The organism is Rhodococcus sp. BP-316, from assembly GCF_019836105.1.
In the GTDB taxonomy this organism is placed as follows: Bacteria; Actinomycetota; Actinomycetes; order Mycobacteriales; family Mycobacteriaceae; genus Rhodococcoides.
Window position 1 is genome coordinate 56,033 of record NZ_JABUEE010000003.1, and the last position, 57,533, is coordinate 113,565.

At 69.2% G+C, this 57,533-nt stretch carries 55 protein-coding genes (2 of these 55 running past the window's edge); 27 read left to right on the forward strand and 28 right to left on the reverse strand.

From position 1 onward, the window contains the following. The 4 genes in view from HQ312_RS06475 to HQ312_RS06490 are tightly spaced (at most 36 nt apart) and all read left to right on the forward strand, a layout consistent with a single transcriptional unit that may run on beyond the window. A protein-coding gene (locus tag HQ312_RS06475) for a hypothetical protein (protein ID WP_222638145.1) crosses the window boundary here: on the forward strand, positions 1-711 show its 3' portion. The gene continues 69 nt to the left of window position 1, outside the view; the window shows 711 of its 780 coding nt (coding positions 70-780); its start codon lies beyond the left edge, outside the window; it ends in the stop codon at positions 709-711. Further along, complete coding sequence (locus HQ312_RS06480) at positions 708-4,568, forward strand: ABC transporter ATP-binding protein (protein WP_308123823.1); 3,861 nt, start codon at positions 708-710, stop codon at positions 4,566-4,568. Before HQ312_RS06475 ends, HQ312_RS06480 begins: the two co-directional genes overlap by 4 nt. A 36-nt stretch (positions 4,569-4,604) precedes the next feature. Continuing rightward, a complete protein-coding gene (locus tag HQ312_RS06485; protein WP_222627365.1) occupies positions 4,605-8,399 on the forward strand; it encodes a multifunctional oxoglutarate decarboxylase/oxoglutarate dehydrogenase thiamine pyrophosphate-binding subunit/dihydrolipoyllysine-residue succinyltransferase subunit in 3,795 nt (1,264 codons plus the stop codon). Positions 8,400-8,409: 10 nt separating this feature from the next. After that, positions 8,410-9,120 (forward strand): AAA family ATPase, encoded by a 711-nt coding sequence (locus tag HQ312_RS06490; RefSeq protein ID WP_308123824.1) that lies wholly within the window; start codon positions 8,410-8,412, stop codon positions 9,118-9,120. A 5-nt stretch (positions 9,121-9,125) separates the two neighbouring features. On the opposite strand, the gene HQ312_RS06495 is transcribed toward HQ312_RS06490, so the two are convergent. Both HQ312_RS06495 and HQ312_RS06500 read right to left on the reverse strand, forming a co-directional pair. Next, positions 9,126-10,157, reverse strand: a complete 1,032-nt coding sequence (locus HQ312_RS06495) for a beta-ketoacyl-ACP synthase III (RefSeq protein ID WP_222638147.1) — start codon at positions 10,155-10,157, stop codon at positions 9,126-9,128. A 103-nt stretch (positions 10,158-10,260) separates the two neighbouring features. After that, positions 10,261-10,887 (reverse strand): TetR/AcrR family transcriptional regulator, encoded by a 627-nt coding sequence (locus HQ312_RS06500; RefSeq protein ID WP_222638148.1) that lies wholly within the window; start codon positions 10,885-10,887, stop codon positions 10,261-10,263. Between the two features lie 69 nt (positions 10,888-10,956). On the opposite strand from HQ312_RS06500, the gene HQ312_RS06505 reads away from it, so the two are divergent. From HQ312_RS06505 to HQ312_RS06515, 3 genes are read left to right on the forward strand one after another with little or no spacing between them, the layout of a single operon-like run. Further along, the gene (locus tag HQ312_RS06505; RefSeq protein ID WP_222638149.1) at positions 10,957-12,540 is read left to right on the forward strand and encodes an NAD(P)/FAD-dependent oxidoreductase; all 1,584 of its coding nucleotides are present in this window, start codon (positions 10,957-10,959) and stop codon (positions 12,538-12,540) included. After that, complete coding sequence (locus tag HQ312_RS06510) at positions 12,537-13,376, forward strand: SDR family oxidoreductase (protein ID WP_222638150.1); 840 nt, start codon at positions 12,537-12,539, stop codon at positions 13,374-13,376. The genes HQ312_RS06505 and HQ312_RS06510 overlap by 4 nt, the downstream gene beginning before the upstream one ends. 21 nt (positions 13,377-13,397) lie before the next feature. Beyond that, positions 13,398-14,309, forward strand: coding sequence for an alpha/beta hydrolase (locus HQ312_RS06515; RefSeq protein WP_222638151.1), 912 nt, complete (start codon positions 13,398-13,400; stop codon positions 14,307-14,309). On the opposite strand, the gene HQ312_RS06520 is transcribed toward HQ312_RS06515, so the two are convergent. After that, on the reverse strand, positions 14,289-15,128 hold the full coding sequence (locus tag HQ312_RS06520) for a glycine betaine ABC transporter substrate-binding protein (protein WP_027503837.1): 840 nt from the start codon (positions 15,126-15,128) through the stop codon (positions 14,289-14,291). The two genes, HQ312_RS06515 and HQ312_RS06520, sit on opposite strands and share 21 nt — an antisense overlap. Before the next feature lie 80 nt (positions 15,129-15,208). On the opposite strand from HQ312_RS06520, the gene HQ312_RS06525 reads away from it, so the two are divergent. Genes HQ312_RS06525 through HQ312_RS06540 form a run of 4 tightly spaced genes read left to right on the forward strand, consistent with a single transcriptional unit; the run spans position 15,209 to position 18,667 of the window. Beyond that, a complete protein-coding gene (locus HQ312_RS06525; protein WP_027503838.1) occupies positions 15,209-16,180 on the forward strand; it encodes an ABC transporter substrate-binding protein in 972 nt (323 codons plus the stop codon). Next, positions 16,177-17,313 (forward strand): ABC transporter ATP-binding protein, encoded by a 1,137-nt coding sequence (locus HQ312_RS06530; protein ID WP_027503839.1) that lies wholly within the window; start codon positions 16,177-16,179, stop codon positions 17,311-17,313. Before HQ312_RS06525 ends, HQ312_RS06530 begins: the two co-directional genes overlap by 4 nt. Next, positions 17,313-17,990, forward strand: a complete 678-nt coding sequence (locus HQ312_RS06535) for an ABC transporter permease (protein ID WP_222638152.1) — start codon at positions 17,313-17,315, stop codon at positions 17,988-17,990. Before HQ312_RS06530 ends, HQ312_RS06535 begins: the two co-directional genes overlap by 1 nt. Continuing rightward, positions 17,987-18,667 (forward strand): ABC transporter permease, encoded by a 681-nt coding sequence (locus HQ312_RS06540; RefSeq protein WP_027503841.1) that lies wholly within the window; start codon positions 17,987-17,989, stop codon positions 18,665-18,667. The genes HQ312_RS06535 and HQ312_RS06540 overlap by 4 nt, the downstream gene beginning before the upstream one ends. Before the next feature lie 6 nt (positions 18,668-18,673). On the opposite strand, the gene HQ312_RS06545 is transcribed toward HQ312_RS06540, so the two are convergent. From HQ312_RS06545 to HQ312_RS06560, 4 genes are all read right to left on the reverse strand, one after another. After that, positions 18,674-19,906, reverse strand: a complete 1,233-nt coding sequence (locus tag HQ312_RS06545) for an NADP-dependent malic enzyme (protein WP_081821089.1) — start codon at positions 19,904-19,906, stop codon at positions 18,674-18,676. A gap of 263 nt (positions 19,907-20,169) precedes the next feature. Continuing rightward, positions 20,170-20,427, reverse strand: coding sequence for a hypothetical protein (locus HQ312_RS06550; protein ID WP_027503843.1), 258 nt, complete (start codon positions 20,425-20,427; stop codon positions 20,170-20,172). Then, positions 20,424-21,302, reverse strand: a complete 879-nt coding sequence (locus tag HQ312_RS06555; protein ID WP_222638153.1) for a PHP domain-containing protein — start codon at positions 21,300-21,302, stop codon at positions 20,424-20,426. Before HQ312_RS06555 ends, HQ312_RS06550 begins: the two co-directional genes overlap by 4 nt. 28 nt (positions 21,303-21,330) lie before the next feature. After that, positions 21,331-21,945: a suppressor of fused domain protein gene (locus HQ312_RS06560; RefSeq protein ID WP_222627377.1), complete on the reverse strand. Its 615-nt coding sequence runs from the start codon at positions 21,943-21,945 to the stop codon at positions 21,331-21,333. A gap of 60 nt (positions 21,946-22,005) precedes the next feature. On the opposite strand from HQ312_RS06560, the gene HQ312_RS06565 reads away from it, so the two are divergent. Next, positions 22,006-22,716 carry a metallophosphoesterase gene (locus HQ312_RS06565; RefSeq protein WP_222638154.1) on the forward strand — a complete coding sequence of 237 codons (711 nt, stop codon included), beginning with the start codon at positions 22,006-22,008 and terminating at the stop codon, positions 22,714-22,716. Beyond that, positions 22,706-23,554, forward strand: a complete 849-nt coding sequence (locus tag HQ312_RS06570; RefSeq protein ID WP_027503847.1) for a hypothetical protein — start codon at positions 22,706-22,708, stop codon at positions 23,552-23,554. The genes HQ312_RS06565 and HQ312_RS06570 overlap by 11 nt, the downstream gene beginning before the upstream one ends. A gap of 67 nt (positions 23,555-23,621) precedes the next feature. Here HQ312_RS06570 and HQ312_RS06575 read toward each other — a convergent pair whose 3' ends face one another. The 6 genes from HQ312_RS06575 to HQ312_RS06600 form a co-directional block, all read right to left on the reverse strand. Next, positions 23,622-24,782: an ABC transporter ATP-binding protein gene (locus HQ312_RS06575; RefSeq protein ID WP_056442586.1), complete on the reverse strand. Its 1,161-nt coding sequence runs from the start codon at positions 24,780-24,782 to the stop codon at positions 23,622-23,624. Positions 24,783-24,786: 4 nt separating this feature from the next. Further along, a complete protein-coding gene (locus HQ312_RS06580; RefSeq protein ID WP_027503849.1) occupies positions 24,787-25,617 on the reverse strand; it encodes a carbohydrate ABC transporter permease in 831 nt (276 codons plus the stop codon). 3 nt (positions 25,618-25,620) lie between these two features. After that, positions 25,621-26,559, reverse strand: coding sequence for a carbohydrate ABC transporter permease (locus tag HQ312_RS06585; RefSeq protein ID WP_027503850.1), 939 nt, complete (start codon positions 26,557-26,559; stop codon positions 25,621-25,623). Beyond that, on the reverse strand, positions 26,556-27,929 hold the full coding sequence (locus HQ312_RS06590; RefSeq protein WP_231476097.1) for an extracellular solute-binding protein: 1,374 nt from the start codon (positions 27,927-27,929) through the stop codon (positions 26,556-26,558). The genes HQ312_RS06585 and HQ312_RS06590 overlap by 4 nt, the downstream gene beginning before the upstream one ends. A 172-nt stretch (positions 27,930-28,101) precedes the next feature. Beyond that, complete coding sequence (locus HQ312_RS06595) at positions 28,102-28,593, reverse strand: general stress protein (RefSeq protein ID WP_027503852.1); 492 nt, start codon at positions 28,591-28,593, stop codon at positions 28,102-28,104. After that, positions 28,590-29,591, reverse strand: coding sequence for a CoA ester lyase (locus HQ312_RS06600; RefSeq protein ID WP_307109044.1), 1,002 nt, complete (start codon positions 29,589-29,591; stop codon positions 28,590-28,592). The genes HQ312_RS06595 and HQ312_RS06600 overlap by 4 nt, the downstream gene beginning before the upstream one ends. A gap of 55 nt (positions 29,592-29,646) precedes the next feature. On the opposite strand from HQ312_RS06600, the gene HQ312_RS06605 reads away from it, so the two are divergent. The 5 genes from HQ312_RS06605 (at position 29,647) to HQ312_RS06625 (ending at position 34,881) form a co-directional block, all read left to right on the forward strand. Continuing rightward, positions 29,647-30,924, forward strand: a complete 1,278-nt coding sequence (locus tag HQ312_RS06605; RefSeq protein WP_027503853.1) for a magnesium transporter MgtE N-terminal domain-containing protein — start codon at positions 29,647-29,649, stop codon at positions 30,922-30,924. Then, positions 30,917-31,534, forward strand: coding sequence for a DUF1003 domain-containing protein (locus tag HQ312_RS06610; protein WP_081821023.1), 618 nt, complete (start codon positions 30,917-30,919; stop codon positions 31,532-31,534). The genes HQ312_RS06605 and HQ312_RS06610 overlap by 8 nt, the downstream gene beginning before the upstream one ends. A gap of 65 nt (positions 31,535-31,599) precedes the next feature. Beyond that, entirely contained in the window at positions 31,600-32,721 is a 1,122-nt protein-coding gene (locus HQ312_RS06615; RefSeq protein WP_222638155.1) for a lytic transglycosylase domain-containing protein, read from the forward strand. Positions 32,722-32,871: 150 nt separating this feature from the next. Continuing rightward, positions 32,872-33,720: a lytic murein transglycosylase gene (locus HQ312_RS06620; RefSeq protein ID WP_222638156.1), complete on the forward strand. Its 849-nt coding sequence runs from the start codon at positions 32,872-32,874 to the stop codon at positions 33,718-33,720. Positions 33,721-33,744: 24 nt separating this feature from the next. Further along, positions 33,745-34,881 carry an Mrp/NBP35 family ATP-binding protein gene (locus tag HQ312_RS06625; RefSeq protein WP_027503855.1) on the forward strand — a complete coding sequence of 379 codons (1,137 nt, stop codon included), beginning with the start codon at positions 33,745-33,747 and terminating at the stop codon, positions 34,879-34,881. A gap of 13 nt (positions 34,882-34,894) precedes the next feature. Here the strand turns inward: HQ312_RS06625 and tatB are convergent, their stop codons facing one another. From tatB to sigE, 4 genes are all read right to left on the reverse strand, one after another. Continuing rightward, positions 34,895-35,314 carry a Sec-independent protein translocase protein TatB gene (tatB, locus tag HQ312_RS06630; RefSeq protein ID WP_027503856.1) on the reverse strand — a complete coding sequence of 140 codons (420 nt, stop codon included), beginning with the start codon at positions 35,312-35,314 and terminating at the stop codon, positions 34,895-34,897. 9 nt (positions 35,315-35,323) lie between these two features. Next, the gene (locus HQ312_RS06635) at positions 35,324-36,820 is read right to left on the reverse strand and encodes a trypsin-like peptidase domain-containing protein (protein WP_222638157.1); all 1,497 of its coding nucleotides are present in this window, start codon (positions 36,818-36,820) and stop codon (positions 35,324-35,326) included. Positions 36,821-36,829: 9 nt separating this feature from the next. Next, entirely contained in the window at positions 36,830-37,174 is a 345-nt protein-coding gene (locus tag HQ312_RS06640; protein ID WP_056442598.1) for a hypothetical protein, read from the reverse strand. A gap of 117 nt (positions 37,175-37,291) precedes the next feature. Continuing rightward, complete coding sequence (gene sigE / locus HQ312_RS06645; RefSeq protein ID WP_027503858.1) at positions 37,292-37,954, reverse strand: RNA polymerase sigma factor SigE; 663 nt, start codon at positions 37,952-37,954, stop codon at positions 37,292-37,294. A gap of 241 nt (positions 37,955-38,195) precedes the next feature. Here sigE and HQ312_RS06650 point away from each other — a divergent pair, with 241 nt between their 5' ends. Beyond that, positions 38,196-38,813, forward strand: a complete 618-nt coding sequence (locus tag HQ312_RS06650; RefSeq protein WP_027503859.1) for an O-methyltransferase — start codon at positions 38,196-38,198, stop codon at positions 38,811-38,813. Position 38,814: 1 nt separating this feature from the next. Here HQ312_RS06650 and glgC read toward each other — a convergent pair whose 3' ends face one another. After that, positions 38,815-40,029: a glucose-1-phosphate adenylyltransferase gene (gene glgC / locus HQ312_RS06655; protein ID WP_027503860.1), complete on the reverse strand. Its 1,215-nt coding sequence runs from the start codon at positions 40,027-40,029 to the stop codon at positions 38,815-38,817. 77 nt (positions 40,030-40,106) lie between these two features. Here glgC and glgA point away from each other — a divergent pair, with 77 nt between their 5' ends. Continuing rightward, a complete protein-coding gene (gene glgA, locus HQ312_RS06660; protein ID WP_222638158.1) occupies positions 40,107-41,273 on the forward strand; it encodes a glycogen synthase in 1,167 nt (388 codons plus the stop codon). Here the strand turns inward: glgA and HQ312_RS06665 are convergent. From HQ312_RS06665 to dapE, 10 genes are all read right to left on the reverse strand, one after another. Continuing rightward, positions 41,252-42,100 carry a methyltransferase domain-containing protein gene (locus tag HQ312_RS06665; protein ID WP_222638159.1) on the reverse strand — a complete coding sequence of 283 codons (849 nt, stop codon included), beginning with the start codon at positions 42,098-42,100 and terminating at the stop codon, positions 41,252-41,254. The two genes, glgA and HQ312_RS06665, sit on opposite strands and share 22 nt — an antisense overlap. 108 nt (positions 42,101-42,208) lie before the next feature. Continuing rightward, positions 42,209-42,376 (reverse strand): DUF3117 domain-containing protein, encoded by a 168-nt coding sequence (locus tag HQ312_RS06670; RefSeq protein WP_003406247.1) that lies wholly within the window; start codon positions 42,374-42,376, stop codon positions 42,209-42,211. A 157-nt stretch (positions 42,377-42,533) separates the two neighbouring features. After that, positions 42,534-43,097: a DNA-3-methyladenine glycosylase I gene (locus HQ312_RS06675; RefSeq protein ID WP_027503863.1), complete on the reverse strand. Its 564-nt coding sequence runs from the start codon at positions 43,095-43,097 to the stop codon at positions 42,534-42,536. Between the two features lie 13 nt (positions 43,098-43,110). Beyond that, entirely contained in the window at positions 43,111-43,434 is a 324-nt protein-coding gene (locus HQ312_RS06680; RefSeq protein ID WP_222638160.1) for a DivIVA domain-containing protein, read from the reverse strand. An 85-nt stretch (positions 43,435-43,519) separates the two neighbouring features. After that, positions 43,520-44,467 (reverse strand): glucosyl-3-phosphoglycerate synthase, encoded by a 948-nt coding sequence (locus HQ312_RS06685; RefSeq protein ID WP_222638328.1) that lies wholly within the window; start codon positions 44,465-44,467, stop codon positions 43,520-43,522. An 11-nt stretch (positions 44,468-44,478) separates the two neighbouring features. After that, positions 44,479-45,291, reverse strand: coding sequence for a dihydropteroate synthase (folP, locus tag HQ312_RS06690; RefSeq protein WP_222638329.1), 813 nt, complete (start codon positions 45,289-45,291; stop codon positions 44,479-44,481). A 106-nt stretch (positions 45,292-45,397) separates the two neighbouring features. Then, on the reverse strand, positions 45,398-47,170 hold the full coding sequence (locus tag HQ312_RS06695) for a long-chain-acyl-CoA synthetase (RefSeq protein WP_027503865.1): 1,773 nt from the start codon (positions 47,168-47,170) through the stop codon (positions 45,398-45,400). 57 nt (positions 47,171-47,227) lie between these two features. Further along, positions 47,228-47,806, reverse strand: a complete 579-nt coding sequence (locus HQ312_RS06700; RefSeq protein WP_056447448.1) for a TIGR00730 family Rossman fold protein — start codon at positions 47,804-47,806, stop codon at positions 47,228-47,230. After that, positions 47,803-48,600, reverse strand: coding sequence for a TIGR00730 family Rossman fold protein (locus tag HQ312_RS06705; protein WP_027503866.1), 798 nt, complete (start codon positions 48,598-48,600; stop codon positions 47,803-47,805). Before HQ312_RS06705 ends, HQ312_RS06700 begins: the two co-directional genes overlap by 4 nt. Before the next feature lie 10 nt (positions 48,601-48,610). Next, complete coding sequence (gene dapE, locus HQ312_RS06710) at positions 48,611-49,723, reverse strand: succinyl-diaminopimelate desuccinylase (protein ID WP_222638161.1); 1,113 nt, start codon at positions 49,721-49,723, stop codon at positions 48,611-48,613. 54 nt (positions 49,724-49,777) lie between these two features. Here dapE and dapD point away from each other — a divergent pair, with 54 nt between their 5' ends. From dapD to HQ312_RS06745, 7 genes are all read left to right on the forward strand, one after another. Further along, complete coding sequence (gene dapD / locus HQ312_RS06715; RefSeq protein ID WP_222638162.1) at positions 49,778-50,728, forward strand: 2,3,4,5-tetrahydropyridine-2,6-dicarboxylate N-succinyltransferase; 951 nt, start codon at positions 49,778-49,780, stop codon at positions 50,726-50,728. A gap of 33 nt (positions 50,729-50,761) precedes the next feature. Then, positions 50,762-51,319: a GNAT family N-acetyltransferase gene (locus tag HQ312_RS06720; protein ID WP_051612925.1), complete on the forward strand. Its 558-nt coding sequence runs from the start codon at positions 50,762-50,764 to the stop codon at positions 51,317-51,319. A gap of 73 nt (positions 51,320-51,392) precedes the next feature. Then, positions 51,393-52,016 carry a TetR/AcrR family transcriptional regulator gene (locus HQ312_RS06725; RefSeq protein ID WP_222638163.1) on the forward strand — a complete coding sequence of 208 codons (624 nt, stop codon included), beginning with the start codon at positions 51,393-51,395 and terminating at the stop codon, positions 52,014-52,016. Then, complete coding sequence (locus HQ312_RS06730) at positions 52,013-53,650, forward strand: acyl-CoA dehydrogenase family protein (RefSeq protein ID WP_222638164.1); 1,638 nt, start codon at positions 52,013-52,015, stop codon at positions 53,648-53,650. The genes HQ312_RS06725 and HQ312_RS06730 overlap by 4 nt, the downstream gene beginning before the upstream one ends. Continuing rightward, entirely contained in the window at positions 53,647-54,633 is a 987-nt protein-coding gene (locus tag HQ312_RS06735) for a crotonase/enoyl-CoA hydratase family protein (RefSeq protein ID WP_308115386.1), read from the forward strand. The genes HQ312_RS06730 and HQ312_RS06735 overlap by 4 nt, the downstream gene beginning before the upstream one ends. Before the next feature lie 93 nt (positions 54,634-54,726). Further along, positions 54,727-56,532 (forward strand): ABC transporter ATP-binding protein, encoded by a 1,806-nt coding sequence (locus HQ312_RS06740; RefSeq protein ID WP_222638165.1) that lies wholly within the window; start codon positions 54,727-54,729, stop codon positions 56,530-56,532. After that, positions 56,525-57,533, forward strand: partial view of an ABC transporter ATP-binding protein gene (locus HQ312_RS06745; RefSeq protein WP_222638166.1) — the 5' portion only. The gene runs 803 nt beyond the window's last position; only the first 1,009 of its 1,812 coding nucleotides appear in the window; the start codon lies at positions 56,525-56,527; its stop codon lies beyond the right edge, outside the window. The genes HQ312_RS06740 and HQ312_RS06745 overlap by 8 nt, the downstream gene beginning before the upstream one ends.

Consider the following 57,533-nt stretch of genomic DNA (forward strand, 5'->3'; position numbering starts at 1 on the left):
GCACTGGGTCTACCGCCCGTGCTGATCGGCGGATTCGCCAGCGCCGTGTACGCCGCCATCGCGTCGTCGGACGCGCTCACCGGCGTCGACGACGCGAACCGCGTCGCCGCTCTCATCGGGCTGTACGTCACCGTGGGCGTGTCGGTGCTGTTCGCCGCCGTGTTCGGCGCGGTGCACGCCGCGACCGACCTGCGCCACGGCGCCGCGTCCACGACCTTCCTCGCCGCGCCGCGTCGCGGTCAGGTGGTGGCCGCCAGGATTCTCGTCTCGGCCGCCGTCGGTGCCGCGTACGCCGTGGTGTCCGTCCTCGTCAGCGTGGCGTCGCTCGCACTGTTCGGGGGCAACATAGTGGTGGACGACGGACTGGTGATCGCGGTCTGTCTTCTCGGTATCGTCGTCTCCGCGCTGTGGTGTGTCCTCGGCTGCGGGCTCGGGCTGCTCACCGGCTCCCCTGCCATCGCGGCGATCGTCGTGGTCGCGTGGCTACCGATCGGAGAGCTCGTCGTGATCGCGGTGCTCAGCGGCATCGGCGCGGACGCGGTCGCCGCCCTGCTCCCCGGAGCCACCACCGTCGCGATCATGGCAGCGGACAAGGGGACGGACGGCGACATGCTGCTTCCGTTCTCCGCTGCCGTCATCGGACTGCTGCTGTGGACCATCGGCATCGCCGGAGCCGGGTGGCTGCGCACCACTCGCCGAGACGTGACGTGAGCACTCCCGATTCGCGAGGGTGGATCCGCAGGCTGGCGTCGGACTGCTTCGCTCATCGCCGCGTCGCGGTGGGCGCACTCGCGGTGACCTTCGTGGCCGCTGCCATCGACATCATGTTCCCCCTCCTCACCCGCGCCGCCGTCGACGGCGCGTCGGCCAGCCGCACCGACCACATCGCCACCATCGCCGCGGCCATCGCCGGACTGGCCGTCGTCCGCTTCGCGTGCCAGTTCGGGCGGCGCCTCCTCGCCGGCGCCCTGTCCATCGACGTGCAACACGGACTGCGCCAACGCCTGCTCGCGTCGCTGCACCGCCTCGACGGCGAGCGGCAGGACGAGGTGCAGGTCGGTCAGGTGGTGTCGCGCTCGATCACCGACCTGCAGCTGGTGCAGGGTCTGCTCGCGATGGTCCCGTTGTCGGCGGGCGCCCTGCTGCAGTTCGTGCTGGCTCTCGGCGTGATGGCCTATCTGTCGCCGCTGCTCACCCTGGTGGCGCTCGCCGTCGTACCGGCCATCAGCGTGCTGGTGGTCCGCATGCGCCCCACGCTGTACGCGGCCACCTGGTCGGCCCAGCAGCAGGCCGCGGAACTCGCCGGGCACGTGGAGGAGACGGTCACCGGCGTGCGCGTTGTCAAGGGCTTCGGCCAGGAATCGCGTGCCGTGGACACGCTGGAGCGCATCGGCCGGCGGCTGTACGCCGAGCGCCTGCGCGCCGCCGTCGTGAACTCCCGATTCGCCCCCGGCATGGCGGCGCTGCCGCAGCTCGGTCTGGTGGGTGTGGTGGCCCTGGGCGGATGGTTGGCTCTGTCCGGTTCCATCACCGTCGGCACGTTCCTGGCCTTCGCGAGCTACGTCGCCACGATGGCCGCCGTGACCCGGACACTCACGTCCGTCGTGGTCATGGCCCAGCTGTCCCGTGCCGCGGTCGAACGGGTGTACGGCGTCATCGACACCCGGCCGGCGCACGAGGAACCCGAGAATCCGGTACCGATCCCGGACGGACCACTGGGGCTGCGTCTGCGCGACGTCCGATTCGGTTTCGACCCCGACGCCCCCGTGCTCGACGGGCTGGACCTCACGGTCGCGCCGGGCGAGACGGTGGCGGTGGTGGGCCCCTCCGGCAGCGGCAAGTCGACCCTGTCCATGCTGCTGCCGCGGTTCTACCGACCCTCGTCGGGCAGCATCGTGCTCACGTCCGAGAACGGCGACGTCGACATCGCCGACCTGTCCGCCGACGACCTCCGCGCGGCGGTGTCGGTCGCGTTCGACGATCCGTTCCTGTTCTCCTCCAGCGTCGCGCGCAACATCGCCCTCGGTGCCCCCGACGCGTCGGAGGCGAGTGTCCGCGACGCGGCCACGCGCGCCATGGCCGACGACTTCGTCCGCGACCTGTCCGACGGTTACGACACCACGGTGGGTGAGCGCGGGCTCTCGCTGTCCGGTGGCCAACGCCAACGCATCGCGCTCGCGCGGGTCCTGCTGTCCTCCCCGCGCGTCCTGGTCCTCGACGACGCCACCTCGGCCGTCGATGCCCGCACGGAGGCAGCGATCTTCGACCGGCTGCGTTCCGGTCCACGCCGGACGACGGTGCTGCTCGCGCACCGTAGGTCGACGCTCGCGCTGGCCGATCGCGTCGCCGTCCTGGACCGGGGGCGCATCGTCGACATCGGCACCGAGGCCGAACTCGACGAGCGTTGCCCCCTGTTCCGCGCGCTGATGTCCGGCGCAGGCGAGAAGTCCCAGCCGGCGCAGGACGACGTGCCCGCCGACTCGCTGTGGCCGGACGACGGCGACTCCACCGAGTTCGCGTCCTCACCCGCCTCCCGCGCGAGCGCGGACGGCGCGGCTGCCGGCGGCCCTCCCGGCCCGGGCGGTCACATGGCGTCGTTACTCGGCGGCGCCGTGCCCACCGAGGCCATGACCGAGATCCTGACCCGACTCGCCCCGGCCGACGAGGACCCACGCGTCGACACCGCGACGGCTCGGCGGGACGAGTCGACGTTCACCCTGCGGCGCACCCTCGCCCCCGTCGCCGGACTGCTCGCGGTGGTCATGGTCTGCCTGGCGTTCGACTCGGCCGTCACCATCGCCTTCCCGTCGATCGTGCGGTTCGCCGTCGACCACGGTGTCGCCGAGAGGTCCACCGGAATCCTCGCGGCGGTGTCGGGCATCGCGCTGGCGCTGGTGATCGTCGACTGGCTCGTGGTCCGCACCATGACGGTGGTGACCGCGCGGGCCGGTGAGCGCGTGCTCTTCGGGCTCCGCGTCCGCAGCTACGCACACCTGCAGCGTCTCGGCCTCGACTACTACGAGCGAGAACTGTCCGGCCGGATCATGACCCGCATGACGACCGACGTGGACGCGTTGTCGACGTTCATGCAGACGGGTCTGTCGACGGCCGTCGTCAGCCTCCTGACGATCGTCGGCGTGTCGGCCGCATTGATCCTCACCGACGGGGTCCTCGCCGCGGTGGCCCTGTCGGTCGTCCCGATCCTGGTGGTGGCGACGCTGGTGTTCCGTCGCATCTCCGCTCGCGCGTACTCGACGTCACGCGAGCGCATCTCGGCCGTCAACGCGGAGTTCCAGGAGAACGTCACCGGACTACGGGTCACGCAGGCGTACCGGCATCAGACGGCTGCGGCACGCTCGTTCCTCGCCCGCTCCGAGTCGTACCGCCGCAGCCGGATGCGGTCGCAACGGGCCATCTCGGTGTTCTTCCCGTTCATCGCGTTCCTGTCGGACCTCGCCCTCGCCGCCGTGGTCCTCGTCGGTGCGTACCGCGTGGCCGACGGGCGCACCTCGGCCGGCGCCCTCGTCGCCTTCGTGCTGTACCTGGGTCTGCTCTTCGGCCCCATCCAACAGTTGTCCCAGGTGTTCGACGGCTATCAGCAGGCGTCCGTGGGTCTCACTCGCATCGGTGACCTGTTGCGCACCCGCAGCTCGATCGAGCAGGCCGGGTCGTCGACACCGGTCTCGGTCCCACCGCGACTGCGCGGCGACATCGTGCTGAAGGACGTCACCTTCCGCTACGCCGGGGCTCCGCGGGATGCGCTGACGTCGGTCGACCTGCACGTTCCGGCGGGATCGACGGTGGCACTGGTGGGTCGCACCGGCGCCGGCAAGTCGACCATCGTGAAGTTGATGGCGCGGTTCTACGACCCGACCACCGGGGACGTCGTCGTGGACGACGTGCCCGTGCGGTCGTACCCGCTCGGCGACTACCGCCGACGTCTGGGAGTCGTTCCGCAGGAGGCGCATCTCTTCAGCGGCACCATAGCTTCCAACATCGCTTTCGGGCGTCCGGACGCGACGCGCGCCGACATCGAGAGCGCGGCCCGCGCCGTGGGGGCACTGCCCGCCATCGCCACACTCCCCCTCGGCATGGCGACGCCCGTCGGAGAACGTGGCCGCGGCCTCGCGGCGGGAACCCGGCAGTTACTGGCGCTGGCGCGCGCCGAGCTGGTCGATCCGGACATCCTGTTGCTCGACGAGGCGACGGCGACCCTGGACCCGGCGACGGAACGAGCCGTCCTGGACGCCGGCCGCACCGTGACCACCCGTCGGACATCGGTGATCGTGGCGCACCGCCTCGCGACCGCCGCGCGGGCCGATCTCGTCGTGGTGGTCGACGACGGGCGCATCGTGGAGAGCGGAACCCACGAGAACCTGGTGCGCTCGGACGGTTTCTACGCCGAACTCTGGGAAACCACCGAGGGCCGTACCACGGCTGCGAGTGGCGCGGGTCACGCACCCGGCGACGGCACGACCACGCCACACACCGGTGAAGCCGATCACAAGGGTGATCCGGACACACGGCCGCGGACCGAAAGGTCTAACCTTGATCGTGCCGTGCGCTGAGCGAGAACGAAGAAGGAAACGAGGCGAACACCTGCCGTGAGCAGCAGCTCTACAACACAGTTCGGACAGAATCAGTGGTTGGTCGACGAAATGTACCAGCGTTTCAAGACCGATCCGTCGTCGGTCGACGAGAGCTGGCACGAGTTCCTCGCCGACTACACGCCCGAGCAGAACGGTAGCGGCGATCCCGCCACCGACACCGAGACCACCACAGCCGCACCCGCTTCCGCGAAGGCAGCTGCGCCGAAGGCCGAGAAGCCTGCTGCGCCGAAGGCGGAGAAGCCTGCCGCGCCGAAGGCCGACAAGCCGGCAGCCGCGAAGACCGACAAGCCGGCACCGAAGGCGGAGACCAAGCCCGTGACCACAGCTGCCCCCGCGAAGTCGACCGCCGCCGCCGGGCCGGCAGAGAAGAAGTCCGCGGCCGTGCCGCCCGCACAGCCGGAGTCGGACGCGCCGAAGGAGGACACGACCAAGGTGCTCCGCGGCGCCTCGGCCGCGGTCGCCAAGAACATGGCCGCCTCGTTGCAGATCCCGACGGCCACCAGCGTGCGCGCCATCCCCGCGAAGCTGATGATCGACAACCGTCTCGTGATCAACAACCACCTCGCGCGCACCCGCGGTGGCAAGATCTCGTTCACTCACCTGCTCGGCTACGCCATCGTGCAGGCGGTCAAGTCGTTCCCCAACATGAACCGGCACTTCGCCGAGATCGACGGCAAGCCCAACGCGGTCACCCCCGCGCACACCAACCTCGGCCTCGCCATCGACCTGCCGGGCAAGGACGGTTCGCGGTCACTCGTCGTCGCCGCGATCAAGGGGTGCGAGGAGTTCACGTTCAACCAGTTCCACACTGCCTACGAGGACATCGTCCGTCGTGCGCGCGACGGCAAGCTCACCGCCGCCGACTTCAGCGGCGTCACGATCTCGCTGACCAACCCGGGCACCATCGGCACCGTGCACTCGGTTCCACGTCTGATGAACGGCCAGGGCACCATCATCGGCGCCGGCGCCATGGAGTACCCCGCCGAGTTCCAGGGCTCCAGCGAGGAGCGCATCGCCGAGATGGGCGTCGGCAAGCTGATGACGCTCACCTCGACGTACGACCACCGCCTCATCCAGGGCGCGGAGTCGGGCGACTTCCTTCGCACGATCCACAACCTGCTGATCAGCGACGAGTTCTACGACCAGATCTTCCACGGTCTGGCCATCCCGTACGAGCCGATCCGTTGGCGTCGTGACCTGCCCACCGGCGGCGTCGACAAGAACACGCGCGTCCTCGAGCTCATCGCGGCCTACCGGAACCGTGGCCACCTCATGGCCGACACGGATCCGTTGATGTTCACCAAGGACAAGTTCCGGATGCACCCGGACCTCGACGTGATCAGCCACGACCTGACGTTGTGGGACCTCGACCGCGAGTTCCAGGTCGGCGGCTTCCACGGCCAGGACAAGATGAAGCTGCGCGACGTGCTCAGCGTGCTGCGCGACTCCTACTGCCGGCACGCCGCCATCGAGTACACGCACATCCTCGAGACCGACCAGGTGGCGTGGCTCCAGGAGCGCGTCGAGGCCAAGCACGTCAAGCCGACGGTCGCTCAGCAGAAGTACATCCTGAGTAAGCTCAACGCGGCCGAGGCGTTCGAGACGTTCCTGCAGACGAAGTACGTCGGACAGAAGCGCTTCTCGCTCGAGGGCGCGGAGTCCGTCATCCCGATGATGGACTCGGTCATCGACCAGTCCGCCGAGCACGCCCTCGACGAGGTCGTCATCGGCATGCCGCACCGTGGACGCCTGAACGTGCTCGCCAACATCGTCGGCAAGCCGTACTCGAAGATCTTCACCGAGTTCGAGGGCAACATGAACCCGGCCGCCGCACACGGGTCGGGCGACGTGAAGTACCACCTCGGTGCCGAGGGCAACTACATCCAGATGTTCGGCGAGAACGACATCAAGGTGTCGCTCACGGCCAACCCCTCGCACCTCGAGGCGGTCGACCCGGTCCTCGAGGGCCTGGTCCGCGCCAAGCAGGACATGCTCAACAAGGGCGACTCGTCCGACGGCTTCTCCGTCCTGCCGCTCATGCTGCACGGCGACGCGGCCTTCGCGGGCCAGGGCGTGGTGGCGGAGACGCTGAACCTCGCGCTGCTGCGCGGGTACCGCACCGGCGGCACCGTGCACATCGTCGTCAACAACCAGGTCGGCTTCACGACGGCGCCGGAGCACTCGCGCTCCAGCGAGTACTGCACCGACGTCGCGAAGATGATCGGCGCACCGATCTTCCACGTGAACGGCGACGACCCGGAGGCGTGCGCCTGGGTGGCTCGACTGGCGGTCGACTTCCGTCAGAAGTTCCACAAGGACGTCGTCATCGACATGATCTGCTACCGCCGTCGCGGCCACAACGAGGGTGACGATCCCTCGATGACGCAGCCGGCGATGTACGACGTGATCGACACCAAGCGCAGCGTCCGCAAGAGCTACACCGAGTCGCTCATCGGTCGTGGCGACATCAGCCTCAAGGAGGCCGAGGACGCACTCCGCGACTACCAGGGCCAGCTCGAACGCGTCTTCAACGAGGTGCGCGAACTCGAGAAGTACACACCGGAGCCGAGCGAGTCCGTCGAGCTCGACCAGCAGCTGCCCGCCAAGCTCACCACCGCGGTGGACAAGTCGGTTCTGCACCGCATCGGCGACGCGTTCGTCAACGTCCCGGACGGTTTCACCGTGCACCCGCGCGTGCAGCCCGTCCTCGACAAGCGTCGCGAGATGGCCTACGAGGGCAAGGTCGACTGGGCGTTCGGCGAGCTGCTCGCACTCGGCACGCTGATCGACGAAGGCAAGCTCGTGCGCATGTCCGGGCAGGACACCCGTCGCGGCACGTTCACGCAGCGGCACTCGGTCATCATCGATCGCAAGACCGGTGAGGAGTACACGCCGCTGCACAACCTCGGCAGCGACGATCCGGGCAAGTTCCTGGTCTACGACTCCGCGCTGAGCGAGTACGCGGCGGTGGGCTTCGAGTACGGCTACTCCGTGGGCAACCCGGACGCTCTGGTGCTGTGGGAAGCGCAGTTCGGCGACTTCGTCAACGGTGCCCAGTCCATCATCGACGAGTTCATCTCGTCCGGTGAGGCCAAGTGGGGACAGCTCTCCGACGTCGTGCTGCTGCTGCCGCACGGCCACGAGGGCCAGGGCCCCGACCACACCTCGGGACGCATCGAGCGGTTCCTGCAGCTGTGCGCCGAGGGATCGATGACGGTCGCGGTGCCGTCCACGCCGGCGAACTACTTCCACCTGCTGCGTCGTCACGCACGTGACGGCATCCAGCGGCCCCTGGTCGTGTTCACCCCGAAGTCGATGCTGCGCAACAAGGCTGCGGTCAGCAACATCGAGGACTTCACCGACGGCAAGTTCCACTCCGTCTTCGACGAGCCCACCTACGACTCGGGCGACGGTGACCGCAAGAAGGTCGAGCGGGTGCTCATGGTCAGCGGCAAGCTGTACTACGAGCTGCTCGCCTTCAAGCAGAAGAACAAGCGGGACGACGTCGCCATCGTGCGGGTCGAGCAGCTCTACCCGATCCCGAGCCGCCGCATCGCGGAGGCGCTGGACGGCTACCCCAACGCCACCGAGTACCGGTGGGTCCAGGAGGAGCCGGCCAACCAGGGTGCGTGGCCGACGTTCGGTCTCGCGTTCCCGGAGCTGCTGCCCGAGCGTCTGTCCGGCATCAAGCGCGTCTCGCGGCGTCCGATGTCCGCACCGTCGTCGGGTTCGAGCAAGGTCCACGCGGTCGAGCAGGCCGAGATCATCGACACGGCCTTCAACGGGTGACCGTTCACCTGTGACGCTGCCACTGAGCCGGGTCGAGTTCACTCCACGGAGGGGATTCGACCCGGCTTCGTGGTGTCTGCAGGTACCCGTGGTCGCCGAGATCGCGCGCACCGGGCTCGACTTCGACAGTCCCGTGACCGTGATCGTCGGGGAGAACGGAACCGGGAAGTCGACGCTGATGGAGGCGCTGGCCGCGTGCTGGGCCTTCGGTCTCGGTGCGGCCGACGCGATGTGGTCACCTGGCGGCGGGGCGCAGGACACCGACCTGCACAAGCACCTGACGTGCCACGGTGCCCGACCGCGGCCGCAGGGCGGGTGTTTCCTGCGCGCCGAGACGATGCACGGATTGTTCGAGTCCGCGGACGCACGGCGAGTCCGCGACACCGACGTCGTCTACAACGCGCTGTCCCACGGACAGTCGTTTCTGCGCTATGTCGCGGATCGCCCTGTCGCAGTGGGGCTCTGGTTGATGGACGAGCCCGAGGCGGCCCTGTCGTTCCAGTCGTGTCTGGCGTTGATCTCGGTGATGAAGGAACTGGTCCAGGAGGGCTCACAGATCGTGATGGCGACGCACTCGCCGGTGCTCGCCGCCATGCCGGGTGCACGCCTGCTCGAACTCGGCGAGGACGGTCTGTCGTCCACGACGTGGGAGGAGGCGCAGGTCGTCCGGGACTGGTCGGCGTTCTTCGACGCCCCCGACCGGTTCCTGCGCCACCTCTGACACGACTAGGCGGTCGGGGCCTCCGGCAACGTGACGACCTGGCCGGCGAACGACAGGCCGGCACCGAAACCGAGCAGCAGGGCGGTGTCGCCCTTCTTCGCCTTGCCGGTGCGCAGCACCTCCTCCACCGCGAGCGGGATCGAGGCGGCCGAGGTGTTGCCGGCCTCGGCGATGTCGTGTGCCACCGGGATGTCCTCGGCGAGCTCGAGGCTCTTCGCCAGCAGATCGGTGATGCGGGAGTTCGCCTGGTGCGGCACGAAGACGTCCAGCTCGGAGGCCGTCACGCCCGCCTTGTCGAGGGCCTCGCGTGCCACCTTGGCCATCTCGAACGCCGCCCAACGGAAGACCGCGATACCGGTCATCGCGATCCACGGACGATCGGCGTTCGGATCCTCCTTCAGGTCCGCGAAGTACTGCAACCAGTCCTTGTCCTGCTTGATGGCGTCGGCCTGCGAGCCGTCCGAACCCCAGACGACCGGTCCGATGCCGGGCTCCTCGGTGCGGCCGACGACCATGGCGCCGGCACCGTCGCCGAAGATCATGCGCGTGCCGCGATCGTCGGGTCGCGTCGTGACGCTCAGGTGCTCGGTGCCGATGACCAACACCTTGTCCGACGTGCCCGCGCGGACCATGTCCGAGGCGAGTGCGAGGCCGTAGCAGAAGCCCGCGCAGCCCGCGCCGAGGTCGAAGGCGCCGGGGCCACCGGTGCCGAGTGCGTCCGCGATGATCGACGCGGCGGGCGGTGTGAGCAGCAGGTGAGTGGACGTCGCGATGATGACGCAGCCGATCTCGGCGGCATCCACGCCGGAGTTCTCGAGGGCGCGGCGTCCGGCCTCGATCGACATGGAGACCACGTTCTCGTTCTCCCCGGCGAAACGGCGGGACTCGATGCCCGTACGGGTACGGATCCACTCGTCGCTCGAGTCGATGGTCTTGCAGATCTCCTCGTTGGTGACGACACGCTCGGGCCGGTAAGCCCCGATACCCAGGATTCCCGAGTGTCGCGTCTCGGTCGGGATACTGATCTGCGCGCCCATCGAAGGCCGTCCTCTCGTGCTGCCGACCGCCGCTCGTGCGCCGGTGTACGCCCTCACGTTACTGGTGCGGACCCGTCGATCGAAGGGGGTGTCGCTAGAGGTGTCATCCCGCGTCGGCACTCGCCCACGACAACTCGGTCGTGTCCGCCGTCGGCAGCGCCACGGCAGGCAGCGCGTGCACCAGCAGTTCGATCAGCTCGTCCCGGCTGAGGTCCTCCTGGTTCAGCCAGGTGATGGTGACCTCCTCGCAGAACGCCACCCAGCCGCGGATGGCCAGCGCGATCCGCGGGGTGCGCTCGACACCGAGCAGCGGGAGCTGCGACACCGTCCGTTCGACCATCACGTCGCGGGTGCGCTCGAAGACGGCCCGCATGTCGGGATCCCCGCTCGCGGTGCCGCGCAGCAGCGAGACGTAGTTGGAGCGGTGCTCGGTGACGTAGTCGACGTAGGACGCGAGTGCCACGGCGAGCGTCGTCAACGGGTCGAGCCCGACGGGCGGCTCGGTGGCGTCGAGCATCTGTCGGCTGGTGTGCTCGACGATCGCGACGTGGAAGTCGTGCTTGGACGAGAAATAGTGGAAGAGCAGCCCACGCGACACGCCCGCCTGGTCGGCGATGTCCTCGACCGAGATGGCGTCCAGCGTGCGCTCCGAGAGCATCTCGACCCCCAGGTCGATGAGCTGGGCCCGCCGCTGTTCCGGACTGAGCCGCGTTCGCTTCACGCTGTCCATGCGCTCCATACTACTGAACGTTCGTCAGTAACTGTTGACCTGCGCTCAATAAGGACCTAGTCTGGGTTCATGAGTCTTCCAGTTACAGATACCGACGCTGTCGCTGCACGCTACGTCGACACCATCATCATCGGCAGCGGTTTCGCAGGACTGGGCGCCGCGATCAAGCTGAGCCAGCAGGGAAGCACCGATTTCCTGGTCCTCGAGCGCGGCAGCGACGTCGGTGGCACGTGGCGCGACAACACCTACCCCGGTGCCGCCTGCGACGTGCCCTCGCACCTCTACTCGTACTCGTTCGCGCTGAATCCGGACTGGACCCGCTCGTTCTCCCGTCAGCCGGAGATTCAGAAGTACATCGAGAGCGTCGCGCGGCAGTACAGCGTGTACGACCGCCACGTCTTCGACTGCCACGTCGAGTCGGCCCGCTGGAACACCGCCACCTCGCAGTGGGACATCGTGACCACCCGGGGGAACTTCACGGCCAAGAAGGTCGTGTCCGCCGTCGGCGCCCTGTGCGAGCCGAACCTCCCGGACATCGCCGGCATCACCGATTTCCAGGGCGAGATCTTCCACTCGGCCCGCTGGAACCACGACGCGAGCCTCGAGGGCAAGCGCGTCGCCGTCATCGGTACCGGCGCCTCCGCGATCCAGATCGTCCCGGCCATCGCGCCGACGGTCGCCCATCTCGACGTCTACCAGCGCACCGCCCCGTGGGTCCTCCCGCGCTTCGACCGCGAGTACACCCGCATCGAGAAGCTGGCGTTCAAGTACCTCCCCGGCTACCAGCGTCTGTCACGCACCGGCATCTACGCCGCACGTGAGACCCAGGTCGTCGGCCTCACCCGCGTCCCCAAGCTCATGAAGGCGTTCGAGTTCATCGCGCGCCGACAGATCGCGAAGGGCATCCGCGACACCGAGCTGCGCCGCAAGGTGACGCCGAACTTCCGCATCGGCTGCAAGCGCATGCTGATCTCCAACAACTACTACCCGGCACTGGATCGACCGAACGTCGACCTGGTGACCGACGGTATCCGTGAGGTGCGGGCGCACTCCATCGTGACGGCCGACGGAACCGAGCGTGAGATCGACGCCCTGGTGGTCGCCACCGGATTCCACGTGACCGACTCCCCCACCTTCCAGGGCATCTTCGGCAAGGACGGCCGCTCGCTCGCCGAGGTCTTCGACGAGCGCGGACAGCAGGGATACAAGGGCGCCACGGTCGCGGGCTTCCCCAACCTGTTCTTCCTGGTCGGACCCAACACGGGCTTGGGGCACACCTCGATGGTGTTCATGATCGAGTCGCAGCTGAACTACGTGATCGACGCGCTCAACACGATCGACAAGCACGATCTCGGTGTCGTCGAGGTGCGCCGCGAGGTGCAGGACGAGTTCAACGCCGACCTGCAGACCAAGCTGAACAAGACGGTGTGGCTCAACGGCGGGTGCGCGAGCTGGTACCTCGACAAGCACGGCAACAACACGACGCTGTGGCCGGACTTCACCTTCGAGTTCCGCCGCATCACCCGCAACTTCGACCTCGAGGCATACGACGCCCTCGCGGCCGGCGACGTCACGAGGCCTGTGAGCGCCGTCGACGGCACCCCCACCCCTGCGACGACCGACAACGACGACGAGAAGGCGATCTCCCGATGAGCGAGTTCCGTGGACGAGTGGCCGTGGTGACCGGAGCCGGATCGGGGATCGGCCGTGCGCTGGCTCTCGAACTGGCTTCGCGCGGAGCACGACTCGCGCTGTCCGACGTCGACTCGGTCGGCCTGGCCGCCACCGTGGCGGCCGTGGAGCAGCGCGGCGGAGAGGTCCGCAGCGACCACCTCGACGTCAGCGAACGCGGCAGCGTGCTCGACTACGCGGAGACCGTGCGTCGGCACTTCGGTGTGGTGAACCAGATCTACAACAACGCCGGCATCGCTTTCCACGGCGACGTCGAGAAGACCGAGTTCAAGGATCTCGAGCGCGTGATCGACGTCGACTTCTGGGGCGTCGTCAACGGTACGAAGGCATTCCTCCCGCATCTCGTCGAGTCGGGAGACGGTCACGTGGTCAACGTGTCCAGCCTGTTCGGCCTCCTGTCGATCCCGTCCCAGTCCGCGTACAACGCAGCCAAGTTCGCCGTGCGCGGCTTCACCGAGGCGTTGCGCCAGGAGATGCTGATCGCCCGTCACCCGGTGCACGTCACGTGTGTCCACCCGGGCGGCATCAAGACGGCGATCGCCCGCAACGCGACCGTCGCCGAGGGCCAGGACCAGAAGTCGGTGGCCGAGTTCTTCGACCGTCGCCTCGCGAAGACCACCCCGGAGCAGGCCGCCCTGGTGATCCTGCGCGGAGTGGAGAAGAACAAGGCCCGCGTGCTCATCGGCAACGACGCCCGCGCGCTCGACGCCCTCGCCCGCATCACGGGATCGCGGTACCAGGACATCATCGTCAGGCTGTCCTCGCGCGTCCTGCCGCGGACGACCACCCAGCGGTAGGGCTGACGGTAGGTTCGGGCGATGCGACCGATGACTCTGCCGTTGCCCGTGGTGTCGCGAGTTCTGAAACCCGTGTTCCGGGTGATTCTGAACCCGCGCCTCCCGGTTCCGGTGCAGCGCACACTGCTCGAGGTCGCGGCCCGGTCGCTACCGCTGCCGGAGGGCACGGTGATCCGCAGCGAGACCGTGGGCGGTGTCCCGGTAGAACGGGTCACCGTCGGTGCCACCGTCCGCCGCACCGCCGTGCTGTATCTGCACGGCGGCGCGTACACGCTGGGGTCGCCGCTGACGCACCGCGTCGTCACGTCGTCGCTCGCCCGCGACAGTGGCGCCGTCGTGGTGGCGGCGCACTACCGTCTGGCTCCGGAGCATCCCTGCCCGGCCGCGCTCGAGGACGCACTGGCCGTGTTCGACGGGCTGGTCGCCGACGGTGTCACGGCCGATCACATTGCCGTGGTCGGCGATTCGGCCGGCGGCGGTCTGGCCGCGGCGACGACACAGGCGCTCGTCGACCGTGGCACATCACCGTCGTGCGTCGCGATGATCTCCCCGTGGGCCGATCCGGCGGACCAGGACTTCCCGGCGCCGCGCGACTTCCTGCTCGACGCTCGCTGGTTGCGGAACTCGGCGCGGCAGTATCTGGGCGACGGCGACCCGACCGATCCGCGGTACGCCCCCGTGCGTGGCACGTTGACCGGCTTCCCCTCGACGTTGATCCAGTACTCAGCCGACGAGATCCTGCGGCCCCAGATCCTTCGCTTCGTCGACGCACTGACCGAGGCCGGTGTCTCGGTGCGGTGCACCGAACTCACGGATCTGTGGCACGTCGCCCACCTGCAGGCCACCCTGCTGGCCGAGGCAGCGACAGCGGTCAGGGAGATCGGCGCCTTCGTCCGCGACGCGACCGCCCACTCAGAACGACTGCGTCCCTAGCCAACTCGCGGCGACCGCGCCCGGATCCTCGCCGCCGCGGACACGGTCGACCATCTCCGCGAGATCCGCGGTGGTGAGTTCGCCGGCGATGATCTGCAGCGGACGGTCCAGTGTCTCGTCCACGGAGCCCTTGCGGACGAGGGGGACGAGGACGTCGGCGGTGAGGCCGTCTCGATCGTCGGCGAGCACCACGTCGGTCGCATCGACCACGGCGACCCGGTCCGTGGCCCGGACGATCGTCACCTCGGTGGGGCCGGCAGGAGCGAACGCACAGTCGTAACTCTCGGCGAGGGCCCGTGTCACCGCGGACGCATCGACGGCCGGGTCGACGGCGGCGGACAGGCGGGAACACTGCGGAGACAGAGCCGACAGAGTGGCTTCGGGGAGAGCCGATCCCGCGGCCGCGGTGACGGACACCGTCGGCCCGTTCTCGGCGAGACCCTGGTCGGTGACCGCCAGCCACTCCGGCAGTGCACGCGCCAGATCGGCGTAGACGTCCTCCGGCGCCCGCGCGGCGGACGACGGATCCAGTTGCGCCAGAAACGATCCGGTGAAGCCGGGGACGAGCGCGACCGAGGCGTCGTCGAGGCCGGCGAGCGCGCCGGGGAGACCGTCGACCGTGTCCACCCGAGCGGCCGCTCCCCCGCGTGACAGCGCGTCGGCGTACAGGTGCGCCAGCACCGTCTGCACCGGAGTTCCGGTGTCGGCGACCACCAGCGGCTGCGAGCGCGTCGTCCCCTCGGGGCCGCCGGTACTCGAACACCCGGCCACCACCGAGGCCGCGAGCAGCGCCGCGACGGCCGACCTGCAGACCCGCATCGACCATCCTCTCGAACCTGCTACCGGCGTTCCGGCGCCGAAAGCGGGCCGGTGTCGGGGCCTATCGTTACACTCGAACAGTGAACACGACACGTCGCACCACCTCACGTTCCGTGCGCGTCGCCGCCACCGCTCTGGTGGCCGCTGCAGCACTCACCCTGTCCGCCTGCGGCGGCGACTCCGATCCACTGAGCAGCGGCGGTGAGGGTGGTAGCGGAGGCGATCCGAACACCATCGTCGTCGGTTCCGCGAACTTCACCGAGTCCGAGATCATCGCCAACATCTACGCCGACGCGTTGAAGGCCAACGGCTTCGACGCCAGCACGCGCCTGTCCATCGGCAGCCGTGAGGCCTACATCCCGGCCGTGCGCGACGGCTCCATCGACCTCATCCCGGACTACACCGGAAACCTGTTGCTGTACTTGGACCCCGAGGCCACGGCCACGGCGCCCGACGAGGTGAACACCGCCCTCACGGCGGCACTGAGCGACGATCTCCTGGCATCCACGCCGGCCCCCGGCGAGGACAAGGACGCCGTCGTCGTCACGCGGGACACCGCGACGCGCTGGAACCTGACCAACATCGCCGATCTCGCGCCGTACGCGGGTGAGGTCAAGTTCGGTGGGCCGCCCGAGTTCGCCGAGCGTCCCGTCGGCCTGCCCGGCCTGCGCGACAAATACGGCGTCGACATCCCGGCCGCCAACTTCGTCCCGATCTCCGACGGCGGCGGCCCGGCCACCGTGGCCGCCCTCGCTGCGGGGGACATCACCGCGGCGAACCTGTTCACCACCACGCCCGCGATCGTCGAGAACGATTTCGTGGCACTGGGCGACCCGGACAACAACTTCCCGGCGCAGAACGTGGTCCCGGTCTACAACTCGTCGAAGAAGTCGGACAAGCTCACCGCCGTCCTCGACGCCGTGTCGGCCAAGCTCACGACGGTCGAGTTGCTGGCGCTGAACCAGGAGGTGTCGGGCGACGCGAAGACCGAGCCCGCCGCCGCCGCGAACGCCTGGGTCGTCGAGCAGGGTCTGGACAAGCCGGTCTCGTGATCTCGTTCGAGGGAGTCACCAAGCAGTACCCGGACGGAACGCTCGCGGTCGACTCTCTCGATCTCCGGATCGAGGACCGGTCGTTCACCGTCTTCGTCGGCCCGTCGGGCTGCGGCAAGACGACCTCGATGCGGATGATCAACCGGATGATCGAGCCCACGTCGGGCACGATCAGCGTCGATGGTCGAGACATCTCGACCGTCGACGCCGTCAAGCTTCGGCTGGGCATCGGTTACGTCATCCAGAGCGCCGGCCTGCTGCCTCACCGCACCGTCGTCGACAACGTCGCCACCGTTCCGGTGCTGACGGGTCGTTCACGCAAGGAGGCCCGTCGCGACGCGATGGAGGTCCTCGAGCGCGTCGGCCTCGATCTGTCGCTGGCCACCCGGTACCCCGCTCAGCTGTCGGGCGGTCAGCAGCAGCGCGTCGGGGTCGCGCGTGCCCTGGCGGCAGATCCTCCGATCCTGCTGATGGACGAGCCGTTCAGCGCCGTCGATCCGGTGGTGCGCGAAGACCTGCAGACCGAGATGCTCAGGCTGCAGGCCGATCTGAAGAAGACCATCGTCTTCGTCACGCACGACATCGACGAGGCCATCAAGCTCGGCGATCGCATCGCCGTGTTCGGCACCGGCGGAACGTTGCAGCAGTACGACACCCCGGACGTGGTGCTGTCGGCTCCCGCGACCGACTTCGTCGCGTCCTTCGTCGGTCGGGACCGCGGCTACCGTGGACTGTCGTTCCGCCACGGTGACGGGGTGTCCCTGCATCCCATCACGACGGCGTCGGAACAGGACGCGGCGTCGATCCGTCTCGACCAGGGCCAGTGGCTTCTCGTCGTCTCCGCCGAGGGCCGTCCGCGAGGCTGGATGGACGTCACCGGCCTCGAGGCGCTCAAGTCCGGCGCCAGCATCGCGGACAGCACCTCCGCGGGCGGTTCGCTGTACCCGCCGTCGGGCGATCTGCGACAGGCGCTGGACGCGGCCATCTCGTCGCCGTCCGGCGTCGGCGTGGCGGTCGACGCGAACGGCGCCGTCCTCGGCGGTATCGACGCCACCGAGGTGGTGGCGTTGCTGGCGGACCAGCGTCGAGCCGAGGACCGCGAGCGCGGCCGCCAGTACTTCGAGAAGCCCTGATGCGCTGGCTGATCGACAACATCGACATCGTCCTCGAGCTGACGCGGACCCACCTGTACCTGTCGCTGGTGCCGCTGCTCGTCGGACTGGTCGTCGCGGTGCCCGTCGGCGCGGCCGTGCGCACGGTGGGCTGGCTGCGGCGTCTGACCCTGGTGGTGGCGAGCGTCGCGTTCACGATCCCCTCGCTCGCACTGTTCGTCACCATCCCGCTCATCGCGGGACTGCGTGTCCTCGATCCGTTGAACGTGGTCATCGCGCTCACGGTGTACTCGACGGCGCTGCTCGTCCGCGCAGTGCCCGAGGCACTCGACTCGGTGTCCCCCGCCGTCGTCGACGCCGCCACCGCGGTCGGCTTCGGACGGTTCCGCCGCGCCGCGACCGTCGAACTGCCGCTGGCACTTCCCGTGCTCGTCGCGAACGTCCGCGTCGTCGCGGTCACCAACATCTCGATGGTGTCGGTCGGGTCGGTCATCGGCATCGGTGGTCTCGGACAGCTCTTCACCCAGGGCTACCAGCGCGACTACCCCGACCAGATCCTGGCGGGCATCATCGCGATCGTCGTGTTGGCCCTGGTCTTCGACGCGCTGCTGTTCCTGCTCGGGCGTGCGTTGACGCCGTGGACCCGCGCCGGTGCGCCCTCGACGCGCCGGCGACGAGTGACGGGGGCCCGCGCATGAGCATCTTCTCCGACGCGATCGGCTACATCCTCGACGGCGCCAACTGGTCCGGCGGCACCGGCATCGCGACGCGTCTCACCGAGCACGTCTGGTACAGCTTTCTCGCCGTGCTGTTCTCCGTCGTCGTGGCGGTTCCGCTGGGACTGCTGATCGGGCACCTGCGCCGCGGCGAGGTGGCCCTGGTCGGCCTGGTGAACAGTCTGCGCTCGCTGCCGACGCTCGGCGTGCTGACGTTCCTCGTCCTGCTGCTCGGGCTGGGCCTGGTGCCACCACTGATCGCCCTCGTGCTCCTGGGCATTCCGCCGATCCTCGCCGGGACGTATGCGGGTGTGGCCAATGTCGACGCCACCGTCGTGGACGCGGCACGGGCGATGGGCATGACCGAACGCCAGGTGCTGCTGCGGGTGGAGATTCCCAACGCGCTGCCGCTGCTGCTCGGGGGCATCCGCAACGCCACCCTGCAGGTCATCGCCACCGCCACCGTCGCCGCCTTCGTCAACCTGGGCGGCTTCGGGCGGTACATCTTCGACGGTCTGGCGCTCTACAGCTACGACCGAGTGGTGGTCGGCGCGATCCTGGTGGCCGTGCTGGCTCTCGTGGCGGACGGCCTGCTGGCCCTCGCCGTGTGGGTCTCGGCGCCCGGGACGGGGCGGCTGCGCCGCGCGCCCCGTCTCTGAGACCTCTCAGGCGACGCCGTCCGCCTTCGCAGCCGCGGCCACTGCCGCCGCGACGGCCGGAGCGACCCGCGGGTCGAGTGGGCTGGGCACGATCATGTCGACGCTCAGATCGTCGCCGACCACGGACAGGATCGCGTCCGCGGCGGCGAGCTTCATGTTCTCGGTGATGCGCCGCGCGCCCGCATCGAGAGCACCGCGGAACACACCGGGGAACGCGAGCACGTTGTTGATCTGATTGGCGAAGTCGCTGCGTCCGGTGGCGACGATGCCGGCGTACTTCTTCGCGTCCTCCGGATGGATCTCCGGGTTCGGGTTGGAGAGGGCGAAGACGATGCTGTCGTCTGCCATCGAGGCGATGAGTTCGTGCCCGATCTTCCCCGCGGAGACCCCGAGGAACACGTCCGCATCGGTTAGGGCGTCGGCAGCCGTCCCGGAGAGGCCGCGCGGGTTGGTACGCGAGGCGAGGTCGACCTTCACGGGATTGAGGTCGGCGCGATCCGCACCGACGATGCCCTTCGAGTCGAGCACCACCACGTCCGAGATGCCCGCGGCGAGCAGGATGTTCGCGCACGCGACGCCCGCGGCTCCCGCACCGGAGATGACGACACGCAGACCCGCGAGCTCGCGCTTCTGCACTGCCACAGCGCCCTTCAGCGCAGCCAGGACGACAATGGCCGTACCGTGCTGGTCGTCGTGCATGACCGGGCAGTCGAGTGCCTCGACGACGCGCTTCTCGATCTCGAAGCACCGGGGTGCCGAGATGTCCTCGAGGTTCACGGCTCCGAAGCTGGGCCGCAGGCGGATCAGCGTCTCGACGATCTCGTCGACGTCGTTGGTGTCGAGCACGAGCGGGATCGAGTTGAGGCCGGCGAACTTCTTGAACAGTGCCGCCTTGCCCTCCATGACGGGCAGCGAGGCGCGCGGGCCGATGTCGCCCAGACCCAATACCGCGGAGCCGTCGCTGACCACCACCACGAGTCGCTCGGTCCAGGTGTACTTGTTCACCAGCTCCTGATCGGCGGCGATCGCACTGCTCACCTTGGCCACCCCGGGGGTGTACGCGATGGAGAGGTCGCGCTTGGTCTCGAGCGGCGCGGTGAGCTCGACGGACAGCTTGCCGCCCACGTGGCTGAGGAAGATCTCGTCGTCCGTGATGGTCGTGAGGTCGTCGCGGGCAGGCCGGAGGCCGGTCGTGTGTTCGGTCGGATCTGTTGCGGCGGTCACTGGGCGCTCCTTCATCGTCCGCACGGAGGGTGCGAATCACAGGCGTGAGGGGAAGTCGAGATGCGCGCCCGGGGGATGAGAACCGAGGGCAGGCGACATCTCGATGCGTGCGCGGCGGGTGAGCCGACTTCGCGCGCCACCGACGAGCGGTGACCGGGGTCGATCACCACGGGGTGGCGGTGATCGCGAGTGGAGCCAGTGTGCCACCGCCGGTTCCTCGGGAGCAAACAGGTGCCGGTCAGCCCCACCACTGTCTCGTCAGCCCCACCCCTGGCTCGTCAGCCCCACCATTGCGTCCACAGCAGCGCTCCCGCGACCACCAGCACGCCCAGTGAGCCGAGGAACGACACCCCACGCGAGCGATGGTCGGCGATCCGCTGGAGCAGGAGCGCCGCGACGACGGCGGCGACGTGCCACGCGATGGACGCGGTGCCGGGGCCGGGGAATCCCCGATCACCGCCGACGACGGCGGCGGCGATGACGAGCGCCGTGAGGACGACGAGACCCGCGGTGATCGATCCGCTGAGCGCCTTCACCGGCGGCCTCCGGGTACGACGAGTGGCACGCCCGTCGCCCGGCTCACCAACGCGTCGAACTGGTCCTCGGCGGTGGTGCGGGCCGCGATCGGCGTCGTCTTGTTGGTGCCGTGGTAGTCGGAGGATCCGGTCACGACGAGATCGTGCTCGCGCGCGATGTCGCGCAGGGCGTCCGCGTCCTCGGGGCTGTGGTCGGGGTGATCGACCTCGAGTCCGCCGAGTCGCCCACCGGCGGCGAGCTCGAGAATGTGGTCGGTGTGCAGGAGCCGACCTCGCGTGCGCGCGCGGGCGTGGGCGATGACGGGCACTCCCCCGGCGTCGGCGATCAACTCGACGGCGAGGTCGAGTGGGGTGTCCGCCTTCTCGACGTAGTACGTCCCACCGGTCCGCAGCAGGTCGGTGAACGCGTCGTTCACGGTCTCGACGACTCCGGCCGCGACGAGTGCACGGGCGAGGTGCGGGCGGCCCGCCGACGGACCTGCCGCGGCGAGGATGGTGTCGGCGTCGACGTCGTAGCCGTCGGCCGCCATACGGTCGATCATGCTGCGCAGACGCACTTCCCGCTCCCCACGTAACCGGCTGCGCTCCTCGGCGAAGGCGACGTGCCCGGGGTCGAAGAGGTACGCGAGCAGATGCACCGTCACCGGGTCACCGTCGGCTCCGCGGCCCTGGCACGACATTTCCATGCCACGGACGAGGGTGGGCGCACCGGCCGTCGCGGTCACCGCGGCCACGGCCTCGTCCCAGCCGTGGGTGGTGTCGTGGTCGGTCAACGCGATCACGTCGAGGCCCGCGGCGGTCGCCGTGGCGATCAGCTCGGTGGGCGTCTCGGTTCCGTCCGACGACGTGGAATGGGTGTGGAGATCGATCAGCACGCGCCCAGTCTGTCAGGTGCGCGAGCGCTCAGGTGGGCGGGCGCAGCGACGCCGCCGAGCGCCGCGGGTCGGCGATGTCGATGCCCGCCTCGGTCCACGCGTCGCGCAACGCATCGGCTCCGCGCAGGCGCACCCACGCGGCCTCGGTGCCGGTGATCGGGACTGCCCGCAGGAACCGCACCGGATCGTACGGTTCGGGCAGCTCGAGGTCGGCCACCCCGGACTCGGCCGTCAGCAGCACCGCCGTGAACGGAGCGCCGGGCCAGAGAGGCTCGCCGGCGTCCAGCAGGGCGTCGGGCACCAGCACGATGCCCTCCACCGCGGGCGACGCGGCGAAGACGGCGAGCGTGCGCCAGACCTCGGCGACGGACTCGTCGACTCCGCGCAGGGCCAGGATCAGCTCGGCGCGCGGGCCTCGCTGCGAGTCGGTGACCATGTCGGACGGGTCGGCCATCGGATGCCGCGAGCACCCGAGAGTGGTGAACCGCACGACTCCCTCGACGTCGGCAGCGAACAGCAACACCTCCAGCGGCTCGAGGCCCAGGAAGGTCACGGACGCGCTGGACGGGTCGTCCTGACCGAGCACCGTCTGCAGATGGGTTCGCACCTGCGCTGTCACGTCGCTCCCACTCACACCGTCCATCCAACCCCACGACGTCCGTACCGGCTCCGACGGGACCGGCGTGCCGGTACGGTCCTGCGTGTGGTGACTGTGCTGACCGTGTCCGACGAGGTGGTCGAAGGCCTGTGGAACGCCCGCACACTCCCGTTCGACGTCGACCTGGTCCTCGGTGCGGGCGACCTGCCGTTCGAGTACCTCGAGCACCTCGCCGAGGCCGCCGACGCCCCGTGCGTCTTCGTCCCCGGCAACCACGACGCCGACCTCACCGGGTACTCGGCCGGTCGAGCCGGCTGGATGCGTGCCGGGCTGCCGTCGCGCTGGCCCGGTCCGGACGGCGCCGTCAACGCCGATCGACGGATCGTCAGCGCCGCCGGTCTGCGGATCGCGGGGCTGGGCGGGTCCATCCGCTACCGCGACGGACCCAACCAGTGGACGGAACGGCAGCAGAAGCGGCGCTCCGGCTCCCTGATCCGGACCCACACCTGGCACCCGCTGCTGCGACGCGGAGCGGACGCACACGGGGTCGACGTCCTGCTGACCCACAGCCCACCGTTCGGTGTCGGCGACGCCGAGGACGCACCACACCGCGGTTTCCGGTGTCTCGATCCGCTCACCGAGCGGTTGCGGCCTCAGCTCCTCGTCCACGGACACATCCACCCGCACGGCACGAGGCCGGCCGACCGACAGCTGCACGGAGCCACGGTGATCAACACCGTCGGCTACGCCCTGATCGACATCACCCCGGGCGGCGACACCGCGCCCATCATCGAGAGGCGACGTCATGGCTCGTGACACCGGATTCCCCGCTGCCGACGCGCAGAACGACTTCTCCCGCCAGCGCCGGCGCGCGGACGTGGCGCGGCTGGTCGGCTGGCTGCGCCGTCAACCGGACGACATCAACACGATCCTGCCGTTCGACGAGGTGGTCGCCGCCCTGGGCAAGGTGCGGGAGCGCCGCGTCGGACTCGAGGTCATCCGGGTCGACTCGATCGTGGGCAGCGTGGATCGCACCCGCGACTTCGACCGGTACTTCCGCCCGACGTCGACCCGGACACGCGAACGCTGGCAGCGCCTCGCCACCGCCTGGCGCCGCGGCGAACCGATGCCGCCCATCGAGGTGTATCGCGTCGGCGGCATGCACTTCGTCATCGACGGGCACCATCGCGTGTCCATCGCCTGCGCGATGCACAGTCTCACCATCGAGGCCTACGTCACCGAGATCATCACCCGCATCTCCCCTGACGGCATCTCCACGAGGGGCGATCTCCTGGTGAAGGATCACCGGCGCATCTTCCTCAGCCGCGTTCCCCTCACCGGGAAGTCGCGCGAGGCGATCGAGTTCACGGATCCGTGGCAGTACGCCGAACTCTCGGATGCGGTGGAGGCCTGGGGTTTCCGGCTGATGCAGGAACTCGGCGAGTTCGTCGACCGCCGCACTGTCGCCCGCCGCTGGTTCGGTGAGGAGTTCCTGCCGGTCGTCCGGATGGTGCGGTCCGTCGGGGGCATGTTGACCCGCCACACCGACGCCGAGGCCTACATGTGGGTGGCGCGCGAGCGTTACCGCCTGGTGCGCAGCCACATCTGGAACGACGAGATCATCGCGCAGCTCAAGGAGGCCGCGCCGAACTGAGACGGGCGCCGACCGAGACGGCGACGGCCCCCACCGTGCGGTGGGGGCCGTCGTCGCGTTCGAGCGGTCAGAGCGTCAGGTTGGCACCCGACTCGACGTCGAACACCGACACGCGCTTCTGGTCGAACCACAGCTCGATGGACTCACCCATGCGAGCGGCGGACTCGGCCGAGAGCCGAGCGACCAACTGGCCGCCGTCCGCGCCGGAGTCCGCGGCCAGCTCGTCGAGTTCGCGCGAGGTGACCTTGGGGCCCTCGGCGGAGAAGTAGATGTACTTGTCCGACCCCATCGACTCCAGCACCTCGACTCGCGCCGAGAACGTGCTGCCGTTGATCTTCTGGTACGACTCGACGAGCGAGGCGTCCTCGAGATGCTCGGGGCGGATGCCGACGACGACGTCCCCCTTCGCATTCTTCGAGGCGATCTTCTGCCGCGCCTCGTCGCTCAACCGGATCTCGCCGAGCGAGGTGGTGACCCCGCCGTCCGTCAGACGACCCGACACGAAGTTCATGGACGGCGACCCGATGAAGCCCGCCACGAACAGGTTTCGCGGGTGATCGTAGAGCTCCTGCGGCGAGCCGATCTGCTGCACCAGTCCGCCGCGGAGCACGACGACGCGGTCGCCGAGCGTCATGGCCTCGGTCTGGTCGTGCGTCACGTACACCGTGGTGGTCTCGAGACGCTTCTGCAGCTGGGCGATCTCGGTCCGCATCTGCACGCGCAGCTTGGCGTCGAGGTTCGACAGCGGCTCGTCCATGAGGAACGCCTTGGGGCTGCGGACGATCGCGCGTCCCATCGCGACGCGCTGACGCTGACCACCGGAGAGGTTGGACGGCTTGCGGTCGAGGTGCTGGCCCAGGTCGAGGATGCGGGCGGCGTCGTCGACCTTCTTCGCGATGTCCTCCTTGCTCATCTTGGCGAGTGTGAGGGGGAAGGCGATGTTGTCGCGCACCGTCATGTGGGGGTAGAGCGCGTACGACTGGAACACCATCGCGATGTCGCGATCCTTCGGTGCCCGCTCGTTCACGCGCTCACCGGCGATGCGCAGCTCGCCGCTCGAGATGTCCTCGAGGCCGGCGATCATGTTGAGCGTGGTGGACTTTCCGCAGCCGGAGGGTCCGACCAGGATGATGAACTCGCCGTCGGCGATGGTGATGTCGACGTCGCTCACCGCCGCGGCACCGTCCGGGTACAGCTTGGTCACTTTGTCGAGAACGATTTCGGCCATGGACTTATCCCTTCACTGCGCCGGACGTCAGGCCCGCCACGATACGACGTTGGAAGAACAGGACGAAGATGATGATCGGGATGGTGATGACCACGGCCGCAGCCGCGATCGAGCCCGTCGGTTCCTCGAACTGCGAACTACCGGTGAACTGTGAGATCGCTGCCGGCACCGTGACCGAACGCTCGGTGGCCGTCAACGAGATGGCGAGCAGCAGGTCGTTCCACGCGAAGATGAAGACGAGGATCGCCGCGGTGACGATGCCCGGTGCCGCGAGCGGTGCGATGACCTTGCGGAACGCCTGTCCCGGGGTGGCACCGTCCATCTTGGCGGCCTTCTCCAGCTCCCAAGGGATCTCACGGAAGAACGCCGACAGCGTGTAGATGGCGAGCGGGAGCGCGAACGTGATGTACGGGATGATCAGGCCCGGCCAGGTGTCGAACAGGCCCAGTGCACGCTCGATGTCGAACAGCGGTGTGACGAGCGAGATCTGGGGGAACATCGCGATGAGCAGCGCGGCGCCGACGAGGAGCTTCTTGCCGGGGAAGTCGAGACGAGCGACGGCGTAGGCCGCCATCGTGCCGATGACCACCGCGATGAGCGTGGTGATGAGACCGATGCCGATGGAGTTGATCAGGGCGCTGGTGAACTGGGACGTCTGGAAGATGCCCTTGTAGTTGTCCAACGTCCACGTCGTCGGGATGAACTTGCCGTCGGCGATGTTCGCCACCGGCTTGAACGACAGGCTGATGATCCACACGAGCGGGATCAGCGCGTACAGCAGGACGAGAAGGTTGACGATGGACCAGCCGGCCTTCGTCTTCGTGGTGGCTGCCATGGGTCAGCGTCCTTCCGCGTCGGAGCCGGGTGCGGAGGCCCCGAACAGTTTGATGAAGACGAAGGCGATGATGGCCACGCAGAAGAAGATCAGCACGCTGATGGCCGACCCGATACCGAGGTTGAACGCCCCGAAGAGGTTGTCGTACCCGAGGATCGACACCGAACCGGTGCTGTTGCTGCCCTTCGTCAGAACGTAGATGTTGTCGAAGATGCGGAACGCGTCGAGCGTGCGGAACAGCAGCGCCACGAGGATGGCCGGCTTCATCAACGGGATGATGATGCGGATCAGTCGGGTCCACGCGCCGGCGCCGTCCACCTGGGCCGCCTTGAGCAGATCGTCGGGAACGAGCGCGAGACCGGCGAGCAACAGCAGTGCCATGAACGGCGTCGTCTTCCACACCTCGGCGAGCACGACGATGGCGAGCGACGGAAGCTGCTGTGTCAGAGGCGCACTGCCCTCGGGAAGCAGGTTGGCCAGGTAGCCGGTCTGCGGTGTCCACGCGTAGTACCAGCTGTACGCGGCGGCGACGGTGACGATGCCGTACGGGATCAGCACGACGGTGCGGACGACGCCGCGCCCGAAGATGGTGCGGTGCATGACCAACGCGACCGCGAGGCCGAGGACGAACTCGATGATCACCGAGATGACGGTGATGCCCACGGTCACCGCGAACGCCGTCCACCAGTAGCCGTCGGTGAGGACGGAGACGTAGTTGGACAGGCCGACGAATTCCTTGTCGTCCGGGAATGCCAGGTTGTACTTCTGCAGACTCAGCCAGAAGGCGTAGATGATGGGATACGCGGTGACGGCGATCATCAGGATCGCGGCGGGAGCGACCAGCAGGAGCCCCAGTCGGCGCTCCGCCTTCTTGCCCTCGGACACCGCCTCGGCCGCCTTGGCGTGCTTCTGCGGGCGTCGGGGCTCGTCGGTGACGGTCATGGGATCAGCCCTTCGGAGTTCACGGCCTGGCGGACCAGATCGGCGAGCCTGTCGACGTCTCCCACGGGATCGATGTCCTGCGGGGGGTTGAGCGCGTCGGTCAGGAGGATCGAGATGGACTGGTACGCGGGCGACACCGGCCGGACCGCGGCACTCTCGATCGAGCCGAGAACGCCCTCCCATGCCGGGTAGGCGGCCTGGAACTCGGGATCGTCGTAGAGCGAGCGGATCACCGGCGGCACACCGCCGTCGACGGCGTTGTTGCGCTGGTTCTGCTCGTCGGTCAGGCACGCGACGGCGGCCCACGCCTCGTCGGGATGCTCGGTGGTCTTGGCGACACCGATGTTGAACCCGCCGATGGTGACCTTGGCGGGCTCACCGGGGTTCACCGAGGGGTACGGCGCGCTGCGGAACACCTCGTTCACCGCCGCGTCCTGCTGGTCGGCGGGAACGGTGGACAGGTCGAGGAAGGACACGCCGCCCGCGGCGGCGTTCTCCTTGAGTCCGGGGAGCACGAACGGGTAGTTCACCTCGGCGAACATGGTGCCCGCCTCGACGCCGAGACGTGCTGTGCCCTCGTCACTCTGGGAGACCGAGGGGTCGGCGCCCGGAGCGGTCGCGACGCTCTTGATGATCGAGAGAGCCTTCTCGGTGGCCGCGCGGTGCTCGGGGGTGTCGTTCAGTGTCACGGTGGTGCCGTCCTCGCCGACGACGGATCCGCCGGCACTCTCGAGGAGGGTGTTGAACCAGACCATGAAGCCCTCGTACTGCTTCGCCTGCACACCGATGGCCGCGGGCTTGCCGGAGGCGGCGTTCTCGCCGGCGGTGGCGATGAGGTCGTCCCACGTCGCCGGGGGCTGGCCGTTCGGCACCATGTCCGGGCGGTACCAGAGCAACTGGGTGTTGGAGTTCAGCGGGACCGCGTACAGCTTGTCCTTCTGCTCTGTCTCGGGGTCGAGCCACTCGGCGGTGGCGAGCGGGCCCTCGAGCACCGATCCGTCACGCAGCTTCGCCTCGAGATCGTCCGGAACCGGAAGTGCCCAACCGGCTTCGGCGAACTCGGCGGTCCAGACGACGTCGAGTGTCATCAGATCGAGCGTGCGGTCGTTGCCCGCCAGACGGCGAGCGAGCTGCAGGCGCTGATCGTTCGCGCTCTTGGGGAGCGTGCGCTGCTCCACCCGGTACGCGCCGCCCGACTGCTCGGTGCACGCCTGCGCCGCCGCCGCGTACTGCTCCGCGCCGTCGGCGGCGGTGTAGAAGCTCAACACGATTCCGTCGTCGGAGGATCCACACCCCGCCAACAGACTTCCGGCCACCACCGCGGCGGCCCCTGTCGCTGCGAGTTTCCTCGCCCTGTACCTCTTCGGCACGACCGCCTCCTCTGCCGCAAGAGAAGGCGCCACAGTCGGCCCGACTCCGCAGCGTGTGCTTCGTTGGACACGCATTCCCTGCGAAGTGGAACCTAGTCGAAAGCTGAGAGGAAAACGGTGGCTTGTTGCAATCCCGTGATGCTTTCGGTACCGACGGGTCGGTGGTGAGAGGTCAGATGGCGAGACGCGCCAGCAGATCGCGCGCCTTCTCGGCCGTCTTCGGCTCGCACAGCACGTCGTACCGCCCCGCGACCAACTGCATCGTCGACGCGAAGTCGCGCTGCCCCTTGGTCGCCGCGTAGGGAATGGTGGCCGAGATCAGTCCGAAGACGATGCCGCCCAGCACACCGACGAGGAGCGCGCTCAGGTAGTTGGTGTTCGTGATGATTCCGAGAACGAGTCCGAGGAAGACACCGAGCCAGGCGCCCGAGATGATGCCGCCGCCAATCACTTTGGCCCAGGTGAGGCGACCGATGACACGCTCGACCTGCATGAGGTCGACACCCACGATGGTGACGTCCTGGACCGAGAACTCCTGATCGGAGAGGTAGTCGACCGCGCGCTGCGCCTCGGCGTAGGTGGGATAGGAACCGATGGGCCAGCCCGACGGCGGGGTGGGGAGGCCCTGTCCGGGGCGGCCGGACTGCGACATGGGGTTCGTCATGACTCCATTGTGCCTGCTGGCGGGTCGGTCGTGGGGTCCGGTGCGGGCCGCGCACCGCTGCGCACCATGCCGGCCGCGTCGGCGGCCTCGACGAGGGCCCGAGCCATTCGATGACCCGCCTCGTCGACCATCTCGTCCCCCACCATGACGGCCCCGCGCGCTCCCCCGTCGACGGAGAGGTACCGACGGTAGGTCTCGACGATGTCGTGGGCGCGGTCGACGTCGGCCTGGCGCGGCGAGAACGTCTCGTTGGCGATGTCGATCTGCGAGGGGTGCAGCACCCACTTGCCGTCGTAGCCCAGAGCCGCGGAATGCCGGGCGGCGCGGGTGAACCCGTCGGTGTCGCGGACCTGCACCCAGGGTCCGTCGATGGCCTGGAGCCCGTGGGCCCGCGCCGACAGCAGGATCGTCATCAGCACGTGGTGGTAGGCGTCGCCGCGCTCGTAGCCGGGCGGCTGCTCACCCACCGTGAGGGTGCGCATGCCGACGTCGGCCATGAAGTCACCCGGCCCGAACACCAGGGTCTGCACCCGCGGCGAGGCCGTCGCGACGGCGTCGATGTGGAGCAGACCCACGGCGTCCTCGATCTGCGGCTCGATCCCGATACGGCCGACGGGTAGGTCCGACTCGCGTTCGAGTTGTGTCAGAAGCAGATCGAGCGCCTGCACCTCACCGGCCGAGCGCACCTTGGGCAGGACGAGGGCGTCGAGGTGGGCACCCGCCCGTCCGACCACCTCGAGCACGTCGCGGAACGTGGCCTCCGTCGTCCAGTCGTTGACCCGCACGAGCCGGAGCTGCGTGCCCCACCCGGCCCATCCGAGCGCGTCGGCGACGTCGATGCGCGCCTGCGCCTTGGCGGCTGGCGCGACCGCGTCCTCGAGATCCAGGAAGACGGCGTCGGCGGGCAGGCTCAGAGCCTTGCGCATCATCTTCGGACTGCTGCCCGGCACGGCGAGCACGGAGCGTCGGAGGCGGGCGCGCGGCACTGTGGTGGTCACCACGGCACACTATCGGCCCGCACCGCGTGCGAGGCCCCCGTCTACTGTTGCGCCCATGGCAGCAGTGAACAAGGTGTTCGCCGCCAGGCTCGCGGGCCTCGTGGTGCTCGGACCCGACGGTGAGAGCATCGGCCGCGTCCGCGACATCGTCGTGACCGTGCGCGTCGGTCGTCAGCAACCCCGCGTCCTCGGCCTCGTGGTCGATCTGGCCACGAGGCGCAAGATCTTCGTTCCGATGCTGCGCGTGACGGCCGTCGAACCGACGTCGGTGACGCTGACCACCGGCAACGTCAGTATGCGCCGCTTCGTCCAGCGACCGGGCGAGGTACTGGCCCTGGCCCAGGTCCTGGACTCACGGGTGCGGACCGACGATCCGGACGCCGAGGACCTGCACGGCGTGGACTGCGTCGTCGTCGACCTCGGCATCGAGCAGACCCGCACGCGGGACTGGGTCATCGCGCGCGTCGCCGTGCGCCCCCACCGCACTCGGCTGGGTCGCCGCGGCAGCATCCACGTGCTCGACTGGCAGAACGTGCAGGGCCTCACCTGGTCCGATCTGTCCCTGCCGGGTCAGGGTGTGTCACAGCTTCTCGCCCAGTTCGAGGGACTCCGGCCCGCCGACGTGGCCGACGCGATCCGCGACCTCCCGGAGAAGCGGCGACTCGAGGTCGCCTTCGCCCTGGACGACCAGCGCCTCGCGGACGTCATCCAGGAGATGCCCGACGACGATCAGATCGACCTGGTGCAGGCGCTCGCCCCCGCCCGTGCCGCCGACGTGCTCGAGGCCATGGACCCCGACGACGCAGCCGACCTGCTCGGCGAGTTGCCGGAGCCGGAGGCCGAATCGCTGCTGCGCCTGATGGATCCGCAGGACTCCGAGCCGGTGCGACGTCTCCTCGAGCACTCCCCCGACACGGCGGGTGGTCTGATGACACCGGAACCGGTGGTGCTGAGCGCGTCCGCGACGGTCGCCGAGGCGCTCGCTCGTGCGCGCAACCCCGACCTCACGCCCGCCCTCGCGTCGCTGGTCTTCGTCGTGCGACCGCCGACGGCCACGCCCACGGGCCGCTACCTCGGCTGCGTCCATCTCCAGCAGTTGCTGCGCGAACCGCCGGCCAGTCTGGTCGGCGGCGTGATCGACACGACACTGTCGACGCTCTCCCCGGACGACAGTCTCGCCGCCGTCACGCGATACTTCGCGGCGTACAACCTGGTCTGCGGACCGGTCGTGGACGCCGAGGAGCATCTCATCGGCGCCGTGACCGTGGACGACGTCCTGGACCACCTTCTTCCCGACGACTGGCGCGAACAGGAGCACGTGGGACATGAGTGAGAAGTCGGCGGCGACCGCCAGACAGCGCCTCGACACTCCACGCGGATCCCGACGGTTCAAGCTCGACATCGACGTCGACTCGGTCGGCCGGACCGGCGAGAACGTCGCGCGATTCCTCGGTACGGGGCGATACCTGGCGATCCAGACGGGGATCGTCATCGTGTGGATCCTGCTCAACGTCTTCGCGGTGAGCCTGCAGTGGGACCCCTACCCCTTCATCCTGCTCAATCTGGCGTTCTCGACGCAGGCCGCCTACGCGGCCCCGCTGATCCTGCTCGCTCAGAACCGGCAGGACGACCGCGACCGGGTGTCGCTCGAGGAGGATCGCTCGCGCGCCGCGCAGACCAAGGCGGACACCGAGTTCCTCGCTCGTGAGCTCGCTGCGCTCCGGATCGCGGTCGGCGAGGTCGCCACGCGCGACTACCTCCGCCGCGAACTCGACGACCTGCGCGCGGCGCTCCTCGATCCCGCGCAGGCGGCGGCCGAGGAACAGAAGGCGCGCAAGAAGTCTCGCAAGAAGTCGGTCGACGAGGACTCCACCTCGTTCGCCGCCGCCCCTTCCGTCGAGGAAACAACTCGTTTCGACCACAGCGAGGACACGCGACGGTAACCTCGGTCACACTGCGCGTCGGGTCTCGGTGAGTGCGCAGCCGAGTGTTCGTGGGGGTTTGTCGTATGCGCGTCGGTCGAGACTCTCGACTCGGAGGTGCACTGAGTGCCTCGATTCTTCTTCTCAGCGCGGTCACGCTGGCCGCCGGCTCGGTGACGCCGAGTTCCGCGCACGGTTCCGTCGCGATGGCGGCCGCCGAATCGGTTGCGGCGCCCACACTCCCACCACGGGAGCGCGCTGTCGGCCTGGTCGAGCCCGCCGATCGGCAACCGGTCGCGTTCCGGTCCCCGAAACCAGCCGTCGCCGCGCCCGCGGGCGCCCCGGCCGCTGCTGCGGCGCCGCTGTCCGCCGTGCTCGTCGGCGCACTCGGCATTCCCGAACTCGTCCTGCAGGCCTACCGCTCCGCCGAGGCCCAGCTCGCCACCTCGACACCGGGCTGTCACCTGCCGTGGCACCTGCTCGCCGCCATCGGGCGCATCGAGTCCGGCCACGCGGGCGGCGGCCGCACCGATGCCGCCGGCACCACGATCACGTCCGTGCTGGGCCCGGTGCTCGACGGTCGATCGGCCGCGGACGCGGTCATCACCGACACCGACGGCGGCGCGCTCGACGGGGACGCGGGGCACGACCGTGCGGTCGGGCCGATGCAGTTCATCCCCGCCACCTGGGCCGGCTACGCCTCGGACGGCAACGGCGACGGTCGGAGCGATCCGAACAACGTCTTCGACGCGGCTCTCGCCGCGGGCAAGTACCTGTGCTCGGGCGGCCTGGACATGACGAATCCGGCGCAGGCGACCACCGCCGTCATGCGATACAACAACTCCGCCGCGTACACCGCCAACGTGCTGGCCTGGTCCGCCGCGTACTCCGGCGGCGGCACCCCTGTCGTCGGACGGATCGGCGAGGCGGCGCCCTCCCCCGCGGACGCGCTGGCCGTCGCCGCGGCGGCCGCCGCGGGCGGCGAGGTCACGGATCCCACGACCGCGGCCCCGACGACCACCGCCACGACCACCGCGATGCCGGACACCTCGCTCACTCCGGTGACACCACCGCCGGCGTTCGGCATCCCCGGACTGCCGCCGCTCCCGGTCATCGAGCTCCCCACGATCCCGTGTCTCCTGTGCCCTCCTGCACCAGTGGCACCACCCGCCCCACCTGAGCAGGACACGTCCGTCACGACACCGTGACCTGTCGTGGCTCACATCACGGGCCGGTAACGGATCGGCAACGGATCAGGTAGCCTCGCTCCGACAGCAAAGGTCGGAAGCGCCCCGGAACGGGGCGGGAACAGTCGTCGCGGATCACGAATCTCGCGGGGGCGAGGAGGTTGTGTATCCGTGGGTCGGCACCGCAAACGATCGTCTTCCACTCTGCGACGGAACACGGTCATCGCGCTGACCGGTCTGATCCCCGCGGGAGCGATCACCGTGGCCAGTGGCTACGGCGCCAGCGCCGACATCCCGTTCCTCCGCACGCACACCACGGCCAGCGAGTCCGCCCTCGAGCCCACCGACGTGGCCCCGGCGGTGGACGTCGCGCCCGCACCCACCACGCAGTCCGCGCCCGAGCCCGTGGCACCGCCCGCGCCGGAGCCCGCTCCCGCCCCCGCGCTGCCCGAGTCCCTCGCGGCCGGCCCGCTCGGCGTCCCGGGCATCAACGTCGCCGCCTACAAGAGCGCCGAGACCCTCCTGGCGCAGACCACCCCCGGCTGCTCGATGAACTGGGCACTCCTCGCCGGTGTCGGCCGGGTCGAGTCCACCCACGCGAACGACGGCAAGGCGGGTGCCGACGGAACGCTGTTCGAGCCGATCCTCGGGCCGGTCCTGGACGGCAGCCTCGCCGGCAACAACGTGATCATGGACACCGACGGCGGCGAGCTCGACGGCAACGCCACGTACGACCGCGCCGTGGGGCCGATGCAGTTCCTGCCGGCGACGTGGAAGCACTACGCCACGGACGGGAACGGGGACGGCAGGGCCGACCCGCAGAACCTGTTCGACAGCGCCGCCACCACCGGGAAGTACCTGTGCGACGGCGGCCTGAACATGGCGGATCCGATCCAGGCCACACAGGCGATCCTGCGCTACAACAACTCGATGGCCTACGTGGCCAACGTGGTCGCGTGGTCGGTCGCCTACTCCACCGGCATCGCCCCCTCCGAAGCGGACCTGCCCCGAATTCACTGACGCGGTACCGCATACCATGGAGAGATGCCCGTAGCCACCGAATCGGACGTTCGCAGCGCCCTCGCGCGCGTGAACGATCCCGAGATTCGCAAGCCCATCACCGAACTCGGCATGGTCAAGAGTGTCGCGCTCGGTAACGACGGATCCGTGGACGTCGGCATCTATCTGACCACCGCCGGGTGCCCGATGAAGACGGAGATCTCCGACCGGGTACGCAAGGCCGTGGCCGACGTCGCCGGTGTCGGCGAGATCCGCGTCGAGCTCGACGTCATGAACGACGAGCAGCGCACCGAACTGCGCAAGTCGTTGCGGGGAGATTCCGCCGAGCCGGTCATCCCGTTCGCTCAGCCCGGCTCCCTCACCCGCGTGTACGCGGTGGCGTCGGGGAAGGGCGGTGTCGGCAAGTCGTCCGTCACCGTCAACCTGGCCGCCGCGATGGCCGCCAAGGGACTGTCGGTGGGCGTCCTCGACGCCGACATCTACGGCCACTCGGTGCCCCGCATGCTCGGTACCGACGCTCGCCCCACACAGGTCGAGCGCATGATCATGCCGCCCGTGGCGCACGACGTGAAGATGATCTCGATCGCGCAGTTCACGCAGGGCAACACGCCCGTCGTCTGGCGCGGTCCCATGCTGCACCGCGCCCTGCAGCAGTTCCTCGCCGACGTGTTCTGGGGCGACCTGGACATTCTTCTGCTGGACCTGCCGCCGGGCACCGGCGACGTCGCCATCTCGGTGGCCCAGCTGATCCCCGGCGCCGAGATCCTCGTCGTGACCACCCCGCAGCAGGCCGCGGCCGAGGTCGCGGAACGTGCCGGCGCCATCGCCCTGCAGACGCGTCAGCGAGTCGTCGGGGTGGTGGAGAACATGTCGTGGCTCGAGCTGCCCGACGGATCGCGGATGGACATCTTCGGTTCCGGCGGCGGCCAGGCCGTGTCGGAGCGACTCACCACCGCGGTCGGCGCGAAGGTCCCGCTGCTGGGCCAGATCCCGCTCGACACCGCGGTGCGCGAGGGCGGCGACTCGGGCGTTCCGATCGTGCTCAGCGATCCGGAGTCGCCCGCGGCCAAGGCCATGATCGAGGTGGCCGAGAAGCTGTCGGTCCGTAGTCGCGGCCTCGCGGGCATGAGCCTGGGTATCGACACCACCCGGCACCTCTGACGGCCGGAAGGACCTAGGTCGCGTCGGGGTCGATCGGGGGACGGTCCCCGGTCGGCAACGGCGCCGACCCGCTGGACTTCGTCATGTTCGGCGTCCCGGACTGCGGGGTCGACGACTGTGTCCCGGACTGCGGCTTCTCGTCGAACTTCCCGGTGAAGATCGAGTCGTCGCCGTCGAGCAGGTGCTTGGTGATGACCGCGCGCGGGGTCATGCCGCGGAGTTGGTTCAGGTCGGCCAGGGGCTTGCGAAGATCGTCGAAGTCCGTCCCCAGCTCGTCCTTGAGTTGTTGGCTGGCCCCACTGGCATAGTCACGGACCTGCCGCAGCGACCGGGTGGTCCACGTGATGGCCCCGGGCAGACGCTCGGGACCGAGGATGACGAGTGCGGCGACGAGAAGAACCATCATCTCGCCCCAGCCGATGTTCGAGAACACGTCTACACCTTACGCATCCGACACCGGAGTGACCGTCACGTCGACGGTCCGCCCCGAGCGGACGAGTTGCACCTGCACCGGCGTACCGATCTCCTGCTCCTGGACGGCGACCGTCAGTTCGTCGGCACCGGAGACGGTGCGGTCGCCGACGCGGACGATCACGTCGCCCTCCGCGATACCCGCCTGCTGAGCGGGGCCACCGGCGGTGACATTGGCGATCTGCGCACCGCTGAGCGCGTCGTTGACGACGGACCGCGCGTTGACGCCGATGTCGGGATGATTCATCGCGCCGGTCCGGATGAGGGACTGCGCGACCTCGGTGACGTCGTCGATGGGGATGGCGAAGCCCAGCCCCACCGATCCCCCGCTCTCACTGCGGATCGCGGAGTTGATGCCGATGACGCGACCCTCGGCGTCGATCAGGGGACCCCCGGAGTTACCGGGGTTGATCGCCGCGTCGGTCTGGACCGCGTCGATGACGGCGTCGGTGTCCGTGCCCTCCCCGGACAGTCGCACGGGACGATCGAGCGCACTGACGATGCCGCGGGTGACCGTCTTGCTCAGTCCCAGTGGAGATCCGACGGCGACGACGTCGTCGCCGACCGCCACGTCCGACGAGCGGCCCAGTCGGGCGACGCTGAGGTCCGCGACGTCCGTCTTCAGAACGGCCAGATCGGTCTTGGTGTCACGGCCGACGATCTGCGCGGGCACCTTGGTGCCGTCGGAGAACGTCACGTTGAGCGTCGCGCCCGGGTTGGTCGCGGCCATCGAGATGACGTGGTTGTTGGTGACGATGTAGCCGGCTCCGTCGATGACGACTCCCGAGCCGGTGCCGGCGTTGCCGCCGAACGTCTCCTGGACCGACACCACGGACGGCAGGACGGCCTCGGCGACCCTGGCCACCTGGCCCTGCGGGAGTTCGCTGCCGCCTTGTTCCAGGGTCACGCGCGAGCTGGTCAGCGAGCCGCCCAGATCGGCCGCGACACTGCCGACGACGCCGCCGAGCAGGCCGATGACCAGTGCGACACCCGCGAGCGAGGCGAGAGCGCCGGCGGAGACGCGGCGGCCGAACAGTACTTCCCGCGCACCCAGTCTGGTGCCGGGCGTCAGCGGCGCGGGTTCCGGTTCGTCGAGCGCGGGCGAGACCGTCGTGACAGCCGACGAGGGCACGCGCCACGGGTTCTGAGGTTCGGGTTCCTGCTCGACCTCGGGCGCCTCGGGCTCGCGCACCAGGGATTCGGCGACACCGGGCGGCCGACCGAAGGCCTCGGTGAGGACGGGATCGGGCGCCGCGACGCGGATCGACGAACTGTCCCGTCGCCGGGTCTGCGCGTCACCGAAGGAATCGCGGATGCCGTGGGGGCGACCGAACGCCCGCACCACGTGCGCGTCGATGGTGGGCCGGTAGAGCGGACGCGGAGGAAGCCGCGGCGCATCGTCGTCGGGTGCTCCCCCGTCCGCCGAAGAAGCCGTGGGGTCCGGTCGGTACTCGTCGGCTGGAGTCACCTCTGCACGCTACCGGCGCCGGAAACGTGACCCGACGACCGACCCCAGGCCATGACGCAGGCCGGAGCCGATGCCGGGTTCGGATCGGCCGGGCTCGGGAGACGTGCAGTGCGGGATCTGGTGCAGGAGACCCAGGAGTGAGGACGGCATGGACATCTCCGGCGAGCCCTGGAGGGCGACACGGGCCTGTTGCTGCGCCTGGACCTCGTCGGCACAGGAAGCGCATTCCGACACGTGCCGCGCGGCGCGCAGGTAGGCGTTCATGCGCAGTTCGCCGTCGACGTAGGCGGCCACCGCCTCACTGGCGAGGTGGTCGGTGGGGCTGAACTGCCGAGGATCACGAAACCGAGTCATGCTGCCTCCACTTCATGCCGTGCCGATGTGCGGATCGTCCCGGGGTGAAACGCACGGCACCGGCCGGAAGTTCCCGGCCCGCATCCGTTCCCCACGGAACGGTACTCGCGTCGGCGGCTACTCGGCCGAGGTCAGCGACTCGCGGGTACGCCGACTGGCGGCGAGGTGGTCGCGCAGCGCCTGGCGGCCACGGTGGATACGGCTACGGACGGTGCCGAGCTTGACCCCCAGGGTCGCGCCGATCTCCTCGTAGGACAGACCCTCGATGTCGCACAGCACGATGGCTGCACGGAACTCGGGAGCGAGCGAGTCGAGCGCCGCCTGCAGATCCGGGTCGAGCCGGGCGTCGTGGTAGATCTGCTCGGGATCGGGGGTGTCGGACGGCACCCGGTCGTAGTCCTCCGGCAGCGCCTCCATGCGGATGCGGTTGCGGCGACGCACCATGTCCAGGAACAGGTTCGTCGTGATGCGGTGCAGCCAGCCCTCGAAGGTGCCGGGCTGGTAGTTCTGCAGCGAGCGGAACACGCGGATGAAGGTGTCCTGCGTGAGGTCCTCGGCATCCTGCGCGTTGCCGGACAGCCGGTAGGCGAGGCGGTAGACGCGGTCACCGTGCTCGCGGACGAGTTCGTCCCAGGACGGCATCGACGTCGCGTCTCCGGTCGCGTCGAACACCGCGGTGCCGGACAGCTCCTCGGGACCATCGACGGTCAGTTCGGACTCGGCGGCGGGGCGGGAGGTCGGGGACGTGAGGGCAGCGTGTTCGCGCGGGCTGGTGATCATGTGGATCGTTCAATCCTCCTACTCGGGCGATCATCGCGGCGCGTGGTGTCGACGTGCGATGTGGTGTTACCCGTGTTCGGCGCGACCGAAGCGTGAGGACGATCCGACGAACCCGCGTAAGGAAACTATGTCGCGGGCAGGTGTGCGACCCGTGTGAGAAGGCTGAGTGTGGGCTGAGAGTCTGGACGCGAGGAGTTCGTGGGCGGGTTAGGGTCCCTTCGTGACTGCCGACGCCGCCAAGATGCTGCACTACGCCGAAGCCTCCGTCGTGGAGGACGAGATCCTGCAGGCCGCGCGCGAGCGCGCCGTGGATCTGGGCGCCGCGCCGATACCGGCGTCCGTCGGTGCCGTGCTCAGCATGGTCGCGCAGTTGTCCGGAGCGCGCACGGTGGTGGAGGTCGGAACCGGCGCCGGCGTCAGCGGGCTGTGGCTGCTGGACGGGATGCGGCCCGACGGGGTCCTCACCACCATCGACACCGAACCGGAGCATCAGCGCGCCGCCAAGGAGGCGTTCCGTTCCGGCGGCATCGGGGCATCGCGGACCCGGTTGATCAACGGCCGCGCCCTCGACGTGCTCCCCCGCCTGGCCGACGCGTCCTACGACCTGGTGTTCGTCGACGCGACGCCGCGGGACCACGTCGGATTCGTGACGGAGGGCGTGCGGATGCTCCGCCCCGGTGGCGCCCTGATCCTGCACAACGCGTTGCTGGGTGGACGCGTCGCGGACGCCTCGTCACGCGACGAGGCCACCGTCGCCGTCCGCGCGGCCGCCCGCGCCATCGCGGAGAACGACAGCCTGACAGCGGTCGTCCTTCCCCTCGGCGACGGCCTGCTGTGCGCCTCGCGCGTGCCGGAGTGACCTAGATCCAGACACCCTTGCCGACGGCGACCACGCCGTTGGCGCTCACGTTGAACCGCTCGCTGTCCCGCTCGCGGTCGACGCCGATGATCTCGCCGTCGTTCACCACCACGTTCTTGTCCAGGATGGCGTTGCGGACGACCGCATTACGACCGATGCGCACTCCGGGCATGATGACGCTGCCCTCCACGGTGGCGCCCGCGTCGATGATCACCGACGAGCTCAGCACCGAGTTGCGCACCGTCGCGCCGGACAGGATCGATCCCGCTCCGACGATCGACTCCTGCGCCAGACCGCCCTGCACGAACTTGGCGGGCGGCAGGTTGTCCGCGGCGCCGCGGATCGGCCACCGCTTGTTGTAGAGGTTGAAGATCGGGTGGACCGACACCAGGTCCATGTGCGCGTCGTAGAACGCGTCCAGGGTGCCGACGTCGCGCCAGTAGCCCTTGTCCCGCTCGGTCGCACCCGGGACGACGTTGTCCTTGAAGTCGTAGACCGATGCCTTCCCGGCCGCGACGAGCGCGGGAATGATGTTGCCGCCCATGTCGTGATCGGAATCCGAGTCCTCGGCGTCGGCACGGATGGCATCGACGAGCACCTTGGTGGTGAAGACGTAGTTGCCCATCGACGCGAACGTCATGGTGGGGTCGTCCGGCGTTCCGGGCGGGTCCGACGGCTTCTCGAGGAACTCGGTGATGTTGCCCGAGGCGTCGCTGTCGATGCAGCCGAATGCCGTTGCCTCGGCGCGCGGTACGCGGATGCCGGCCACCGTGACACCGGCACCGGAATCGATGTGCTGCTGCACCATCTGCTCGGGGTCCATGCGGTACACGTGGTCCGCACCGAACACGACGATGTACTCGGGATCCTCGTCGTACACGAGGTTCATGGACTGGAAGATGGCGTCGGCACTGCCGGTGTACCAGCGGGGCCCGAGCCGCTGCTGCGCGGGCACGGGGGTGATGTACTCACCCGCGAAACCCGACAGCCGCCAGGTCTGGGAGATGTGCCTGTCGAGCGAGTGCGACTTGTACTGGGTCAGAACGCACAACCGCAGATAGCCGGCGTTGACGAGATTGCTCAGCACGAAGTCGATCAGGCGGTACGCACCACCGAACGGGACCGCGGGCTTCGCGCGATCGGCTGTCATCGGATACAGGCGTTTGCCCTCACCTCCGGCGAGCACGATTCCGAGTACATGCGGCTGGGTCCTCACAACAGCCAACCTATCCGGTTGTGACGAGCAATCGCTACGTATAGGCCGAATGCACACCGACGCGTTACGTTCCTCTCATGCGAGTGGCGATGATGACCAAGGAATATCCCCCCGAGATCTACGGCGGCGCGGGCGTTCACGTGACGCAGCTGGTCGACCGTCTCCGCGCACTGTGCGAGGTCGACGTGCACTGCATCGGCGCGCCGCGCGAGACCGCCGTCGTGCACTCGCCGGACCCGGCCCTGGTCGACGCGAACCCGGCCTTGACCACGCTCTCCACGGGACTGCGGATGGCGAACGCCGCCGGCGGCGCCGACGTGGTGCACTCGCACACCTGGTACACCGGCCTCGCCGGCCACCTCGCGGCCGAGCTGTACGGGATCCCGCACGTGCTCACCGCGCACTCGCTGGAACCGCGCCGCCCCTGGAAGGCCGAGCAGCTGGGCGGCGGCTACCGCATCTCGTCGTGGTCCGAGCGCAACGCCATGGAGTACGCCGACGCCGTCGTCGCGGTCAGCGACGGCATGAAGGCCGACGTGCTGGACTGCTACCCACGCATCGATCCGGACCGAGTTCACGTGGTGCGCAACGGCATCGACACCGAGGTGTGGCACGCCGGCGGCCCCGCGGACGGCGCGCCGTCCGCGCTCGAGGCGATCGGCGTGCGCACCGACGCCCCCATCGTCGCGTTCGTCGGCCGCATCACCCGGCAGAAGGGCGTGGGGCACCTCATCGCCGCGGCCCACTCGTTCGATCCGTCCATTCAGCTGGTGCTGTGCGCGGGTGCGCCCGACACCCCGGAGATCGCGGTCGAGACCGAGCGCGCCGTCACCGCCCTGTCCGAGAGCCGCGGCAACGTGTTCTGGGTCCGCGAGATGCTGCCGACCGAGCAGATCCGCCAGATCCTCTCGGCGGCGGCCGTGTTCGTGTGCCCGTCGGTGTACGAGCCCCTCGGCATCGTCAACCTGGAGGCGATGGCCTGCGAGACGGCCGTCGTCGCGTCCGACGTGGGCGGCATCCCCGAGGTCGTGGCCGACGGCCGTACCGGGGCTCTCGTGCACTACGACGCCGCGGACACCGCCACGTTCGAGGCGGACCTGGCCGCCGCGGTCAACGATCTCGTCGCCGACGAGAGTCGAGCAGCGCGGCAGGGTGTCGCCGGTCGCGAGCGCACCGTCGCCGAGTTCTCCTGGGAGTCGATCGCGCAGCAGACGATGGAGGTCTACGCCGCGGCCCGCGCGTAGACACCGAGGGTCACCGACACGGTGACCTCGCGCGCGGGCGGCATCTCGTCGACCCGCGCGCGCAGATCCGCCGCCGGGATGTGACGCGCCGACGGCCCCATGCTCACGACGTCGACGATCTCGTCCCGCGTGAGCGTGGTCGAGTAGGTGATCGGGACCCGGCGCACCCGCTCGAACCGGCCGCCGAGCGTGTCGCCCAACCTCTGCGTCTTGTTCTCGTCCACCCGGACGAGACCCAGATCGTCGACCAACTCGACGAGATGGCGCTCGGTGGGGGTGAGCACCACCAGCACCCCGGCGGGTGCGAGCACGCGCGCGAGTTCCTCTGCGTTGCGCGGCGAGAACACCGACAGGGCCGCGTCGATCACGCCGGAGCGGACCGGGATGCTCTGCCAGACGTCGGCGACCACCGCGGAGGCCCGAGGGTGCGATCGTGCGGCGCGGCGCGCAGCCGCCTTGGACACGTCGAGACCGACGCCGACGGCATCGGGGACGCCCGCGTCCAGCACGCGGGCGAGGTAGTGCCCGGTGCCCACTCCGACGTCGAGCACGCGGCGCCGGTCCCCCACGGCGTCGGCCACGGCGTCCATCAGCGGGTCGTAGTGCCCGCGGTCGAGGAACTCGGCGCGCGCAGCGACCATCTCGGTGGAGTCGCCGACGATCTTGCCGCCGGACCCGGAGAGCAGGCTGACGTATCCCTGGCGCGCGACGTCGAACGTGTGCCCGCGGTCGCACAGCAGCGCGGCAGCTCCCGAGTCCGGATCGTCGGCCTCGAGGTCCGACCCGCAGTGTGGGCATGCGAGCAGGGCCACCGCATCGTCGTTCACGGTTCCTCCGCTCGTCGTGGTGGGTCGCTCGTTCGGTCGGGACGAGAACAGCCCCACCGGTCAGGGTCGGCCGGTGGGGCTGTTCTCACGGTGATGACAGGTGTGGTGTCAGCTGGTGACGCCCTTGAGCTCGTCGCCCAGAGCGGCTGCCTCGTCGGGAGTCAGTTCGACGACCAAGCGTCCTCCGCCTTCGAGTGGAACCCTCATGACGATTCCTCGTCCCTCTTTGGTCGCCTCGAGCGGACCGTCCCCGGTCCGGGGCTTCATGGCCGCCATTCTCTGCTCCCTCCAGATCTGCGCTGCCCTGCATCGCGCGCTGCATCAATTCGGTCGCGCCTCGCCGGGGTCCGACGGGGCTCGTGCACTTATTGTTCCCTATCCTCCGGATCCGTGGGCAACGGACACCCTCGAACGAGCGGGACACGGGTGTGTACTAGCGCGCGGGAACCCAGCATCCGGCGAGGTGATCGTCGACCATTCCGGTCGCCTGCATCAGCGCGTACGCCGTGGTGGGACCGACGAACGCGAAGCCGGACTTCTTGAGAGTGCGCGCGAGAGCGGTGGACTCGGGTGTCACCGCGGGAACGTCCTGCAGGCTCGTGGGGCGACCGCGGCGCGGCGGTGCGAACGACCACAGGAGCGCGTCGAGATCGAGGTCCTGATCGACGATGGCCCGCGCATTGCGCACCGCTGCAACGATTTTCGCGCGGTTGCGGACGATTCCCGCGTCACCCATGAGGCGTTCGACGTCGTCGTCTCCCCACCGCGCGACGACGGTCGGATCGAAGTGCGCGAACGCCGCTCTAAAGGCGTCGCGCTTGCGCAGAATCGTGATCCACGAGAGCCCCGACTGGAACGCCTCGAGGGTGATCCGCTCGTAGAGCGCGTCGCGGCCGTGGACGATGACGCCCCATTCCTCGTCGTGGTACCGGGCGTACAGCGGATCGGTCGTCGGGTCACCGGCCCAGAGGCAGCGGGCCCGTCCGTCCGAACCGATCCGGAGACCGGACTCAGACGTCGTCACCGGGCGCGTCCTCCACGACGGCTTCCGACGGCTCGGCCTCGCGCAGGCGTAGCCGCAAGCTGTCGATCTCGACCGCGAGTCGATCGAGGGCCCAGTCGACCTCGCGGGCGTCGTACCCGCGCAGCGTGAGGGAGAAGCGCAGCGCGCGCACGTCGCGCCCGGAGATGCCACGAGCGGGCAGCGCGGTGGCCGTGGTCCCCTCCGGCAACGGTTCCATCTCCTCCCCACGGCCGAAGACGACGGACGCGAGGAGGAACAGGGCCGCGGCCACGACCGCGATCACGACGACGTACAGCAGGATCGTCACCATGACGCGAATCCTGTCACGACGAGGCGACAGGATCCGCGGCGGTGGTGCGCCTCTGCCGACCTGGACTTCTCAGCCCCCCGACTTCTCAGCCCCCCGACTTCTCGACTCCCGACTTGCCCGCCCACGGCCGCACCGTGCGCATGGGCGGCCGGTCGGCCAGCGAGACGTCGGTGATCGAGGGCACGAAGGTCTCCCCGTCGAGGACGAACTGCGTGAGACCGGCTCCCGAGTCGGCGATGCCGGCGCGCGCCAGCATGGTTCCGACGATCTGACGGCTCATGGCCCCCAGCTCCACGAGCGGCCGGTTGCGGTGACGCCGGACTCCGAGGTTCACTTGCCCGATCGCGTTCATGCCCAACCGGTCGTACGTGTCCATCAGCAGACCGATCTCCACGCCGTACCCGGGCGCGAAGGGCACCGAGGACAGCAGTTCGCGGGTGCCCGCGTACTCCCCGCCCAGCGGCTGGATGACCCTTCCGAGCTCGGGACGCAGCGCGGCCAACAGCGGTCTGGCCACCAGTTCGGTCACGCGCCCACCACCGTGTGCTTCGGTCGACCCGCTCAGCGGCCGACGGTAGTAGCCCTTGACCAGATGGATGCCGTCCCCCATGAGCAACGGCCCGAGGAGCTTGGGCACGAACTGCGGGTCGGGATCGATCAGGTCGGAGTCCACGAACGCGATGACGTCGCCCGTCGTGGCCGCGATCGCGCGCCACAACACCTCCCCCTTGCCGGGAGCGGGGGCGAGTTCGGGAACCGCCTCCTCCCGGGAGACGACGGTGGCACCGGCGGCCGTCGCACGCACGGCGGTCCGGTCGGTCGACCCGGAGTCCAGCACCACCAACTCGTCGACCAGTCGCCCGAGGAGCGGCGAGATGGTGTCGAGGACACCGGCGACGGTCTCCTCCTCGTTCAGTGCGGGAAGCACGACCGAGACGGTCCGGTCACCCTTCGCCGCCTCGAGCTCCTCGAGGGTCCAGGAGGGTGATTCCCAGCTGTTCTCGCGATCCCAGTCGGTCGCGGGGGTGAGCATGCCTGCGAGTGTCATGCCAGACCCCGTACCGTCCGGGCGGGAGCCCTGGTGCCTGCTATCGCTGCCACCATGTCGACCACCCGTCTCGTCGCTGCCACCTCGTGCACCCGGAACATCCGAGCACCCTGTGATGCCGTCAAAGCTGTCGCGGCCAATGTTCCCTCCAACCGTTCGGCAAGTCCTACACCCAGAGTCTCCCCGATGAAATCCTTGTTGCTCAGTGCCATCAGGACAGGCCATCCGGTGTTTACAAGACTGTCGATCCGACGCAACAGTTCGAGCCCGTGATAGGTGTTCTTACCGAAATCGTGGGTCGGATCGATGATGATCCCGTCCGCTCGCACGCCCGCGGCCAGAGCGTTCTCGGCCGATCGAGTCACCTCGGAGAGCACGTCGGCGACCACGTCGGGGTAGCGAACGCGGTGCGGCCGGGTCCGGGGAACGGCTCCGCCGGTGTGCGAACAGACGATGCCGGCACCGAGCTCGGCGGCGACGTGCACGAGCTCGGGGTCCGCACCGGCCCATGTGTCGTTGATCAGATCGGCGCCCTCGGCGCACGCGAGCCGAGCGACCTCGGCCCGCCAGGTGTCCACGCTGATCACCAGATCCGGGTATGCGGCGCGGATGGCGGCGACGAACGGCACGACCCGTCGGGTCTCCTCGGCGGCGTCGACGGTGGCGCCGGGTCCGGCCTTCACACCGCCGATGTCGACGAGGTCGGCACCCTCGTCCACCGCACGGCGGACCGCGTCCATCGCGGCGTCGTCCTCGAACGTCGCGCCGCGGTCGTAGAAGCTGTCGGGGGTGCGGTTGACGATGGCCATGACCAGCGCACGGTCGGTCGCGACCGGTCGACCGCACAGGGTGTCGGCGGGGACGGACGTCTCGGGTGCGCTCACACCACCATGATGCCCGTCCCCGGGGGCCACCTCAGCCCTTGGGCAGCTTGCCGGCACCGACCTCGTCGACGTACTCGTCGTAGCTCTCGACGTAACCGCCGGACTTGCCCTTCAGGACGAACAGGTCGCCGTCCCCGTCGCCGTAGCCCACCTTGCGGAGCTCGACCTTCTTGCTCTTGAACGTGGACGTGGCCTCGAGCGAGTCCACGACGCGGATGAACAGCGGCACGGCGTAGCCGGGCAGGTTCTTGTAGGCGTGCTCGGCGAAGCTCGCGCCGTCGAAACTCTTGTCGTGGCGCAGGGTCACCGCCGCCATGCCCGCCTTGCCGTCGGTACCGGGAACGTCGACACCGAAGACCACGGCCTGATCGACGTCGGGGTGCGAGTTGAGCGCGCCCTCCACCTGGGTGGTGGCGACGTTCTCACCCTTCCACCGGAAGGTGTCGCCGAGACGGTCGACGAACGCCACGTGCCGGAAGCCCTGCTGACGCACCAGGTCTCCGGTGTCGAACCAGCAGTCGCCGTCCTTGAACCCGTCCTTGAGGAGCTTCTTGTTCGTGGCCTCCTCGTCGGAGTACCCGTCGAACGGCGCGCGGTCGGTGATCTTCGACAGCAGCAGGCCCACGCCGCCGGACCCCACCTTGCGCAGCCGACCGTTGTCGTCCCGCTTGGCCTTGCCCGTCTCGTCGTCGTACTCGACGACGGCGTACGGCAACGGGCAGAAGCCTGCGGTGCGGTCGATGTTGAAGGCGTTGATGAACGCGATGTTGCACTCGCTGGCGCCGTAGAACTCCGCCACGCGCTCGATGCCGAAGCGGGTGGTGAACTCCTCCCAGATCTCCGGGCGCAGCCCGTTGCCCACGATCAGCTTGATCGTGTTGTCGGAGTCCTGCGGGGTCTCGTCCTGCGTCAGCAGGTAGCGGCACAGCTCACCGATGTAGGTGAACGCGGTGGCCTCGTTCTCGCGGACGTCCTTCCAGAAGTTGGACACCGAGAACTGCTTGCCGATGGCGATGGTGGCGCCGGACGCCAGCACGGACGACAGGGACACCGTCAGCGCGTTGTTGTGATAGAGCGGGAGGCAGCAGTAGAGGACGTCGTTCTTGTCCAGACGCACGCCCATGCTGCCGAGACCGGACATGGACTTCATCCAGCGGAAGTGGCTCATCAGGCTGGCCTTGGGCATGCCCGTGGTGCCGGAGGTGAAGATGTAGAACGCCTTCTCCTTGGCCTGGACCTCGGCCGTGGTGGCAGGGTTCTCCGCACTCGCCGACGCCGCCTTCTCGTCCAGCTCGTCTGCGTGCAGGATGACTTTCTCCGGGAGCGCCTCGTCGAGGGACTCGAGGGCCTCGACGCAGTCGCCGTCCACGACGAGGACGCGCGCGTCGAGGATGCCGAGACTGTGCTCGAGCACGTCGCCGCGCTGATTGAAGTTCAGCATTCCGGCCGTGGCGCCGAGCTTGACGGTGGCCAGGGCCACCAGCAGCGTGCGCATCGAGTTCTTGGCCAGCACACCGACGACGTCACCGCGCCGGACGCCGCGGTCCGTGAGCACGCTCGCGTACCGGTTCACCAGATCGTTGGCCTGGCCGTACGTGAGGGTGTCTCCCTCGAAACGTACGAACGGGTGGTCCGGCGTCTTCGCCGCGACGCGCTGGAAGATGTGGCCGATCGACTCCTTGTCGTCGGGCTTGCGCAGGAACCCGGGCACACCCCGGAGGACACTGGGCAGCGCCGCCGTCATCTTCGGAAGTGTGGCGGCGATGTCGAGCAATCCGACCTTGTGACGAGCCTCGGCACCCATGCTGTGGTTCCCTCCCCTGGCGAGCCGGCTGCGTCTCCGGCTGTGACGACGCTTACCTTACTGATTGGTAATGTTCACGGTGCGCGTGCCCTGCACGAGCCCACACGCCGTCAGAGCCGTGTCCACGTCCGCCGTGACGACCAGGCGATCGAGCGAGCGCTCGGAGACGAATCCCGTCCCGACGAGCGAGCGCATCCAGTCGAACAGCGGTGTGAAGTGGTTCACGGGATCCAAGACTACGACCGGTTTGTCGTGCATTCCCAGATATCCGGCGGTCCAGGTCTCGAACAGTTCCTCGAGCGTGCCGATACCGCCCGGGAGCGTGATGAACGCGTCCGCCCGGTCGTCCATGATGCGTTTGCGCTCGCGCATCGTCTCGGTGACCACCAGCTCGTCGGCATCGATGTCCGCCACCTCGCGGTGCACCAGGGCCTGCGGGATGACTCCCACCGTGAATGCCCCCGCGGCGCGTGCGGCCGCGGCGACGGCGCCCATCATGGAGACGTTGCCGCCCCCGGACACCAACGTGCCGCCGCGACGTCCGATCTCGGTGCCCACGGCGGCGGCCAGATCGAGGTGATGCTGCTCCACCGGGCCGGACGCGCAGTAGACACAGACCGCGATCGACCCGGTCACTGCTCGGTCTCGCTCGCCCGCGACTCGGTCGCCGCGATCTCGGCCGCCCGGCTCTCGTCGACCCAGCGGACCACCTCCGCGACACTGTCCGTGCAGCGGATCAGCTCGAGATCCGCCTCGGACACCGTGCCGGCGGCCACCAGCGTGGTGCGGATCCAGTCGAGCAGCCCGCCCCAGAACTGCGTGCCGAACAGGATGATGGGGAACCGGGTGACCTTGCGGGTCTGCACCAGCGTGAGTGCCTCGAACAACTCGTCGAGCGTGCCGAATCCGCCCGGCATGCAGACGAAGGCCTGCGAGTACTTGACGAACATCGTCTTGCGGACGAAGAAGTAGCGGAAGTTGACGCCGAGGTCCACCCACTCGTTGAGCGACTGCTCGAAGGGCAGCTCGATACCGAGGCCGACCGAGAACCCGCCCGATTCGCAGGCCCCCTTGTTGGCGGCCTCCATCGCGCCCGGTCCCCCGCCCGTCACCACGGCGTAGCCGGCGCCGGCCAACGCGGTGCCCAGTTCGACGCCGAGCGCGTACTCCGCGGACTCGCGCGACGTCCGTGCCGACCCGAACACCGTGACGGCCCGAGGCAGTTCCGCCAGTGCGCCGAAGCCCTCGACGAACTCGCTCTGGATCCGCAGCACACGCCACGGATCGGTGTGCAGCCAGTCGGCGGAGCCCCGCGAGTCGAGGAGCCGCTGATCGGTGGTGGACCCACCGAACTCCCGTCGGTCCATGACGGGCCCGCGGTAGTTCGTGGACCTCTCGCCGGCGTTCTCCCGGCTCTCGTGCGCTCCCATGAGGGAGAGGCTAGTGGGCGTCGGTGGCGGTCAGATACCGGCGCAGGACGTCGGCGACATCGGTGATCTGCTGCACCGGTACACGCTCGTCGCGCTTGTGCGCGAGGTTGGGATCGCCGGGACCGTAGTTCACCGCCGGGATGCCCAGCGCGGAGAACCGGGAGACGTCGGTCCAGCCGTACTTGGCGCGGAACTCTCCCCCCGCCGCCGTGACCAGCGCCGCTGCCGCGGGTGCGGCCAGACCCGGCAGCGCGCCCGGAGACCTGTCGGTCACCTCGACGGTGAGATCGAGATGCTCCGCGTCGGTCGCCTCGCGCACGTGCTCGATCGCCTGCTCCACACTGCGGTCGGGGGCGAAGCGGAAGTTGACGTCGACGAATGCCTCGTCGGGGACCACGTTCCCGGCGACGCCGCCGCTGACACGGACCGCCTGCAGTCCCTCCCGGTACACGCAGCCGTCGATGTCCACGCTGCGCGGCGTGTACGCGGCGAGCCGGTCGAACAGCGGGCCCAACTTGTGGATCGCGTTGTCCCCCAGCCACGATCGGGCCGAGTGGGCGCGCGTCCCCGTCGCGGTGAACCGCATGCGGAGCGTCCCCTGGCACCCCGCCTCGATGTAGCCACCCGACGGCTCACCGAGAATCGCGACATCTCCGCGCAGCCACTCGGGCATCTCCCGCTCGATGCGACCCAGACCGTTGGCCGACGCCTCGATCTCCTCGCAGTCGTAGAAGATCAGCGTCAGGTCCGCGGTGGGCTCAGCGACCGTCGCCGCCAGGTGCAGGAACACCGCGTCCCCCGACTTCATGTCGACGGTTCCGCATCCGTGGAGGACGTCGCCCTCGGCGTGCCCGCGCTCGCGACGACTCGGCACGTTGTCGGCGATGGGGACCGTGTCCAGGTGACCCGCGAGGATCACCCGCGTCGGGAGCCCCCGGTTCGTCCTGGCCAGCACGGCGTCGCCCGAGCGCACGATCTCGAATCCCGTGGTCTGCTCGCGCAGCGCCCGCTCCACCGCGTCGGCCAGCGTGGCCTCGTCTCGCGAGACGCTGGGAACGTCCACCAGCGCCGCCGTGAGGTCGACGGGATCGGCGTGCAGGTCCAGGGAGATCGGTGCGCTCACGCAGCCGACCTTACGTTCGCCCGGCCGTCCGGTCGTCCTCTAGGCTCGGTCCCCGTGACCACAGGAGCATCGGCAGTCGGCATCGCACACATCACCCCGTCGGGAACGGTGCTGGACACCTGGTTCCCCGCTCCCGAGCTCGCCGAGGTGGCCGAGACCGGCACCGCACGGCTCGACGCGGCGGACGTTCCCCCGGAACTGGCCGCGCTGGTCGGACACGACGACGCCCGCGACCTCGACATCGTCGCGGTGCGCACCACCATCTCCTCCCTCGACGACGCCCCGGTCGACGCACACGACGTCTACCTGCGCCTGCACCTGCTCTCGCATCGCCTCGTCCGGCCGCACGGCCTCAACCTGGACGGCCAGTTCGGCCTGCTGTCCAACGTGGTGTGGACCAACCACGGCCCGGCGGCCGTCGACGGCTTCGAGGCGACGCGCGCCCGTCTCCGTGCACGGGGCGCCGTCACCGTCTTCAGTGTCGACAAGTTCCCGCGACTCGTCGACTACGTGCTCCCCACCGGTGTCCGCATCGGCGACGCCGGTCGCGTGCGCCTCGGCGCCCACCTCGCATCCGGCACGACGGTCATGCACGAGGGTTTCGTGAACTTCAATGCCGGCACGCTCGGCTCGTCCATGGTCGAGGGCCGCATCTCCGCCGGCGTCGTCGTCGACGACGGCTCCGACGTGGGCGGCGGCGCCTCGATCATGGGCACTCTGTCCGGCGGCGGCAAGGCCGTCATCTCGGTGGGACAGCGTTGCCTGCTCGGCGCCAACGCGGGGCTCGGCATCTCCCTCGGCGACGACTGCGTCGTCGAGGCGGGCCTCTACATCACCGCGGGCACCAAGGTCACCGGCCCGGACGGCACCGTCGTCAAGGCGGCCGATCTCAGTGGCCAGTCGAACATGCTCTTCCGTCGTAACTCCGTTTCCGGTGCCGTCGAGGTCGTGCCGTGGAAGGGTACGGGCGTCGAGCTCAACTCGATCCTGCACGCCAACGACTGAGCGATTCGGCGGCAGGCTGCGTCCGGGGGGACCGTGAGCCAGGAAGCGATACAGCAGGAACCGCGACTCGAGTCGGTGATCACCGACGATCTGGGTGACGCGGACGCCCACACGTGCGAGGGGCTGGTGCGCGGCGCCTTCGGCGAGCGTTTCACCCCGCACGACTGGCAGCACGCCCTGGGCGGTACCCACGTGATCCTCCGCGACGGCGACCGCATCATCGGCCATGCCGCCGTGGTGCCGCGCCTTCTCCACCACGGCGGCGACGAGTTCGACGGCGGCTTCGTCGAGGCCGTCGCCCTGGACCCGGAGTTCCGGGGCACCGGGCTGGGTGCGCGGCTCATGGCCGCGATCGAGGAGCAGATCGAGTCGGACGACGTGGTCGGCGTGCTCAATTCCCTTCCCGACGCCGTCGGGTTCTACGAGCGGCGTGGTTGGGTGCTGTGGCGCGGACTGCTCGGCGGCATCGGCAACACGGAGGAGCCGACACCGCCCGACGAGGACGACGCCGTCATGGTGTTCCGTCCCGAGTCCCGTCTCGATCCGGACGGCACGCTGCTGGTCAACAATCGCGTCGGGTCGCGCTGGTAGTCCTGCCCTCCCGAACATGTGAATCACCGTTCCGTCCTTGACACCAGTGCGGAACGGGCGTTCACTTCTTGCCATGGTGTACCGACGGACCGCTGCGGTCCAGGAGCGGCTCGATGCCGCCCGATCTCGAATCGTCGCCGCTGCACTGTCTCTCGTGGCCGAGCGGGGGTACGCCGCATGTTCGATGGCCGACGTGGCCGCCCGCGCCGGCATCGGTGTGGGCACCGTCTACCGCTACTTCCCCGGCAAGGGCGAACTGTTCGCCGAGGTCTTCCGCGACGCCTGCAGCCGCGAGGTGGCCGCCGCGACAGCGGCGGGTGTGCGCGCCGCCGCGACCGGCACCCACACCGACAGCCTGCTCGCCTCGGTCCGCACCTTCTGCGATCGCGCCTGTCGCGCACCGACTCTCGCTTACGCGCTGCTGGCCGAGCCCATCGACGCCCTCGTCGACACCGAGCGTCTCGCCTTCCGGCAGTCGTTCGCGGACGCGTTCGCCGCCGCCATCCGTGCCGCCGCCCTGGCCGGTGAACTCCCGGACCAGGACGCGCCCCTGACGGCGGCGTGCATCGTCGGCGCCATCGGCGAGGCACTTGTCGTCCCACTCGCCCGCGGCGAGGCCGACGCTCGCGTTCTCGCCGCACTCGAGACCTTCACACTCCGCGCCCTCGGCGCCCCGACCGACAGGAGAGCGTCATGACCCCCACGCACACCGTCACCAATCAGGTTCCGCCGCTCATCGGTCACGACGTCGCCGACCACCCGGTCGTCCTGGAGGCCCTGCACCGCGAGGGCGCCGACGACGCACTCGACGAGCTGCACCGGCTCGGTCGGCTGGCCGGGAGCGAGCAGGCGCAGCGCTGGGGCGATCTCGCCGAGGAGCGTCCGCCCGTCCTGCACACGCACGACCGCTACGGGAACCGCATCGACGAGGTGGTCTACGACCCGGCGTACCACGAGTTGATGCGCACGGCAGTCGAATTCGGCATGCACGGGGCGCCGTGGCGCGACCCGTCACCGAACGCGCATCTGATCCGTGCCGCGAAGTTCAGCGTGTGGGGCGCGGTGGACGCGGGGCACGGGTGCCCGATCTCCATGACGTACGCTGTCGTTCCCGCACTCCGAGCGAACGCGGAACTGTCCGCGCTGTACGAACCGCTGCTCACCTCGTCGACGTACGACCCCTCGTACCGTCCTCCCGCGACCAAGACGGGTCTGATCGCGGGCATGTCCATGACCGAGAAGCAGGGCGGTTCCGACGTCCGGGCGAACCGCACGACGGCCGTGCCGCAGCCGGACGGCTCGTACCGGATCACCGGCCACAAGTGGTTCACGTCGGCGCCGATGTCGGACGTCCTGCTGGTCCTCGCGCAGGCGCCCGGCGGCCTGTCGTGCTTCTTCCTGCCCCGCGTCCTCCCGGACGGCACTCGCAACGCCATGGCGATCCAGCGCCTGAAGGACAAGCTGGGCAACCATTCCAACGCCTCGAGCGAGGTGGAGTACGACGACGCGACCGCCTGGCTCGTCGGCGACGAGGGTCGCGGCGTGCGGACCATCATCGAGATGGTCAACATGACGAGGCTCGACTGCACCCTGGGGTCGGCCACGGGAATGCGGGCGGGCACCGCTCAGGCCGTGCATCATGCGGTGCACCGGCAGGCGTTCGGGAAGAACCTCGTCGACCAGCCGCTCATGCGGAACGTCCTGGCCGATCTCGCGATCGAGTCCGAGGCGTCGACGACCGTCGCCCTGTGGCTCGCCGCGCTCACCGATCAGGCAGCTGCGGGCGACGAGCGTGCCGCCGCACTGCGGCGCATCAGCCTCTCCGTCAGCAAGTACCTGGTGTGCAAGCGCGGCCCGGCGCATGCGGCGGAGGCCCTGGAATGCCTGGGCGGCAACGGATATGCGGAGGAGTCGAGGATGCCGCGGCTCTACCGGGAGGCTCCACTGCTGTCGGTGTGGGAGGGTTCGGGCAACGTCGCGGCGCTCGACACCCTGCGCGCCGTGGCACGACAGCCGGAGACGCTCGCCGTGTTCTTCGACGAGCTCGACGGCTGCCGCGGAGCCGATGCGGCGCTCGACGCCGCGGTGCGGTCGCTGAAGGACTCCTTCACCGACATCGCCACCCTCGAACAGCGGGCACGCCGCGTCGTCGGCGAGATGGCACTGGTACTGCAGGGCTCGCTGCTCGTGCGGCACGGCCACCCCGCGGTCGCCGACGCGTTCACGACGAGCCGACTCGGCGGCGACTGGGGCAGCGTGTACGGCACCCTGCCGACCGGGGTGGACACGGCCGCCATCATCGAGCGATCGACGCCGAAGGTTCCGGCGTGACCGACGCACCCGCCCCGTGGCGGGAGGGGTGGGACGAGGGAGCCGACTCCCCCTTCACCGGCCGGACTCCACAGCAGGACTCCCCGACGTTCCGGACGCTCACCTACGAGGTCGACGGGCGGGTCGCCCGGATCACCTTCGATCGACCGGAGCACGGCAACGCCATCACCGCGGACACCCCCGTCGAACTGGCGGCGGCCGTCGAGCGGGCGGATCTCGATCCGCGAGTACACGTCGTGCTGCTGTCCGGTCGCGGCAAGGGGTTCTGCGGCGGCTACGACCTGTCCATCTACGCCGAGAATCTCGATCGGGGCGACAGCGGGGCCGTGGACACGACGGGGACGGTTCTCGACCCCGTCGTCCAGGCCCGCAACCACGATCCGTCGGGCCAGTGGGACCCGATGATCGACTACGCGATGATGAGCCGATTCAACCGCGGATTCGCCAGCCTGCTGCATGCGAACAAGCCGGTGGTGGCCAAGCTGCACGGTTTCGCCGTGGCCGGCGGTACCGACATCGCTCTGTACGCCGACCAGATCATCTGTGCGGACGACACGCGGATCGGCTACCCGCCGACCCGCGTCTGGGGCGTTCCCGCCGCCGGGATGTGGGCACACCGCCTCGGCGACCAGCGCGCCAAACGACTGCTCCTGACCGGTGACTGTCTCACCGGGGCGCAGGCGGCGGAGTGGGGTCTCGCCGTCGAATCGGTGCCCGCGGATCAGCTCGACGCCCGCACCGAGGAACTTGTCGCACGGATCGCGCGCATGCCGATCAACCAGCTGATGATGGTCAAGCTGGCGCTCAACAGCGCGTTGATCAGCTCCGGCGTGCACACCTCCACGATGATCAGCACGGTCTTCGACGGCGTCGCCCGGCACACCCGGGAGGGCTTCGCGTTCCAGACCCGCGCTGCCACCGTCGGATTCCGGCAGGCCGTCCAGGAACGCGACGAACCGTTCGGTGACGCGAAGCGGAGGTGACGTGAGAACGGGGGGGGAACAGGCCCCGCGACAAATCGGTTGGCTCCGAGTACGGCTCGATGAGACAGTCGAGCGGTACGTGAGGAGTCGTGTGTGTCCACCGGAGTGCTCGATCGCGGAACGAGACGTGCGGTCGAGGCGTCCTCCGCGACGGTGACCTCGTCGCTCCGCCGCTTCGCCCCGTTCCTGGCGCCGTATCGCTGGTACTTCGTCGGGTCCATCGTGGTCTCGCTGATCGCCACGCTCACCGGCCTGGTGATCCCGCTCGTCATCCAGAGCATCATCGACGGCCCGATCACCCGCGGCGACGTCGCCGGCGTGTGGTGGCCTGCGGCGCTGGTGCTGCTGCTGGGAACGATCGATGCCGCCGGCATCTGGATTCGTCGCTACCTGGTGTCGGGGCCGTCGAGTCAGTTCGAGATCACGGCCCGCGCGCACGTGTTCGCGAAGCTGCAGCACGTGTCGGTGGCCGCGCACGACAGCTGGGAATCGGGCCAACTGCTCTCCCGCGCCATCTCCGACCTCTCCGCGCTGCGCCGCTTCGTCGCCTTCATCGGACCGTTCATCATCATCAACGCGGTGACCCTCGTCGTGGGTCTCGGTGTCCTGCTCTCCCGCGCATGGCAGTTCGGCGTCATCATGCTCGTCGTGGCGATTCCGCTGGTGTGGGCGTGCGTCCGGTTCGAGGAGCTCTATCGCGTCGTCGCACGCGACGCCCAGGACCAGGCCGGCGACGTCACCACCACCGTCGAGGAGTCCATCCACGGCATCCGGGTGCTCAAGGCGTTCGGCCGCAGCGCCCACCTGGGACGCCGCTTCCTCGCGCAGGCCGCGACGCTCCGCACGACCGAGCTCACCAAGGTCCGATACCTGGCGATCCTGTGGACCGTCATCGTCGGACTGCCACCGGTGGCCGTCGGCGGCATGCTCGCCTACGGGACGTACGCCATCGTGACGGGGACCCTGACGGCCGGAACTCTGGTGGCGACCATGGCCATCGTCGCTTTCCTGCTGTGGCCCATCGAGTCCTTCGGTTTCCTGCTCGCCGAGCTGAACAACGCGCGGACGGCGGCGGATCGGTACTGGGAGATCATGGACACCCCGGACACCATCGTGGATCCGGTCTCCCCCGTTCCCCTGCCCGACCCGGTGCGGGGGCACATCCGCGTCGACCACGTCTCCTTCGCATTCCCGGACGCATCCGACCACCTCCTGCACGACGTCACGTTCGAGGTGCGTCCGGGCGAGACGGTGGCTCTCGTCGGCAACACCGGAACGGGGAAGTCCGTCCTGACGACGCTGATTCCTCGGCTCTTCGACGTCGACGGTGGCGCGATCACTCTCGACGGTGTCGACGTCCGGTCGATGCGGCTGGCGGATCTGCGCTCGGTGGTCTCGGTCGCCTTCGAGGAGCCGGTGCTGTTCTCGGCCAGTGTGCGCGAGAACGTCGCGCTGGGCCGCCCCGACGCGACGGACGAAGACGTCGCGGAGGCACTCGAGATCGCGCACGCGACGGATTTCGTCGAGAAGCTGCCGTGGGGCCTCGACACCCGGATCGGCGAGCAGGGACTGAGCTTGTCCGGCGGTCAACGCCAGCGTCTGGCGCTGGCGCGGGCGGTGCTCGGCCGGCCCCGCGTGCTCGTGCTGGACGATCCGCTCTCCGCACTCGACGTGGACACCGAGGCGACGGTTCAGCGCAGGCTGCGCACCGTGCTCGCGCACTCCACGACCGTGCTGGTGGCACACCGCCCCTCGACCGCCGCGCTCGCGGATCGCGTCGTGCACCTCGGCCACGGCACGGTGATGGAGACCGGGACGCACGAGCACCTGCTCGCCACCTCGGCGGCGTACCGCGACGTGATGGGCTCGATGTCGGGAGCGGAGCGAGATCATGGCTGACACCGACTGGCGCGGCGTCGGCGGTGAGGACACCGACGTGGACCGGGCAGGCAACCTCGTCCTGGCCGGTCGCTCACGTCGACTGCTCCTCTCGCTGCTGCGCCCGCACCGCCGCCGCACGGTCCTCGCGATAGCGATCATCTTCCTGGACAACCTGGCGTTCGTCGCGGGACCGCTGTTCATCGCCCACGCTCTCGACACGGGCGTCGCCGCTGCCGTCGACGGACGCTGGGCGCCGCTGGTGTGGACCGTGGCGGGATACGTCGTGGTCGGGTTCCTCGGCGCCGCCACGACGTACGCGTTCCTCATGGTCTCGGGCCGCCTGAGCCAGGACATCCTGTTCGATCTGCGCGAGCGGGTGTTCCGCCATGCGCAGGCACTGTCGCTGTCCTTCCACGAGAAGTACACGTCCGGCAAGGTGATCTCGCGACTGACCAGCGACGTCGAATCGCTGCAGACGCTTCTCGAGAGCGCGCTCAACGATGCGTTGACCGCGATCCTGTCGATGGTCTCGATCGCGATCATCCTGTTCTGGCTCGACGTTCCGCTGGCCCTCGTCGTGCTCGCGGGATTCGTTCCGCTGCTACTGATCACACGCTGGTCGCAGCGCCGCCAGCGCCGCGCCTACCGACGCACCCGGGTGTCCATCGCGCGCGTCGTGGTGCACTTCGTCGAGTCGATGGTCGGCATCCGCGCCGTCCAGGTGTTCCGCCGCGAGCGCCGCAACGACGCGATCCTGCTCGCGGAGGACACCGAGTACCGGGACGCCACCACCACTGCGCTGCGCGGAATGGCGAGCTACACCGGCATGGTGCGCTGGATCGGCAACGGCACCCTCGCCGTCATCGTGGTCGTGGGCAGCATGCGGGTCATCGGCGGCGCCCTCGACATCGGCGTGCTCGCCGCCTACGTGCTGTACCTCCGCCGCTTCTACGGGCCGCTCGACGAACTCGCGCAGGTGTTCAACGCGTACCAGTCGGCCGCGGCGGCGCTCGAGAAGA

What these genes read in the sequence shown, in the direction of transcription:
- HQ312_RS06520 (WP_027503837.1), bottom strand. Translation starts at nt 15,128, where the DNA reads ATGCGGGTCTGCAGGTCGGCCGTCGCGGCGCTGCTCGCGGCCTCGGTG.
- HQ312_RS06685 (WP_222638328.1), bottom strand. Translation starts at nt 44,467, where the DNA reads ATGCTCACCCCCGCGACCGACTGGGATCGCGAGAACAGCTGGGAATCA.
- HQ312_RS06615 (WP_222638155.1), top strand. Translation starts at nt 31,600, where the DNA reads ATGCGCGTCGGTCGAGACTCTCGACTCGGAGGTGCACTGAGTGCCTCG.
- HQ312_RS06500 (WP_222638148.1), bottom strand. Translation starts at nt 10,887, where the DNA reads ATGGACAGCGTGAAGCGAACGCGGCTCAGTCCGGAACAGCGGCGGGCC.
- HQ312_RS06725 (WP_222638163.1), top strand. Translation starts at nt 51,393, where the DNA reads ATGGTGTACCGACGGACCGCTGCGGTCCAGGAGCGGCTCGATGCCGCC.
- HQ312_RS06545 (WP_081821089.1), bottom strand. Translation starts at nt 19,906, where the DNA reads ATGAAGGAGCGCCCAGTGACCGCCGCAACAGATCCGACCGAACACACG.
- HQ312_RS06560 (WP_222627377.1), bottom strand. Translation starts at nt 21,945, where the DNA reads ATGGACGGTGTGAGTGGGAGCGACGTGACAGCGCAGGTGCGAACCCAT.
- HQ312_RS06610 (WP_081821023.1), top strand. Translation starts at nt 30,917, where the DNA reads ATGAGTGAGAAGTCGGCGGCGACCGCCAGACAGCGCCTCGACACTCCA.
- HQ312_RS06730 (WP_222638164.1), top strand. Translation starts at nt 52,013, where the DNA reads ATGACCCCCACGCACACCGTCACCAATCAGGTTCCGCCGCTCATCGGT.
- HQ312_RS06575 (WP_056442586.1), bottom strand. Translation starts at nt 24,782, where the DNA reads ATGGCCGAAATCGTTCTCGACAAAGTGACCAAGCTGTACCCGGACGGT.
- HQ312_RS06695 (WP_027503865.1), bottom strand. Translation starts at nt 47,170, where the DNA reads ATGGGTGCCGAGGCTCGTCACAAGGTCGGATTGCTCGACATCGCCGCC.
- glgA (WP_222638158.1), top strand. Translation starts at nt 40,107, where the DNA reads ATGCGAGTGGCGATGATGACCAAGGAATATCCCCCCGAGATCTACGGC.
- HQ312_RS06570 (WP_027503847.1), top strand. Translation starts at nt 22,706, where the DNA reads ATGGCTCGTGACACCGGATTCCCCGCTGCCGACGCGCAGAACGACTTC.
- HQ312_RS06670 (WP_003406247.1), bottom strand. Translation starts at nt 42,376, where the DNA reads ATGGCGGCCATGAAGCCCCGGACCGGGGACGGTCCGCTCGAGGCGACC.
- HQ312_RS06495 (WP_222638147.1), bottom strand. Translation starts at nt 10,157, where the DNA reads ATGGGCGCGCAGATCAGTATCCCGACCGAGACGCGACACTCGGGAATC.
- HQ312_RS06510 (WP_222638150.1), top strand. Translation starts at nt 12,537, where the DNA reads ATGAGCGAGTTCCGTGGACGAGTGGCCGTGGTGACCGGAGCCGGATCG.
- HQ312_RS06650 (WP_027503859.1), top strand. Translation starts at nt 38,196, where the DNA reads ATGCTGCACTACGCCGAAGCCTCCGTCGTGGAGGACGAGATCCTGCAG.
- sigE (WP_027503858.1), bottom strand. Translation starts at nt 37,954, where the DNA reads ATGATCACCAGCCCGCGCGAACACGCTGCCCTCACGTCCCCGACCTCC.
- HQ312_RS06540 (WP_027503841.1), top strand. Translation starts at nt 17,987, where the DNA reads ATGAGCATCTTCTCCGACGCGATCGGCTACATCCTCGACGGCGCCAAC.
- HQ312_RS06515 (WP_222638151.1), top strand. Translation starts at nt 13,398, where the DNA reads ATGCGACCGATGACTCTGCCGTTGCCCGTGGTGTCGCGAGTTCTGAAA.
- HQ312_RS06595 (WP_027503852.1), bottom strand. Translation starts at nt 28,593, where the DNA reads ATGACGAACCCCATGTCGCAGTCCGGCCGCCCCGGACAGGGCCTCCCC.
- HQ312_RS06605 (WP_027503853.1), top strand. Translation starts at nt 29,647, where the DNA reads ATGGCAGCAGTGAACAAGGTGTTCGCCGCCAGGCTCGCGGGCCTCGTG.
- HQ312_RS06585 (WP_027503850.1), bottom strand. Translation starts at nt 26,559, where the DNA reads ATGACCGTCACCGACGAGCCCCGACGCCCGCAGAAGCACGCCAAGGCG.
- HQ312_RS06505 (WP_222638149.1), top strand. Translation starts at nt 10,957, where the DNA reads ATGAGTCTTCCAGTTACAGATACCGACGCTGTCGCTGCACGCTACGTC.
- HQ312_RS06680 (WP_222638160.1), bottom strand. Translation starts at nt 43,434, where the DNA reads ATGGTGACGATCCTGCTGTACGTCGTCGTGATCGCGGTCGTGGCCGCG.
- HQ312_RS06535 (WP_222638152.1), top strand. Translation starts at nt 17,313, where the DNA reads ATGCGCTGGCTGATCGACAACATCGACATCGTCCTCGAGCTGACGCGG.
- HQ312_RS06580 (WP_027503849.1), bottom strand. Translation starts at nt 25,617, where the DNA reads ATGGCAGCCACCACGAAGACGAAGGCCGGCTGGTCCATCGTCAACCTT.
- folP (WP_222638329.1), bottom strand. Translation starts at nt 45,291, where the DNA reads ATGGCCATCGTCAACCGCACCCCCGACAGCTTCTACGACCGCGGCGCG.
- HQ312_RS06705 (WP_027503866.1), bottom strand. Translation starts at nt 48,600, where the DNA reads ATGGGAGCGCACGAGAGCCGGGAGAACGCCGGCGAGAGGTCCACGAAC.
- HQ312_RS06625 (WP_027503855.1), top strand. Translation starts at nt 33,745, where the DNA reads ATGCCCGTAGCCACCGAATCGGACGTTCGCAGCGCCCTCGCGCGCGTG.
- HQ312_RS06640 (WP_056442598.1), bottom strand. Translation starts at nt 37,174, where the DNA reads ATGACTCGGTTTCGTGATCCTCGGCAGTTCAGCCCCACCGACCACCTC.